44 protein-coding genes are annotated in these 52,376 nt (G+C 50.6%); 25 read left to right on the top strand and 19 right to left on the bottom strand.

The window, feature by feature from the left end:
• From mreD to ACKFKF_RS18750, 3 genes are all read right to left on the bottom strand, one after another.
• Positions 1–302: rod shape-determining protein MreD (mreD, locus tag ACKFKF_RS18760; RefSeq protein ID WP_446869094.1), on the bottom strand; the 302-nt coding region annotated here is incomplete at its 3' end.
• Positions 299–1,147 (bottom strand): rod shape-determining protein MreC, encoded by an 849-nt coding sequence (gene mreC, locus ACKFKF_RS18755; RefSeq protein WP_446869093.1) that lies wholly within the window; start codon positions 1,145–1,147, stop codon positions 299–301. The genes mreD and mreC, both read right to left, overlap by 4 nt.
• Positions 1,148–1,255: 108 nt before the next feature.
• Positions 1,256–2,257 (bottom strand): rod shape-determining protein, encoded by a 1,002-nt coding sequence (locus tag ACKFKF_RS18750; RefSeq protein ID WP_446862135.1) that lies wholly within the window; start codon positions 2,255–2,257, stop codon positions 1,256–1,258.
• Between the two features lie 606 nt (positions 2,258–2,863).
• Here ACKFKF_RS18750 and ACKFKF_RS18745 point away from each other — a divergent pair.
• A complete protein-coding gene (locus ACKFKF_RS18745; protein ID WP_446869092.1) occupies positions 2,864–3,235 on the top strand; it encodes a single-stranded DNA-binding protein in 372 nt (123 codons plus the stop codon).
• A gap of 24 nt (positions 3,236–3,259) precedes the next feature.
• Here ACKFKF_RS18745 and ACKFKF_RS18740 read toward each other — a convergent pair whose 3' ends face one another.
• Entirely contained in the window at positions 3,260–3,997 is a 738-nt protein-coding gene (locus ACKFKF_RS18740; RefSeq protein ID WP_446869091.1) for an SIMPL domain-containing protein, read from the bottom strand.
• A gap of 162 nt (positions 3,998–4,159) precedes the next feature.
• Here ACKFKF_RS18740 and ACKFKF_RS18735 point away from each other — a divergent pair, with 162 nt between their 5' ends.
• Together ACKFKF_RS18735 and ACKFKF_RS18730 are read left to right on the top strand one after the other, a co-directional pair.
• The gene (locus ACKFKF_RS18735) at positions 4,160–4,792 is read left to right on the top strand and encodes an SRPBCC family protein (RefSeq protein ID WP_446869089.1); all 633 of its coding nucleotides are present in this window, start codon (positions 4,160–4,162) and stop codon (positions 4,790–4,792) included.
• A 296-nt stretch (positions 4,793–5,088) separates the two neighbouring features.
• Positions 5,089–6,324, top strand: coding sequence for an ATPase, T2SS/T4P/T4SS family (locus tag ACKFKF_RS18730; RefSeq protein ID WP_446869088.1), 1,236 nt, complete (start codon positions 5,089–5,091; stop codon positions 6,322–6,324).
• An 84-nt stretch (positions 6,325–6,408) separates the two neighbouring features.
• Here the strand turns inward: ACKFKF_RS18730 and aroF are convergent, their stop codons facing one another.
• The 6 genes from aroF to ACKFKF_RS18700 form a co-directional block, all read right to left on the bottom strand.
• The gene (gene aroF / locus ACKFKF_RS18725; protein WP_446862129.1) at positions 6,409–7,464 is read right to left on the bottom strand and encodes a 3-deoxy-7-phosphoheptulonate synthase; all 1,056 of its coding nucleotides are present in this window, start codon (positions 7,462–7,464) and stop codon (positions 6,409–6,411) included.
• A 143-nt stretch (positions 7,465–7,607) separates the two neighbouring features.
• Positions 7,608–8,174, bottom strand: a complete 567-nt coding sequence (locus ACKFKF_RS18720) for a photosystem II biosynthesis protein (protein WP_446869087.1) — start codon at positions 8,172–8,174, stop codon at positions 7,608–7,610.
• A gap of 14 nt (positions 8,175–8,188) precedes the next feature.
• The gene (gene rpsO, locus ACKFKF_RS18715; protein ID WP_446862127.1) at positions 8,189–8,458 is read right to left on the bottom strand and encodes a 30S ribosomal protein S15; all 270 of its coding nucleotides are present in this window, start codon (positions 8,456–8,458) and stop codon (positions 8,189–8,191) included.
• Between the two features lie 204 nt (positions 8,459–8,662).
• Positions 8,663–9,877 carry a protein kinase domain-containing protein gene (locus tag ACKFKF_RS18710; RefSeq protein WP_446869085.1) on the bottom strand — a complete coding sequence of 405 codons (1,215 nt, stop codon included), beginning with the start codon at positions 9,875–9,877 and terminating at the stop codon, positions 8,663–8,665.
• 426 nt (positions 9,878–10,303) lie between these two features.
• A complete protein-coding gene (locus tag ACKFKF_RS18705) occupies positions 10,304–10,606 on the bottom strand; it encodes a DUF3593 domain-containing protein (RefSeq protein WP_446862125.1) in 303 nt (100 codons plus the stop codon).
• 49 nt (positions 10,607–10,655) lie between these two features.
• Positions 10,656–10,964 (bottom strand): DUF2499 domain-containing protein, encoded by a 309-nt coding sequence (locus ACKFKF_RS18700; RefSeq protein ID WP_446862124.1) that lies wholly within the window; start codon positions 10,962–10,964, stop codon positions 10,656–10,658.
• 88 nt (positions 10,965–11,052) lie between these two features.
• Here ACKFKF_RS18700 and csaB point away from each other — a divergent pair, with 88 nt between their 5' ends.
• Both csaB and ACKFKF_RS18690 read left to right on the top strand, forming a co-directional pair.
• Positions 11,053–12,102: a polysaccharide pyruvyl transferase CsaB gene (gene csaB, locus ACKFKF_RS18695; protein WP_446869084.1), complete on the top strand. Its 1,050-nt coding sequence runs from the start codon at positions 11,053–11,055 to the stop codon at positions 12,100–12,102.
• A gap of 253 nt (positions 12,103–12,355) precedes the next feature.
• Positions 12,356–14,188, top strand: a complete 1,833-nt coding sequence (locus ACKFKF_RS18690; RefSeq protein ID WP_446869083.1) for a hypothetical protein — start codon at positions 12,356–12,358, stop codon at positions 14,186–14,188.
• Positions 14,189–14,314: 126 nt separating this feature from the next.
• Here the strand turns inward: ACKFKF_RS18690 and ACKFKF_RS18685 are convergent, their stop codons facing one another.
• Complete coding sequence (locus ACKFKF_RS18685) at positions 14,315–16,462, bottom strand: flavin-dependent dehydrogenase (protein WP_446869081.1); 2,148 nt, start codon at positions 16,460–16,462, stop codon at positions 14,315–14,317.
• Between the two features lie 145 nt (positions 16,463–16,607).
• Between ACKFKF_RS18685 and ACKFKF_RS18680 the strand changes: the two genes are divergently transcribed.
• Complete coding sequence (locus ACKFKF_RS18680) at positions 16,608–16,841, top strand: hypothetical protein (protein ID WP_446862120.1); 234 nt, start codon at positions 16,608–16,610, stop codon at positions 16,839–16,841.
• Positions 16,842–16,905: 64 nt separating this feature from the next.
• Here the strand turns inward: ACKFKF_RS18680 and ACKFKF_RS18675 are convergent, their stop codons facing one another.
• Positions 16,906–18,591, bottom strand: a complete 1,686-nt coding sequence (locus ACKFKF_RS18675) for an ATP-binding protein (RefSeq protein WP_446869079.1) — start codon at positions 18,589–18,591, stop codon at positions 16,906–16,908.
• Positions 18,592–18,995: 404 nt separating this feature from the next.
• Between ACKFKF_RS18675 and ACKFKF_RS18670 the strand changes: the two genes are divergently transcribed.
• The 5 genes from ACKFKF_RS18670 to larB all read left to right on the top strand — a co-directional run bounded on the left by ACKFKF_RS18670 (position 18,996) and on the right by larB (position 27,953).
• Positions 18,996–21,050 (top strand): ATP-binding protein, encoded by a 2,055-nt coding sequence (locus ACKFKF_RS18670; RefSeq protein WP_446869077.1) that lies wholly within the window; start codon positions 18,996–18,998, stop codon positions 21,048–21,050.
• Between the two features lie 165 nt (positions 21,051–21,215).
• Complete coding sequence (locus ACKFKF_RS18665; RefSeq protein WP_446869076.1) at positions 21,216–22,898, top strand: ABC1 kinase family protein; 1,683 nt, start codon at positions 21,216–21,218, stop codon at positions 22,896–22,898.
• 45 nt (positions 22,899–22,943) lie between these two features.
• Positions 22,944–24,779, top strand: a complete 1,836-nt coding sequence (locus tag ACKFKF_RS18660) for an ABC transporter substrate-binding protein (protein WP_446869074.1) — start codon at positions 22,944–22,946, stop codon at positions 24,777–24,779.
• Positions 24,780–24,818: 39 nt separating this feature from the next.
• Positions 24,819–26,633: an ABC transporter substrate-binding protein gene (locus ACKFKF_RS18655; protein ID WP_446869073.1), complete on the top strand. Its 1,815-nt coding sequence runs from the start codon at positions 24,819–24,821 to the stop codon at positions 26,631–26,633.
• A 534-nt stretch (positions 26,634–27,167) separates the two neighbouring features.
• Entirely contained in the window at positions 27,168–27,953 is a 786-nt protein-coding gene (larB, locus tag ACKFKF_RS18650; RefSeq protein WP_446869072.1) for a nickel pincer cofactor biosynthesis protein LarB, read from the top strand.
• Between the two features lie 171 nt (positions 27,954–28,124).
• Here the strand turns inward: larB and hppD are convergent, their stop codons facing one another.
• Complete coding sequence (gene hppD, locus ACKFKF_RS18645) at positions 28,125–29,240, bottom strand: 4-hydroxyphenylpyruvate dioxygenase (protein ID WP_446869070.1); 1,116 nt, start codon at positions 29,238–29,240, stop codon at positions 28,125–28,127.
• A gap of 301 nt (positions 29,241–29,541) precedes the next feature.
• Here hppD and ACKFKF_RS18640 point away from each other — a divergent pair, with 301 nt between their 5' ends.
• Positions 29,542–30,423 carry a helix-turn-helix domain-containing protein gene (locus ACKFKF_RS18640; RefSeq protein ID WP_446869069.1) on the top strand — a complete coding sequence of 294 codons (882 nt, stop codon included), beginning with the start codon at positions 29,542–29,544 and terminating at the stop codon, positions 30,421–30,423.
• 68 nt (positions 30,424–30,491) lie between these two features.
• Here the strand turns inward: ACKFKF_RS18640 and ACKFKF_RS18635 are convergent, their stop codons facing one another.
• Positions 30,492–31,316, bottom strand: coding sequence for a hypothetical protein (locus tag ACKFKF_RS18635; RefSeq protein WP_446869068.1), 825 nt, complete (start codon positions 31,314–31,316; stop codon positions 30,492–30,494).
• Between the two features lie 482 nt (positions 31,317–31,798).
• Here ACKFKF_RS18635 and ACKFKF_RS18630 point away from each other — a divergent pair, with 482 nt between their 5' ends.
• Positions 31,799–33,310: a UbiD family decarboxylase gene (locus ACKFKF_RS18630; RefSeq protein ID WP_446861813.1), complete on the top strand. Its 1,512-nt coding sequence runs from the start codon at positions 31,799–31,801 to the stop codon at positions 33,308–33,310.
• Positions 33,311–33,347: 37 nt separating this feature from the next.
• Here the strand turns inward: ACKFKF_RS18630 and ACKFKF_RS18625 are convergent, their stop codons facing one another.
• A complete protein-coding gene (locus tag ACKFKF_RS18625) occupies positions 33,348–34,844 on the bottom strand; it encodes a hydroxysqualene dehydroxylase (RefSeq protein ID WP_446869067.1) in 1,497 nt (498 codons plus the stop codon).
• Between the two features lie 101 nt (positions 34,845–34,945).
• Here ACKFKF_RS18625 and ACKFKF_RS18620 point away from each other — a divergent pair, with 101 nt between their 5' ends.
• Both ACKFKF_RS18620 and ACKFKF_RS18615 read left to right on the top strand, forming a co-directional pair.
• Complete coding sequence (locus ACKFKF_RS18620; protein WP_446869066.1) at positions 34,946–35,239, top strand: DUF2470 domain-containing protein; 294 nt, start codon at positions 34,946–34,948, stop codon at positions 35,237–35,239.
• Between the two features lie 20 nt (positions 35,240–35,259).
• Positions 35,260–36,570, top strand: coding sequence for a glycosyltransferase family 4 protein (locus tag ACKFKF_RS18615; protein WP_446869065.1), 1,311 nt, complete (start codon positions 35,260–35,262; stop codon positions 36,568–36,570).
• 17 nt (positions 36,571–36,587) lie between these two features.
• On the opposite strand, the gene kaiC is transcribed toward ACKFKF_RS18615, so the two are convergent.
• From kaiC to ACKFKF_RS18600, 3 genes are all read right to left on the bottom strand, one after another.
• Positions 36,588–38,141, bottom strand: coding sequence for a circadian clock protein KaiC (gene kaiC, locus ACKFKF_RS18610; protein ID WP_446861809.1), 1,554 nt, complete (start codon positions 38,139–38,141; stop codon positions 36,588–36,590).
• Between the two features lie 125 nt (positions 38,142–38,266).
• Entirely contained in the window at positions 38,267–38,581 is a 315-nt protein-coding gene (gene kaiB, locus ACKFKF_RS18605) for a circadian clock protein KaiB (RefSeq protein ID WP_446861808.1), read from the bottom strand.
• A gap of 61 nt (positions 38,582–38,642) precedes the next feature.
• Positions 38,643–39,533, bottom strand: coding sequence for a circadian clock protein KaiA (locus ACKFKF_RS18600; RefSeq protein ID WP_446869064.1), 891 nt, complete (start codon positions 39,531–39,533; stop codon positions 38,643–38,645).
• Positions 39,534–40,253: 720 nt separating this feature from the next.
• On the opposite strand from ACKFKF_RS18600, the gene ACKFKF_RS18595 reads away from it, so the two are divergent.
• The 9 genes from ACKFKF_RS18595 to ACKFKF_RS18555 all read left to right on the top strand — a co-directional run bounded on the left by ACKFKF_RS18595 (position 40,254) and on the right by ACKFKF_RS18555 (position 50,924).
• Complete coding sequence (locus ACKFKF_RS18595; RefSeq protein ID WP_446869063.1) at positions 40,254–43,427, top strand: ATP-binding protein; 3,174 nt, start codon at positions 40,254–40,256, stop codon at positions 43,425–43,427.
• A 306-nt stretch (positions 43,428–43,733) separates the two neighbouring features.
• On the top strand, positions 43,734–45,974 hold the full coding sequence (locus ACKFKF_RS18590) for an amylo-alpha-1,6-glucosidase (protein WP_446869061.1): 2,241 nt from the start codon (positions 43,734–43,736) through the stop codon (positions 45,972–45,974).
• Positions 45,975–46,128: 154 nt separating this feature from the next.
• Entirely contained in the window at positions 46,129–46,704 is a 576-nt protein-coding gene (locus tag ACKFKF_RS18585) for a hypothetical protein (protein WP_446869060.1), read from the top strand.
• Positions 46,705–47,214: 510 nt separating this feature from the next.
• Positions 47,215–47,460 (top strand): hypothetical protein, encoded by a 246-nt coding sequence (locus ACKFKF_RS18580; protein ID WP_446869059.1) that lies wholly within the window; start codon positions 47,215–47,217, stop codon positions 47,458–47,460.
• Between the two features lie 79 nt (positions 47,461–47,539).
• Entirely contained in the window at positions 47,540–47,941 is a 402-nt protein-coding gene (locus ACKFKF_RS18575) for a hypothetical protein (protein WP_446869058.1), read from the top strand.
• Positions 47,938–48,339 (top strand): HNH endonuclease, encoded by a 402-nt coding sequence (locus tag ACKFKF_RS18570; protein WP_446869057.1) that lies wholly within the window; start codon positions 47,938–47,940, stop codon positions 48,337–48,339. Before ACKFKF_RS18575 ends, ACKFKF_RS18570 begins: the two co-directional genes overlap by 4 nt.
• 64 nt (positions 48,340–48,403) lie before the next feature.
• A complete protein-coding gene (locus ACKFKF_RS18565; protein WP_446869056.1) occupies positions 48,404–49,021 on the top strand; it encodes a DUF938 domain-containing protein in 618 nt (205 codons plus the stop codon).
• A 319-nt stretch (positions 49,022–49,340) separates the two neighbouring features.
• Positions 49,341–50,201: a hypothetical protein gene (locus ACKFKF_RS18560; RefSeq protein WP_446869055.1), complete on the top strand. Its 861-nt coding sequence runs from the start codon at positions 49,341–49,343 to the stop codon at positions 50,199–50,201.
• A 120-nt stretch (positions 50,202–50,321) separates the two neighbouring features.
• Positions 50,322–50,924: a DUF6391 domain-containing protein gene (locus ACKFKF_RS18555; RefSeq protein ID WP_446861796.1), complete on the top strand. Its 603-nt coding sequence runs from the start codon at positions 50,322–50,324 to the stop codon at positions 50,922–50,924.
• A gap of 120 nt (positions 50,925–51,044) precedes the next feature.
• Here the strand turns inward: ACKFKF_RS18555 and ACKFKF_RS18550 are convergent, their stop codons facing one another.
• Positions 51,045–51,419, bottom strand: a complete 375-nt coding sequence (locus ACKFKF_RS18550; protein WP_446861795.1) for a phospholipid-binding protein — start codon at positions 51,417–51,419, stop codon at positions 51,045–51,047.
• Between the two features lie 319 nt (positions 51,420–51,738).
• On the opposite strand from ACKFKF_RS18550, the gene ilvN reads away from it, so the two are divergent.
• Positions 51,739–52,257, top strand: coding sequence for an acetolactate synthase small subunit (gene ilvN / locus ACKFKF_RS18545; RefSeq protein ID WP_446861794.1), 519 nt, complete (start codon positions 51,739–51,741; stop codon positions 52,255–52,257).
• Positions 52,258–52,376: the final 119 nt, after the last annotated feature.

Below are 52,376 nucleotides of genomic sequence, written 5' to 3'. Positions count from 1 at the left end.
GTCAGCGCCCCGACGATCGCCAAACTCAACGCATGAGTCGGACTCGGAGCCGTCATTCCATCTTGTAGCAATCCCAACACCAATCCCGCAAACGCTCCCTGAAAGACCGATCGCTTCACACTCCAGGCCACCACCCAAACCAATAGCCAGTTGGGGCCAATTCCTGCCAGTTCCATCCCAGGGAGACGCGACGGCAATAGAATCAGACAGATTAGAATTGAACCGATCGTCACGCCCCAGTTCACCAGCGGACGAGAAAGAGGGTGCTGATCAAACAGATTGTCGAGAGCCGAGTTTTTCATCGTGCGGCATCCGGAGAAGGAGAAGCAGCCGGGGAGGGCAAATTAGTCGGAGAGGGAGACGGCACTGTTTTAGGAGGGGGCACCAGAGGTAACGGCTGCGCTAAATTTGGCGAATTGGGATAGACGACCGCCCACTCCAAATTATTCACCGGGGCAGAAAGCTCGATCACCGCTTCAGGAGCAGGACTTTTGGTGAGATCGACTGACTCAATCCGCCCGATCGGAATCCCCGCCGGAAACCGCCCACTCAGCGAAGAGGTCGAAACCACATCATCCCGCCGCACATCGGGCACTTTTTCATAAAATTCCATGACGGCTCGATTGGCTGACTTGCCGCGCATCAAACCCATCGATCGACTGCGGCTGACCGTCACGCCTACCCCGCTACTAGGGTCGCTCAACAGCAAAACTCGGCTCGTATTGGGCGTTACATTGTCCACTCGCCCGACCAGACCACCGGGACTCAGCACGATCGATCCCACTTCAATGCCGTCCCGACTGCCGCGCCCCAGCGTCACCTGCTGCCACCAATGATCTGCGCTGCGCCCGATCACGGGAGCCGTCACGCCCTTCACCTTTTTGCCGGATGTGAATCCTAAAAGCTCCTCTAGACGCTGATTTTTGCTTTCTAGCTCAATCAATCTTTGCTGTAACTCCAACAGTTGAGCGTTGGCAATGCGATCGACCTGGGTTGGCTTGGCTTGAAAAGGGCGGGTGAGAACCTGATAGGTCTCCATGAGCAACACCCCTTGAGTTTGCCGCACAATCAGGGCGGTTCCCAGGGCGAGGGTGGCTAGGGCAGCCTGAACTCCATATCGATCCCACCAGCGGCGCAGTGCGTACATTCAACCTACTCGTTTTGCTGGACTAACTTTACAAAAGGACACGTTTCATTTCAACGCTAAGGTCATTTTCCGCAGCGCGATCGCCCCCATCAGGACGGTGACTCTAATCTAGCGAGGCGGACGAGTGCTAAATACGCGCTCAAGTTGTTTAAAGTTCTCCAACACGCGCCCCGTTCCTAGCACCACGCAACTGAGGGGGTCGGCCGCAACGTGAACGACAATCCCCGTTTCGTGACTGATGAGCGTATCGATTCCCTTCAGCAATGCGCCGCCGCCCGCCAGCATGATGCCGCGATCGATAATGTCGGCTGCCAGTTCGGGAGGAGTCCGCTCCAGAGTGCGCTTAACCGCATCGACGATGACCGAGAGTGGCTCAGACATGCTTTCTCGAATCTCGGGCCCTTTGATGGTGACGGTGCGCGGCAGCCCTGAGAGCAGGTGTAATCCGCGAACTTCCATGATGTCTTCGTCGCCCTGCGTGGGATAAGCCGACCCGATGGTGATTTTAATTTCTTCGGCGGTGCGTTCCCCGATTACCAGGTTGTGAACTTTTTTCATGTACTGCACGATCGCTTCGCTCAATTCATCGCCCGCGACACGCACCGATTCGCTCAAAACCGTACCTTGTAAGCTGAGAACGGCGACTTCTGTCGTGCCGCCTCCGATGTCGATAATCATGTTGCCCGTTGGCTCGGCTACCGGAAGACCTGCTCCGATCGCTGCGGCGACAGGTTCGTCAATCAGATACACTTCTCTCGCCCCGGCTTGGGAGGCGGCTTCCATAACGGCACGACGCTCAACGCCCGTAACGCCACTGGGGATGCCAATCACTATGCGAGGAGACACCAGTGTTTTGCCCTCATGCACTCGTTGAATAAAGTGTTTGAGCATCAGTTCGGCGGTGTCAAAATCTGCAATCACCCCGTCTCGCAGGGGACGCAGGGCAATCACGTTTCCGGGGGTGCGTCCCAACATTCTCTTGGCATCCTCCCCAACCGCCAAGGGGATTTTCTCGTTTTGATCCATCGCTACGACGGAGGGTTCTTGTAGAACAATGCCCTTACCCGATACGTAGACTAGTGTGTTGGCGGTTCCCAGGTCGATACCCATGTCCCGGGATAAGGAGAAGCGACTAAAAAGACCCACTATTCTATCCTCTAAATAACGCTATTGAGTACGCTCGGACGGGGTGAAATTTAACACCAAGACTAATCGATAGTGGATTTTATTACAGTTTCTTGCTTGAGTCTAGGTCATCTTGCATCAATATTGTAGGCTCAAGGTCTATTGAACCATTCTCCAGCGTGTTTCAAGCCTCAGATCACAAATTACTTTTAAGAGGTTTGTATTTTAGGATTTGCCCTGTGAAACCTGCGTTTTGGGCGTTTTGGTGCTTTGCTTACTCATACACTACACGCCTTACGGAGGCAGATCAGCATAATAGAAAAAGGATTCCTATCAAATCAGTTGTCATCCCTAAAAATCACTGATGAATGGTGTAATTTGAACTAATTTTTGTTTTGACGTTGGGTTTAATTTGTTTTTAATACTAAGTGCGATGTGAGTGCGATCGTCGGCCCTAAATTCGCTTAACCCAGTTTAATGTTAAAATTCTAAGTACAAATGTATTGAAATGCATCAGGTGACCAAATTTGAGTACGATCGCACCAGATCATCTCGTATTCTGAAAGCACTTACAAACCGCGAGCGACAAATATGAGTTTAAACGTAGTGACGCTAGTAGGCCGCGTTGGTGGCGATCCAGATGTGAAGTATTTTGAGTCGGGCAGCGTGAAGTGTCGGCTGACGTTGGCGGTCAATCGTCAAACTCGCAATAGCGATCAGCCCGACTGGTTTAATTTAGAGCTTTGGGGCAAACAAGCTGATGTAGCGGCCAACTATGTGAGAAAGGGCAGTCTGATCGGAGTCAAAGGCTCTCTCAAGTTTGATACCTGGAAAGACCGCAACACCGGAGCCGATCGTACGTCCCCTGTCGTGCTGGTCGATCGGCTACAGTTGCTTGGCTCAAAGCGGGACAATGAAGGCGGTGGAGAAGCGACTTCTGGTGGGTATACAGAGGACTTTTAGAAACGCTGCATTCAGTCTCTAGATTCAGTAGCTAATCTGCAACGTGACTGATCCTTCGACGCGCTGATCTCCCCCGATGACAGGAGAGGGAGCTTTTGAGGCGGACACTCGCGCTGCAAAGTCTCCATATTCCGCAGGGCGCGGCGGTGGGGCAAACGCTCCGTTGACTTGAATGCTGACGATCTCTTTGCGCGTAAAGTTGAGAGCGTTTAACACCGAGTCAGCCTGACCTTGGGCATCCTGAGTAGCTTTGCGAAGCGCCTGTTTTTGGGCAGCGGCGATCGCGTCATCGGTAGCAATAAAGCTCACCCCTTCAATTCGAGTGGCTCCCGCTGAGACGGCATCGTCCAAAATTGTGCCAGCCTTCTCGGTCGGCAGTCGAAAGCTCACACTATTGGTTGCGGTATAGCCAACGAGCGTTTGAGTGTTGTTGTCGTAGCGATAAACCGGATTGAGGCTAATGCCCGTCGTCTCTAGCTTGTCTACACTGCGCGATTTGAGCAGCGTCACGACAGAGGTTGATCGCCGAGCGACGGCCTGCTGCGCTTCTCCTGCGGTTTTACCCTGAAATTCTACGCCTAATCTCACTTGGGTCAGTGTCGTGGGAATCTCTTCAAATCCTCGTCCAGTTACGGTTAAAGTTCGCATAAGTTTTTCTTGAGCGATCGCGGGACTGGCAAGTGTAAAACTGATCAACCCCAGAATGGGCAACGCTTTGAAGCGGCTCCAGGTAGAGTGAGACGGTTTGAGACTGGAAATCATTTTGTTGGCTCCTCACAGAAAGTTTTGAGATCGGTTTGGATTCTCTTACTCTGCCATTGGAGCGGAACGATCGTACTTCCTGTTACACTTTTCGCAACTCTGAGCCGAACGCTCTAGAATAGGACAGCCAATTTGACACCCATCTTAGAGAGGAAATCTGGCATGTTCAAGCGTTTAGGCGGTTATTTTCTAACGGGATGCTGGACGATCGCCACCCTTGCTGTGAGCACACCTCCCGTTTCGGCCCAACTGTTTAACAGTACGGTTGATCAGCTTTCGGTGAGCGATCGCACGACTCTGAGAAGAGGTCAACCGATGATCACGGGTGAGAAAGGCAGCTATACCGCCAGAGTGCTCGTCAAGGGTTCTCCAGCAATGGCCTGGTCAGTGCTGACGGACTATGGCAACTTTTCTAAATTTTTGCCTAATGTAGTTTCTAGTAAAATTTTGGAGTCAAAGGGCGATCGCAAGGTCGTTGAACAAATTGACTCGCGCCAGGTCTTTTTGGTCACGATTCAATCGCGGGTGCGGTCTTCTATTGTCGAAAAGGCCAAGACTCGCATCGACTTTCAACTCGTGGAAGGTGACCTGCAAAGTCTAAAGGGCTATTGGATGATTGAGCCGATCGCCCCTTTTAAGGGAGCAAAACCGACTCAAGTGTTGATTACTCAAGTCGTCGAGGCCCAGCCCAGATCAGGTACTCCCAGGGACGTGTTTTACAACGTTTTCAAAAGTTCTCTCAGTGACACGATGGGAGCGATCGGTCGAGAAGTGGGAAAACGGGAGAAGGGATGAGGGAGAACTGCATTCCGCTGCGCGAGGAGGGATGAATTAAACTTGGATGAGATGGGGATAGAGTAGCGGTTTTGAGAGAAGTGAAGCGTTGATCTGGGTTGGGTAGATTGATTTTTCCGGAGATCGGATGAATTAGTGGAAGTTAAGTAGGTAGGCAGTTTTGGCTCTCATTTTTGACAGTTTTTGAGATTGTTGAACGAGATTTTTTGATCTGCTGAGTGTGAGAGGGTTTGTTCTGAATTCAATTTTCTACAACGCTTTCATGAGTCTGGATCTATCCCTTCCCAGTTTCTACTATGCTCCCACTGAGTCACCCAGCCGAAGCTCAAATCAAAGATCTTCCTCGTCACAACGATCACCTTCAATCATCGGCGCAAGTGGATACTCAGAAAGCTTTTCAACTGATCGATCGCATTCTCCCCTTTGAAGCCTGCCTCTATCATCAGATTTTGCCGCTGTCTCTCGACGATCGCTGTCTCAAATTGGGTATGGTTTCGCTCGAAGATGTGGCTGCCCTGGACTACGTGCGGCGAATTCTCAGCTTTATGGACTACTCGCTGGTGCCCCAAAGCATTGCCTCCGAAGCTCACTACGCCATTCTCTCTGCCTATCTCAATCACACCAAAAACATTCAGTCCACGACAACGGAGCCACTGCTTCAAGCTCCCCAACAGAAAAAAACTGTCCCAGATCGCAACACTCAGGAAACATTTCTGGTCGATGCGCCCGATCAGCTAGAGGACATCAATCTACCGATCTCGCCTACGCAACCGCCCATCCATCCCACAGAGTTGCCCGGAGAATTGCAGAAAGTCGTGTTGAGCGATCGCCAAAATCTTCTAGAAACGCACGTCACAGATCCAGAGTTGGCGCGCACCTTTATTCTCAACGAAACGGCGCTTCCTCAAGAGTTGCCAACCCCAGGAGATGCGCTGCCGATGCTGACGGTTACGACTCACCATCAAGATAGCCCCATAGAGGTTTTGGCAACCCTGCCCCCGGCTCAACTTTTACAAGAGCTTTTAGGACGGGTTCTGACAGATGGGATTGGTCGGCTGTATTTTGAACGCAAGGCCCACGGCAGAATCCTCTGGAGCCAAAATGGAGTTCTCCAATCGGTTTTGCAAAGGTTGCCGCTGGCGGTCTTTCAGGGAGTGATTGATGAGCTGAAGGGCTTGACTCATCTGCCTTTGACCGCTGTCAAAAAACCAACTCAGGTCGAAATTGAGCGAGTCTATCAAAAAAATCGACTGCTGCTGAGATTGCGCGTCATGCCCGGTACTCATGGAGAAGAAGCCACTCTCCAGATTCTTCGAGGGGCTGCTCTTAAGTTTTATCAACAGCAGCAGTTAGCCAACCTGAGTCGAGATGCGCTGACCATTGCTCAGGATCTTCAGAAAAAAGTAGATGAAATCCGCGATCGCACCCGCTCTAGTCCCCAAGCGCTTGACCAATCCAACGTCGTGCCCAATCTCAGCCAGGTATTGAAGCTAATCGAACAACAGCTAGAAGCCCTGAAACGGCTTGAATAGATTGGCTTGAGTTTTGAGTTGGATATCAGAAGTGGCTTGAGGTTGGACGACCTCTGCTATGGAGAACCCAAAACTCAAAGGACTCTAAGCGATCGCCACCGCAGGCATCCAACGACCCAGCGGCTTACCGACGACTGCCAAATCTTTCATCAGTTGGTCAAAGCGATCGGGGGTTAGAGATTGCGGGCCGTCTGAAAGGGCTTTCTTGGGATCGGGGTGAACTTCAATCATCAGAGAATCGGTGCCTGCTGCGATCGAAGCCATCGCCATCGATGGAACGTATTCTGCGCGACCCGTACCATGACTCGGATCAATCATAATCGGCAGGTGAGTCAAAGAACGCAGGACAGGAATCGCTGCTAAATCTAAGGTGTTGCGGGCATATTGGCGATCGAACGTCCGGATGCCTCGTTCACACAAAATCACATTGGGATTGCCTGCTGCCAAAATGTATTCGGCTGCCATCAGCCAGTCTTCAAAGGTGGCGGCCATGCCTCGCTTGAGTAAGATCGGCTTATCCTGAGCGCCAACTTTCTTAAGCAGCGAAAAGTTTTGCATGTTGCGGGCCCCGATTTGGATCACGTCAGCCACTTCTGCCAGCATCTCTAAATCGGCTGCGTCCATCAGTTCGGTGATGATCCCCAGACCAGTAGCTTCGCGGGCAGCAGCCAACAAACCCAAAGCGCTCTCGCCGTGTCCCTGGAATGCGTAGGGCGAAGTCCGAGGCTTGAATGCACCTCCCCGAAGGAACTGGGCCCCGGCTGCTTTGACTCGTCGCGCCGTTTCGACAATCATGGCTTCATTTTCGACCGAGCAGGGGCCAGCTACCACCACGAGAGGATGCTGTTCGCCAAAGTAGATCGTGCCGTTGGGGGTTGGGACTGCGACTTCACTGGGTTCGCCTTGACGGTATTCGCGGCTGGCTCGTTTGAAGGGTTGCTCAACGCGCAAAACCTGTTCAATCCAGGGGCTAACTTCCTGAATCTGCAACGGATCCATTTCGATGGTGTCACCGACTAGACCAATGACAACCTTGTGCTTACCGACGATCTTTTCGGGGGTGAGTCCCCAGTTTGTGAACTCCTGGTCAATGCGGGTCACTTCGGCTTCCGGGGTGCCGATTTTCATCACCACGATCATGTTAAAGTCCCTGCTGTGTTGTGGATATGCAGAATGATGCGTGAACTGTTGAACGAAGCTAATACAGTTCAAATTTAATAGTATGACAAGTTGGAGGGTCGCGATCGACCAAGCCAGCTAGCAGCCCTGGATCGAACCCAAAACTAATCGCCGATCGCTCGCTCTCTAGATTCTTTCCAGGCAGATCTCAAGCGCCCAAAGTTGGTCACAAACTCCTCATAGCCCAGTCGAGTTCCTACTCTCTCTTCATCCCAGGAGGCGGAGAGAATGCCGTAGGAAAGCCCGATCACGCCCAACCCAAGAAAGCCCATGCTCACTAGCAACACCACCACATTGGGCAACTTAAACCAACCGTTGGTGACGACAAAGTAGCTAACTACAAAGGTCAACATCCCTAGCAGCGTGGGTAGCGCGCAGAAAGACACCATTCGCCGGGCCATACGATCGCTAACAACCTTCGGAATTCCAAGCTGGTCGGGAGTCGATCGCCGAACCTTGCTTGCTTTGGGCGGCTTGACGGGGCTGTCTGGTGCAGGCTTTTCAGTTTGCGAGGGTTTGCGGCTCTCAGCACGAGACTTTTTTTTGGCTGGTTTTTTCCCTTTGTCTACCACGGGCTTATCAGCTTTTTGCACAGGCTTTTTGCGCGTCTGAGCAGGCTCAAAAGGAAGACGTTCTGATTTAGATTTGGGTTCGCTAGATTCGGAGGACATGGCGCAAAGGCTCCTTAACCCCGAATGCCGAGGCGAGTGATCAGGGCGCGGTATTTTTCTGGGCTGCGCTTGTTGATGTAGGCCAGCAGACGTTTGCGCTGACCGATCATTTTTAGCAGACCCATGCGAGAAGCGTGGTCTTTTTTGTTGGTTCTCAGATGCAGACTCAGTTTGTTGATGCGTTCAGTCAGCATCGCGACTTGGACTTCGGACGATCCGGTGTCAGTTTCGTGAACTTGATAGTCGGAGATAATTTCTTGCTTGCGCTGTTGCAGCAGTGCCATGACCTAAAGCTTTCCCTATTCAAAATGAGTAATGCCAGTTTTTAATATTATCACAGCCAGTCGGAAGCAGGGAGCGAAATGACTAAAGAAGGGTTGAGCCGGAGATTAGGGACTAAAAACCTACTCTGTTCAAAGTCTAGTGTCTAAGGTTCTGCGTCCAGGCTCTCTTCCTGTGTTTTTCTCTTCCTGTGCTGTTTAAACTTTTTAAAATTGTAGGGGCGGATCGATCAGGCGAGTGGTTTCGGGCGTTGAAATTTTTTGGGGAGGCGACATCGATCGCAGCACACACCAGCTAAAGACGGGCAGCGTCAGTAAAACCAGCATGATGGGAAAGGCAAAGTCCTGAATTCGGTATGACTTTGGGCGTGGAGAGAGGCGCGGGCGAGCATTGATTCTGCTGGGTGAAGATTTGAGCAAGGCTTCTGCTTCTCTAAAACTGAGATTAAGCCCCAACTGATAGACCGTTTTCTCAGCAATAATGTCCCAATCCTCGATACTATTTTGAGGAACTATTGGGGGAATTGAAGCTGGAGTTTGTGAGTTTACCTGCAAATCTTTATGCAAATCTTTGAGCACCTCAGCAACAGATTGATAGCGTAAATTGGTGGCGTTTTCTAATAGTTTGTTGATGATTTTAGCAAGAGAATTGCTGACTGAATGGGTCATATAATCTTGCCAAATCCAATTAGCTTCGCTGCCGTCGTAGAGGTCAAAGGGCGACATTTGGGTGAGGAGGTGAATGCAGGTTGTGCCCAAACTATAGAGGTCGCTGGCGAAGACGGCTTTTCCTCTGGTCTGTTCGGGGGCAATATATTCGGCGCTTCCGATTAGCGTTCCGGTGTGGGCGAGGGTGGTTTTGGTTGCGTGTTTTGCGGCACCGAGATCAACTAAATAAAGCTTTTGGGTGTGGCGATCGCGAATAATATTGGCGGGTTTGATATCTCGATGAATCACCTGGCGATCGTGAATAAATTGCATTACAGGCAGCAAATCCTCAAGTAGCTGCCAGATTTGAGATTCAGTAAACGGCCCGTCGTCTGTCAGTTCTTGAGCGAGATTGCGCCCGTCGATGAGTTCTTGAATTAAATACTGATGTCCGGCTTGTTCAAGATGATCGAGCAGAGTGGGAATTTGAGGATGTTTGCCGAGTTCTCTGAGTCGCTGGGCTTCTTGACGAAATAGGGTAGAGGCTTTTTCTAGATGGTCGATGCCCTGTTGGGGAAAAAATTGTTTGATGATGCAGCGGCGTGAGGCGTGTGAGTCGATCGCCCAAAACGTTCTGCCAAATCCGCCTTGAGCAATCGGTTTGACCGCGAAATAGCGATTTAGCAACCTCAGTTCTGACCCACAAGCAGCACAAGTTTCTGTGAGGTCTGAGTTGTTTGGAGCGAGACAGGTGGGGTTGAGACAATAACTCATCTTTTGCGAGGGGATGAGGGAGGAGGGAAGAGGGAGGAGGGAAGAGGGAGAACTGCGATGATCTGTTCCCCCTTTGGGGGTAATCCGCTGCGCGAGGAGGGATGAAAGAACGGCTTCATTTAGATGGGTGCCCAACATTCTTTCACTTCGCTTTATTGATGTCCACTATCCACAGGTAACCTCCGGATCATCGCTAGGCATTTGAACAATTTAATGACTGGGCGACATAAGACAAGAAGATTTATCGAAAGAATATCGCTCTAATCAACGATATTCTGCATCAACTATTTGCCGGGCTGGGCAAGCCTGAACCATTTTGAGTTGTCAATTTCACGATGACGACTAAAGCAGGTTGCGATCGCGCTCTAATTCCACGCGCTTCTGGTTAGGGCTAAAAAATGTGGAAGAGTGCTGGGTTTCCTTTTGTTAGGTTGGGTCTTCTGATTTTTGCTCAGTTTGAATAATCGCCTGTCTGAAACCCAAAACTACCAGAATGTTAGAAAGGGTCAAAAAGGATTCTGCGCTGCCGTGGAGCCAATCGACGTTTGCGAGTTCTGCGCCGTACTTCACCTTTGCGTAGATGCCCGCGGGAATGGTCACCGCGACAAAAACCAGCGTCATGTAGAAGCCGATGAGAGCGAGACGAGGCGTTTTACCCGATCGCGTCAAAAACCACAGAAATCCCAAATACGGGAATAGCGACAGTCCAAATAGCGTTTCTTTCGTCATTCTAAAAAGTGATTTTGGAGCGTTACGAATGAATTCGACTAAAGCGGGTTTAGGCGTTGGGGCTGCTTTGGGTTGAGCGCCAGATCCACCAGCCCGCAATCATTAAGGTGATGTTTCCCACAACAGTCATGGCGGCTTGGAGCGTGACCACCCATGCTAGTGAAGGCGGATTGTTGAAGAAATGCCACGTACAGGCACACATGGCGCTGACTAGAGCGGGCAACATTCCCCAGGAGAGCGATCGCCACGCTAGATTTTGGCTCACTTCGGCATAGCGCCAGATCAGCCAGATTGCGGCGATCCATTCAATGACGCTAGAGACATGAATCACCCAGGTAGGGATCGAAAGGGCTTGCATAAAAGGAGTTTTGAGTTAAGTTTTGAGTTTTGAGTTTTGAGTTTTGAGGGGCTGTCCTTTAATCTAAAAACTCAGCGTTTCTTTAAGTATGGAGCAGATGCGGGCAGTTTTGTGCGGCTATTACGGGATGGGAAACGGCGGAGATGAGGCGTTGTTGGCTTCACTGCTGCAAATGTTGCCGTCTGAAATTACGCCGATCGTTCTCTCTGGCAATCCTCAACAAACTCACGATCGCTATGGGGTGGCGTGCTGCGATCGCAAGTCTTTTTTATCCGTGATGCAGGCGTTGCGGCGATCGCAAATTCTGATCTGGGGCGGCGGCAGTTTGATGCAGGATGCGACCAGTGCCATGAGTCCGTTTTATTACGGCGGTTTGATGAAGCTGGCTCAGTGGATGGGTTTGAAAACGATCGCTTGGGCCCAGGGAGTTGGCCCGCTCAACCGTCCGATCAGTCGCTGGCTGGCGAAACAGGCCTTTAAAGGCTGTGATGGCGTGAGTGTGCGCGATCGCGGCTCGGCAACTCTGTTAAACGATTGGCAAATTCCGTTTGTGATGGCTCCTGATCCGGTTTGGGCGATGGAGTCTGAGCCAGTTAAAGGATTGTGGGATTTGCCTGCGCCGAGAGTCGCGGTGAATCTTCGGGCCCATCGCCTTCTGACTCCCGATCGTCTCGCAACGCTGACTCGTGCTCTGACAGACTTTCAAAAAGCTACTCAGACCTGTTTGATTTTGTTGCCCTTTCAGAAGAGTCAGGATTTAGCGATCGCCCAATTCATTCAGCCTCAGCTTCCGGGTGCCAGCAAGATTTTGGTTTTAGAAAATCCCCAGGAATTGAAGGGCGTTTTTCGCGGGGTGGAAATGGCGATCGCGATGCGGTTTCACGGATTGATCATGGCCGCTGCTGAAGGCTGCCGATGTTTTGCGCTGAGTTATGACCCCAAAGTGAGCCAACTGATGGTCGATTTAGAGATTCCTGGCTGGGAACTGTCCGAAATTCCAACGAGCGCCAATCGGATTAGCCAAACCTGGATAGAACTTTACGCCAACGGCGATGCTCTGTCAGATGACCAGATTGGATCACTCGTCGATCGCGCCCTGATGCACCAAGACATTCTGCAAATCGTGAAGCCTATGTGAGAGTAATTTTGCGAATTCAGTGTGAACCATCCTGTCCGAAAATCCCCCAGAACTGGCAGCTTGGGGGCAGAAGACTTGAACGCAGCCTCAAACTCCGCACCCCTCAGAATGTGACTTCTATGACAGAAATTTCAAACGGTTGGATCAAATCTGGTGAACTGTCGGTATAACTAAGTTTGGAATTCTATAATCTGAGTCTCAGACGGCCACCGTTTGATCTGAGGAGTCCCCCTTTCTTCTAGGAAAAAGAGCGATGAACGAAGCCGAAAATTCAAACAGCCCTGATTGGCTTGAGTACAGCGATTCTCAGGATGACTCTGCTCAGGCGGTTGAGGGTGCGATCGAGTCTGCGATTGTCGTGCAGTCTGCTGAAGATGGCGTTCAAGAACCTGCGGAAGACGGCTGGCAAACGGTCAACTTTCCCAATGCGCTGAGTGTTGATCAGATTCCTCATGCAGAAGAATTAGAACAAGCCAATGCTCGAATTTTGCAGCTAGAACAGCAGTACAGAGCGGCGATCGACCATATTCAACTGATTGAACAGCAACAGACAATGGTCGTCGATTGCATTCGAGATCTCGAACAGCGTAACAGCGGCCTAACGACTCAAACTTTTCGCCTCGAAGAAGCCCTCGAACAGTCGCGCAAAGCCGTTCGCCTCGAAAGACGACGCTGGAAAACTCAGATGCTTGCCCAGATCGCCCAGACCGAAGAAAAACTTCAGGCACAAGCGGCGCTCGTCTCGCAAAAAGATCAGGCACTCATGGATGCCCAACACTCGATCGCTAAGCTATTTCACGAATTAGAGCAATCTCACCAAACCGCTCAAAAGCAGCAAATTCTGATCGAGACGCTCACCGGACAACTTGAATCTAGCCAGGAGCAAGTCGCTCAACTAGAACGAGAATGCGCCCTGACTCAACAGCGCTACGATGACCAGATTCAGACCGTCAGACAGGCCGAAAATTCTTGTCGAGACCTGCGATCGCGCCTCCATCGCCAACAGCGCTACACGTTACAGTTCAAAGCCGCCTTGGAGAAATGTCTGGAGGTTCCCGCTCCTCAGTCTCAGGCAGAGGTCAGCGAGATCATTGGCGAAAAATCAGACGCACCCATTCAGCTATTTGCGCCCAAAGCGCAGCCTGTTCAGCCCTGGTCAGCGCAACCTGAATATTTGGCGATCGAGCCATCGACGCAATTTGCAGAAAGCGCGATCGAGCCTGATTTCTATTCCACTCCCACGACTCCCACCGTTTGGGACGTTGAGCCAGAGCCTCCCATTCTAGACTCTATCTCAGAACTCAATTTAGAAGCCAGCACCTCAGAAGAAGCGTCTCCATTGATGCCAGATGTCTGGGCGAGTGACAGTGTAGAACTTAGTGTAGAACTTTCTGAAATCACCCTTCCTCAACCACCGACTCAGCCAACTCCAGTCAGTTACACGATCAAGCCTGTCGAAGCGCCTGACACGCCAGAAGAAACCGTCCACCACTGGAACGTTCAGCTATTTAACCCTCAGTTTGACACCCCCGCAGATCACCCTGTCTCTGAGCCGACCCACAGCGAAACCGATTTAGAACAAAAGCTGAGTGCTGCCCTTGAGACCTTTGAGACCTTTGAATCACAAACTGATGAATTACAAGCCGATAGATCACAGCCCGCTCCTGAGCCTGTATCACTAGAAAAGTCCCTTTTGGAAGAGCCTACGGCTGCGTCCACTGATGAAACTAGCGATTCGACTCCGCCAGAAGCAGAACTTGCCATTCTGGAGAGCAAAGTAGACGGAGAATCTGTGGATGAAACCCTGATCACCCCCTTTGAGCAGGTTATTCTCGACCACTTTTCATCGACTCCACTCGTCACGCTACCGTCAGCTACTCAGTCTCCTGAACCTGCTTTGGACTCCTCCCCGTTTATCACGCTCCATACAGCCCAATCTTCCGAACCTGTTGAGCAAGTTGAGGAAGTTGCGACAGTGCCTTTTCGGAACGGGCCATCTCCAGTTGTCTATCCCCTGCGATCGACCAAAAAGCGTCAGTCTCTTGCGGCTGTTGAGCTACCGAGTTTTCCGCGTCGGGGAAAGTGAAGAATGAGGGAGAACTTCGATGATCGGTTCCCCCTTTGGGGGTAATCCGCTGCGCGAGGAGGGATGAGGGATGACTTTGTTCCGCTGTGTGAGGAGGGATGAAAGGAATTCCAACCCTCTCTTTTGCTAACGGATGGGTGAGGTGACTTGGTTCTCTCTGGAGGTGCGATCGCCCACTCGATCACTTCTCATCAACTTGGGATTCGGCATGAGCTGGGGTTTTCCCATTCCGTAGGTGAGGGCGTAGGCTTGAGATAAAAGCCAGAGCCAGAGTGAGGGAAATTGCTTCTCTAAAGTGGGCTGAAACTGAAACAGAAGTTTTGGAAACCAGCCCGCCAAAAGCCAACTCAAGAGAGCACTCCAGCCAAAATTAAAATAGTTTCCTAGCCAACGCAGTAGATCTTTTGGGCCCGCCATATCCCAGATCCACAGCAGCAAAGCTGGATTTTTGAGCGCAGCGACGATCGCCATGCGGTTAAACCGTGTCCAGGTGACACGATCTTTGATAAAGGCATCGGCAATCTCTGGAGGCTGAGTCGCTAAGACATCAAAAAACGTGTTGAGCATGGCATTGACGCGCTCTGGAGGCAGCGATCGACCCGTCGGCACCATCATGCCCTTTGAAAACAGCCAGGTGACCGAAACATTGCTCTGATAGGCGTGAATGCGATCGAGGTGTTGGGCACTGAGAAGGTCGTGTTTGAGGGCAGTGTCTAATAAGTGAGTCAGGCGAGAAAGATTTCTGACCAGAGAACCAAAGCCAGTAAACACAAGCGGCGACTGTAGAGAGGCAGCATCCCCGATCGCGGTCAACCGATCAAAGGAAACGCGGCGATCGCGACTCGTCACACTAAAATGACCCGGAATGTAGCCAAAAGTCGGTTTGCGCCAAACCAGTTTTTCAGGATCACAGCGCCGATATTCCGGCAAAATCGTGAAAAAATCCTCATACATTTCCAGCAGAGAGCCGGGATTGTCAGGATGCACCTGGTGATAGTGAAACAGGTAAAACGTCAGATCGTTTCCTTCACCGGGAAATAGCTCCCAAATCAGTTGCCGTCCGCGAGAAATATCTCCATGACTGTTGAGGACATCGCCATATTGAGAGTCCCAAACGCCTGGCTCAAAACCATCCGAAATCACCGCGCCCACTGTGGGACAGACACTATCAAACGCTCGTCCGCCATTGAGTTGCCAAGCGATCGCTGAGGCTGTTCCCATTGCATCCACAAGGAGCCGTCCTGTCACTGATTTCTCAGTTTGAGTGGGTAAGTGTTTTGTTTGAATAGTGACTTGATGTTGACCAATTTCGGCACTGATAAATTCGGTTTCTTCCCAAATTTCGCCGCCACACTCGCGCAGTTTTTCACCACAGAGGCGCAGGAGTTTGTCTGAATCGATCGCCACATTCAAAACCGTGGGCGTATGTAGCACTCGCGCCTTAGACTGCGGCGGATTGTTAGCATCAAAAAATTTATGAAACCCATCCACATATTCTCTAGCGATGACGCGATCAAACTCCGCCACCGTAAATAGCCCCAGGTCAATCAAACTCTGAAACTCACTGCGAGAAATATTCCATTCCCGATTCATCCGTCCAAAGGGCAACCGCTCCATCAACAGCACCCGATACCCCAATCGAGCCATTACTGCCGCATGAATAATCCCCAGAGCGCCCCCAACATAAATCACATCGTAAGTAGGATTTTGAGCATTCTTTGAGGTAGATTCTCTTTCCTCTCTCCTCTCTCCTCTCTCCTCTCTCCTCTCCTCCCGAAACAAAACCTGCTTCGGCTCCTGCGGATTCTTCACGCCTTCACGCCAGCGTTGTTCCCACCAATAGACCCGTGTGAGGTCATATTCCCCATTGGGCATTTTTTGGAAGTAGTGGACGGTCTTGGGATAAGTTGCCGCAAGTGCCTCAAAAATAGATTGCTGAGACAGATCAATTTTGGGCGGCTCAGGATACTGTTCTGGAAAGCGAGTTCGGATAGCTTGAGTCAAATGTTTGAGAAAGGTTTGTTCTCCAGCGATCGCCTGCCCTGCCCACCGAAACACCTTTAAATACGTGGAGCGCTGAAGTGACCAGACAAAAATTGATAGCTCTGAGTCATTTTCAGGAATAGCGGCATTAGACTGTGTTGCAAATCGTAGCCGAAACCCCTCTGGCGTAAGCACCTTTTCGCCGACTGCGGGCGCATACTCCTGCTGTAGCCAAGCTCTTGCCATCTCGACATCTGGAGTAGGAATCTCTAAATAAAGGATTTCTTTCATCGAAAAATTTGAACTCCGTATAAATTACCAAGAGGGAGGGGTTGACAGCGGATCAAAATACGCTACACTCCTGATACTCAAGCCGAATTACGAAACTTTACAACTCTCTCATGATCCTCAGATCATTGTGTTCCGAATGCCCGCCATGAACTATCCTATTCCAGCTAACCCCCAAGAAATCGCCGCTCTAAGACAAAAACCAGTCAATGAAGAACTGATTGCGTCGGCGATCGCGGGAGTCGTCCAGGTGGCACGAGATAAAGGGCAATCTCTAGAGGATCTGATGGCTGAGGTTTTGGCAGATGATATGCTGCTGGATCGATCGCAGAGACGCTGGCTGGGTGAGATTGTGGCTCAAGCGTGGGAGCGACTTCCTTAAGAGAGTCTTAATCCCTCTTAACCGTTAATTCTTCGGGCAATTTGGGTACAAGCAAAAGTACTTTTTAATCGATACTTCTGCCTCTAACGGTTTGCGCTCTCTGTGGAATGGAAAGGGGAGCCTTCTCGATCGTCCGTTCTTGGACTCGATGCGACTGAAAGTGTTTTTGCCAGAGTTCGGGTGCGTTGAGTGTTTCGCCACCGTGTTTCGTCAATCTTTGCCGCACCTTACAGAGAACGGGAGTGTTGACGCAAGCGCCTGATATGATTACCTGTCCTTTGGTCAAGGCTGGTAACTCTTTGAGCAAATCTCGCCCTGCCGCCTCTACGCCATATTTCAGACTCTCCTGATCCACCGGGTTGACAATCCGCATGATGAACTGACTCATACATTGAGACAAGACATCCGAGTCAATTTTGCCGGGACGCTGCGTGATCAGCCCAATCCCTAGCCCAAATTTTCGACCTTCACTCAAAATGGTTCGTAAAACGGCCTTACAGCGAGACGGCTCGTTAGCGGGGGCAAACCGATGGGCTTCTTCTAACAAAATAAAGACAGGATAGGGCAGATAGTTTTCGTCGTTGGATTCGACCAGTCCCCGGTGAGTGTTCATGCGAGCCTGATTGGACTGTCGCAAAACCGCCGCACAGATCACCTGCTGTTCTTCCTGATTGATCTCATTCATTTGCAAAACAGTCACCTGTCCCGGCTCAAACAAGTCTCTAGGACTAACCGTATGCTCAAACGTGTGGAAATATTGCGATCGCTCCAGTCGTTCTAGTTTCCATTCCAACGCTGGGGCCGAAGAGCCTTGCTTGAGGTTGCCTTCGTCATCTTCTTGGACATCGGCTTCTCGCACGGCTGCAATGAGATCTTGCACACTCCAGCGATGCTCTCCTCTTTTGTGCTTTTGCAGCAGTCGAAATGCTTTGTTGAGAATAGACTGCTGACGATCGCTCATTTCTGGCAGCAGACTCAAGATATCGTAATAATCTAGCGACGACATGCGAATCCGAATATCTTCGGGAGTCAACACCTTAACCTGAGGCGCGTAGCCGTCTTCTGAGGCAAATTTGGGATGTCCTCGCATTTCGGTCAGCGTGCCGTATTCACCATGAGGGTCGAGAATCAGCACCGCCGCTCGATTGTGGGGCAACATCAATTCCTCAACCAAAACGCCTGCCGTATAGGATTTTCCCGATCCCGTCCCCGCTAAAATCGCCATGTGGGTGCTGACTAGCTCCTTGACATCGAGGGCGATCGGTACTGCGTCCGTTTCTCTCAGCAACAAAGACCCAATGTGAGCCGAGCCAACGTCTTTGGGCTGCCGACGATTTAACACATGCCGCAGCATTAGATTGTCAGCTAGACAGACCTTTGCGCCCGGATCAGGGGTTTTACGGGGATTCATAAAGCCCAGTCCCGGATCAAAATAGCCAATCACATCGACTGCGACCTCGTAGATCTCCGGATTGTCGTAAGTGAAACCCACAAGAGCGGCGATCGCCTCCGGACTGATTTCGGTATCGGCAAAGATGCGATCGGGCAGGTGATCGATTAAGCGGCGTGCAGAAATTTTCCCCAAAATCTTGCGACGAACGCTAGTATCCAAAACCTCGTAGTACACGTACTCTCCGATCTTGACATAGCGGTTGTCAGAGGTAATGAAAACATACTGATTACCGTTTTCACCGGGGCCTTTCACCGTCCCAACCACGCTAGGAGAGAGAGAAGATTGCGCTGAGGTCATGTTGGCTAAGGAGAGTTGTGATAGATTAGAGCGATCGCTTAAGTGTTCGTTCAAGTGTACTATGTCAACCCCAAAAAGCAATCAATCGTGACCTAAGAACACGTCATTCCGTATACTGTACACCGTATTCCAAATTCAGCTATTCCTGACTTCCTCAGTGCAACTTAGGAGCTTTTGAGAACGATCATCACTAATCGTAGGGAAATTACGGATACCGTAAAATTCTGCACACTGTAATCTGAGAGCTAACGACACTCACGGGTAAAGTGGTGGGCTAAAAATGACTCCACTTTCGCTTTCGGTTTTAGAGTCACTCGGTCAAACATATTTTGGGTGAGGGGACTCTACAGTTCAGAAACTATGAGCATGACCACAGGATGCAAGCAAGAGTTTCGCGATCCAAAATGGAATCGCCAGAAGTAGCGGGGCGCTTGCTAGACCCTGCCCATTCCAGAGAAGAGCGTCTTCTCATTCCTTCCGAATGCCCTTCCGAATGCAAGTCTTCACCCACCAGTTATCCGGTTGAACCCGCTCTCGTGCATCAAAGCCCAACCCAACCCGTTCAGCAGCTATCTGAAATGCTGCTATGGCATCAAATAACCCAAGCTGTTGTCACGAGTTCGCAGCCAGAAACCGTCCTGTCTAAAATTGCAGCGATTTTGGGCGAATTTTTTGCAGTAGATGCCTGCCTAATCTCTGTCTCAGCGAGTCATCAACCTCAGCGTCAAGCCTATTGGTTTGTAGACCAACACACGACACGAGTTGAAGGTTTGACTCCCTACTGGGAGATTGCCGACACAGCACTTACAAATTCGGGCTTCATCATTTCTGATTTACAAACTAGTGAGGCCACTTCCACCTCGAAAACGCTGCCTTTTCGAGCCGTAATGGCGGTTGAGACTCGTTTTCAAGGTCAGGTGAATGGCGTGGTCATCCTGCTGCGATCGCTCCCCCACTCCTGGTCAGACGCTGAGGTAGCAACGTTGAATACGACCTCCCCTCAAGTTGCCGCTGCAATCTCCCAGGTTTTACTCCAGCATCAAGTTCTTAAGCAAGCCCAGTATCAGTCGCTGATTCGTCGCCTCACGATGTCGATTCAGGACTGCGTAGATCTCCCCAAAATTCTCAAGTTGGCCGTTGATGGCACGGCTCAAGCGCTTCAAGTCAAACGAGGGTTTGTGCTGCGGTTAAAGTATTGGGACCCGCGACACAGCATTCGATCAAGTGTCGATCGCGTTTCTAGAGCTAGAGTGATCGTAGAGTGTGAATGGCGGCAAGAAGTGGAGCGGGCGATCAGCCTAGAACTATCTCCTCTCGCCGAAACTCCAGTCAGTCAGTCTTTCTGGGTTTCAGAATGTGTCCTCTGTGAACACGCTATCAGCAGCACTTCTGGGGCTTTGACGTTTAGTGATGCCCATGAGTTTCCGCCGCAAATCGAATCGACGGGGATCGCTCCCATTTTTGACCCCGCCCAGATGCCTGCGTTGCTGTTGGTGCCCCTCGAAAGCAAAAACAAACTGTTAGGATTCATTGCCCTACAACATGACCAGCCTCGAACCTGGCAGCCTGATGAGATCGAGCTTGCTGAATTGGTGAGCGCTCAAATCAGTTCAGCCATCATCCAGACTGAGACGCTGCGTCAAGTAGAATCTCTGGTCGAAGAGCGGACGGCCCAACTTCAACAAAGCCTTGAGCTTCAGGCCAAACTGTATGAGGTTACGCGCAGGCAGATCGAAAAGCTGCGAGAAATGAACCAGCGAATGGATGAATTTCTCAGCACCTTGAGCCACGAACTGCGTACCCCATTAACAAGCATGATGTTGGCAATCCGAATGCTGCGAGAAGCGGAGTTGCCAACCGATCGTCGCACTCAATATCTCAACATTTTGGAACAGCAGTGCGCTCAAGAGACCAATTTGATTAATGATCTGCTGGCACTTCAAGAACTGGAGACTAAGCAGGTTCCTATTCAGCTTCAAAAGGTCGATCTCAAGCAGGTTGTCAGCGATCTGACACAGCCTTTCTATCAGCGTTGGGGACTCAAAGGTTTGAATCTGGAGGTCGATCTACCCAAGCGATCGCTCAATCTCAACACCGATTTGTCTAGCCTTAACCGGATTCTTTTGGAACTATTGACCAATGCAGGCAAGTATTCTGACCCCAACAGCACAGTTTCGCTAAAGGTGACTCAGCAAACGGGTCAGCAAATTGCATTCACCCTGTCAAACTATGGGCCTGGCATCTCAGAAGAAGAGCTACCCCATATTTTTGAGAAGTTCCGTCGCTGTCAAGGGATGACTCAGAATGCGGTTCCGGGTACAGGATTGGGGCTGGCGTTGGTGAAGAGTCTGGTGCAGCATTTGAATGGGACGATCGCGGCGACGAGCATTCCCTCAGAGGGTCATCACGAAACTTGCTTCACCGTGTTGCTACCCCAAAATCTTGAGATCGTCGAATAAATCGCTGTTTGATCCGTAGTTTTGATTGAGGAATCAGTAGATACCCCCAGCGGGAATCTGACGACCTTTCTCGGCGAATTCTATCAAGCCATTCTTGACGATTTAGTAAGTGTATTGAGGCTTTCCTGTTTTGTCGGGGAAGACTGGGTATAATACCCTGAAGTTATGTTACAAACTGCGACACCCCATTCTCTCCGCTGGCAACAGCAAAACTACTCTCCCCTGGCCAGACAGGTGGATATTTCGGTGTCGGCAGCCAAATTTGCCTTTAACCTGTGGTGGGATCGCAACGTTGCAGACCGATCGCCCCAACATCGTAATCGTCGCGCTCAATGGTTAGCGGGAACGCTGCTCGATCTAGGGCCAACCTTTATTAAGATCGGGCAGGCCCTCTCTACACGGGCTGATTTGCTCCCGATCGAGTACGTGAACGCGCTGACAAAGCTTCAAGATCAAGTTCCGCAGTTTGGGGCAGATCAAGCGATCGCTATTGTTGAATCAGAATTAGGAAGTTCGTTACAAACGCTTTATCGAGAGTTCGATCGCATTCCTTTAGCCGCAGCAAGTCTGGGACAGGTACATCGGGCCCGACTGCACACGGGCGAAGAAGTGGTGGTGAAGGTGCAGCGTCCGGGTTTGGATCGACTGTTCAAGCTTGATTTACAGGTTTTGAGTCGATTGGTGAGGTGGAGTACGCGCTACTTTCCGAGTGCCCGACAGTACGATTTAGATGCGATTTACGGCGAGTTTGCGGACATTTTGTGGAAAGAAGCGGACTACATTCAAGAAGCGATGAACGCCGATCGCTTTCGCCATAATTTTGCGGATCATCCGCGCATTGTGGTTCCCAAAGTTTATCCTCGTTACACGACTCAAAGAGTGTTGACGATGGAATATGTGCCTGGAATCAAAGTCAATGATCGCCAAAGTTTGGAGGCGATCGGCATTGATCCCAAGGAAATCAATCATCTGGGTATTTGCGCTTATCTTAAGCAACTGTTGCAGGATGGTTTTTTTCAAGCTGATCCCCATCCTGGTAATATGGCGGTGACTCAAGACGGCAGGCTGGTTTTCTACGATTTTGGCATGATGTCAGAGGTGCAGCCGCTCAACCGCGATCAAATGGTCAAGACGTTTTTTGCTGTACTGAAGAAGGACACGGATGAAGTCGTCCATACGCTAGTGGATATGGGCTTGATCGAAACGGTGACGGACATGACCCCGATCAAGCGAGTGGTAGGATTTTTAGTCGATCGCTTCACTGAGCGGCCGATCGAGGTTCAGGATTTTAAGAGTTTGCGCGGTGAGATGTATACGCTGTTTGAGCAGCAGCCTTTTCGCCTCCCCGCTAAGATGACGTTTATTATCAAGGCGTTGACAACGCTGGATGGGGTGGCGCGGGAGCTTGACCCGCAATATAGCCTGCTGGTAGCCGCAAAGCCCTTTGTGACTAGTCTTGTGGTCGCGTCTCCGAGACAGGGCAGTGGGTTGGGCGAGTTGGCGCGGCAGGCGAAAGGCTATTTAACGTTTCAACTCAACAAGCCCAACGCTACAGAACAGGCGCTACGGCGGTTAGAAGCCCGCTTGGAGCAAGGAGAATTGCAGATTCGGGTGCAGTCTGTGGAGAGCGATCGCCACCTCAAAACGCTGCGGCTGGCTGTGAAGGCGTTGCTATATGCCTGTTTGACGGGCTTTTCTGCATTATCGGGGACGGTTTTGCTGGTGGGAGGCGCGTATTCGGGTGGGGCGATCGCAGCCTTTGTGCTGGCGGGCGTGTCGGGCACGTTTTTATTGAAGTCTTTGATTCGGTTGGCGATTCGGGAGAAGCTTGATCGCTTGGCAGGTTAAAAAAGTCCCCCATAAAATCGCGGTAGGGTGTAGAAAGGATTCAGGATGCCTGCTTTGAGATGGCTGGCAGTTCCGATCGTTGACCTTTTTGCACGCGGCGCTATGGTTTCTTTCTCTAAAAAATTTCGGCGGTTTTGGCTGGTAGGGATCATTCTCCTGGCGATGGCGCTTACAGGGTGTGATCCGCAAGATTATCGAACGCAGGCGGCTCAGGTGTCTCAGATTGTGGAAAGTCAGATTGGCGATCCCAAGACGTTTAACTTCGCGCTGAGTAATGAGAGTCCCAATGTGTTTGGCTACATTTATGAGGGACTGATCGGCGAAAATGCGTTAACCGGAGAGCTAGAACCTGCGCTGGCGGAGTCGTGGACGATTTCGGACAATAAGCAGCAGGTGGTGTTTACAATGCGTCCGGGGTTGAAGTGGTCGGATGGGGAGCCGCTGACGGTGGATGATGTGGTCTTTACCTATCAGGATATTTACCTCAATCCTAGGATTCCGACTGACATTCAGGATCTGTTGCGGATTGGCAAAGCGCGAAAGTTGCCGACGGTGAAAAAGCTGGACGATCGTCGCGTTGAGTTTTCGACACCGGAACCGTTTGCGCCTTTTTTGCGAAATAGTACGGGCTTGCCGATTATGCCTGCTCACATTTTGCGAGAGACGGTGACGCAGAAGGACAAAGAGGGCAATCCGCTCTTTCTCACCACCTGGGGCACGGGGACAGACCCGAAGAAGATTATCTGTAATGGCCCTTACACGCTGGATGAGTATGTGACGAGTCAGCGAGTGATCTTTCGGCGCAACCCTTATTATTGGCGCAAAGATAATCAAGGCAACCAGCAGCCTTATGTTGAGCGAATTGTCTGGTCTGCGGTCGAAAACCAGAATCTTTCACTGCTGCAATTTCGCTCAGGTGGCCCTGACGCGATCGAACCGCTTCGCCCGGAAGACTTTCCTTTGTTGAAGCAGGAAGAGAAGCGGGGGAAATTTACGCTGCATGTGGGCGGCCCGCGTCCTGGAACGACGTTCATCGCGTTTAATCTAAATCAGGGGCGGCGTAAAGGGAAGCCAGTCGTCGATCCAATTAAGTCTCGCTGGTTTAATAATGTGAAGTTTCGGCAGGCGGTGGCCTATGGGATCGATCGTCAGAAAATCGTCAACAATATCTATCGCGGCGTTGGGGTTCTGGTAAATTCGCCGATCATTTCTCAAAGTCCGTTCTTTCTTCCACCCGAAAAGGGACTGAAGGTTTATAACTATGAGCCTCAAAAATCAAAGGAGCTTTTGAAAGAAGCTGGGTTCAAATACAATCCCCAGGGGCAGTTGTTGGATGCAGATGGTAATCGAGTCCGGTTTACGCTGATGACCAACGCTGAGAATACATTTCGGGTGGCGATGACGGCTCAGATTAAGCAGGATCTCAGTAAGTTAGGCATTCAGGTAGACTTGAACCCGATCAACTTCAACTTAATGCTTGACAAGCTTGACAACTCGCTCGATTGGGATTGTTACTTGATTTTGATGGGGGGCGGTGGACGCGATCCGCACGGTGGCACCAACGTCTGGTCTACCGAAGGGTCTTCTCATAGCTTTAATGCGCCGAGTACGCCGAGTCGTCCGATCGAAGGTCGGGTGATCGCGCCCTGGGAGGCTGAAATCAGTCGCCTGTATATCGAAGGGTCACAAGAACTAGACGAAACCAAGCGTAAAGCCATCTACGCCCGGACTCAGCAACTTTCTCAGGAGTACCTGCCCTGGATTCCGTTGGCGAATGGGTTGTTGTTGGCGGCGGTGCGCGATCGCATTCAAAAGATTGAGTACCCAGAGCTAGGCGATGCGCTGTGGAACATTCGAGAATTGCGAACGGTGGATGAGTGATGTAGAAGGGTGTCAAGAGTCACTAAATTAATCATCAGCATGAGAAAGGTTCTTTTGGGCGATCGCTTTCGCAGAGGGTTGTGTGTCATCTGGGCGATCGCTGTTTTGTGGACGATCGGGGGGTGCAGTTCGACGGACTTGAGGAGTCAAGCGGCGCAGGGGACGCAATTAGTTTTAAGTACGCTCAATGATCCCAAAACGTTTAACCCGGCATTGATCCAGGAGTTTCCGAATATTTCGCTCTTTTGCTTTGAAGGGTTGACGCAGGAAGATGGCGTGACGGGCAAGATCAAGCCTGCGCTGGCGGAGTCGTGGACAATTTCGACTGACCGCAAACATGTGACCTTCAAGCTGCGTGAGGGGCTGAAGTGGTCGGATGGTCAGCCTTTGACGGCGGATGATGTAGTGTTTACGTTTGAGACGATTTTTAACCCCAAGATTCCTACTGACTGGAAGGACGCGCTAAAAATTGGCGTGAAGGGGGAGTTTCCGACGGTTCGCAAGCTGGATAATTTGCGCGTCGATTTCACATTGCCGGAGCCGTTTGCGCCGTTGTTGAGTGTGATGACTGGGGCACCTGACAATGTAGTAATTTTGCCGAAGCACATTCTGGGGGAGACCGTGAAGGCGATCGGCAAGGACGGCAATCCTAAATTTCTCTCAACCTGGGGCACGGATACTGACCCAACGAAACTAGTGGTGAACGGGGCTTATCAGATGGAGAGCTTTACCGGAGGGCAGCGGCTCGTTTATCGACGCAATCCTTACTACTGGCGCAAAGATGAGCAGGGGACACAATTACCGTATGTCGATCGCATTATCTGGCAGTTTGTTGAGAATGTAGATACCCAGCTTTTGAGATTTCGATCGGGCGATCTGGATGCGATGGGAGACGCTCGGCCGCTGCGTCCTGAATACTTCTCACTGCTCAAGCGCGAAGAGAAACGGGGCAGCTTTGAGGTCAAAAACGGGGGCGCGTGGTCAGGCACTCTCTACATGGCGTTTAACCTCAACAAGGCGCGGGATCAAAAAGGGAAGCCAGTCGTTGATCCGATTAAGTCGGCTTGGTTTAATACTTTGGCGTTTCGTCAAGCGGTGGCCTATGGAATCGATCGCGATCGCATCAACAACAATATTTTTCGCGGCTTGGGCACAATTCAAAATTCGCCCATTACCGTTCAGAGTCCGTTCTTTCTATCTCCCAAGGAGGGCTTAAAGGTCTATAACTACAACCCTGACAAATCGCGAGAACTGCTCAAAGGGGCGGGGTTTAAATACAATGCTCAGGGGCAGTTGATAGATGCTAGGGGTAATCGAGTCCGTTTTACGTTTAACACCAATGCAGGGAATAAGGTGAGAGAAGCGATCGGGGCACAGGTTAAACAAGATCTCAGCAAGATTGGCATTCAAGTAGACTTTAACCCGATCAACTTCAACACGCTGACCGACAAGATCTCCAGCACTCGCGATTGGGACGTTCACATGATTGGTTTTACAGGGGGGGTCGAGCCTCACGGCAGCGCTAATCTTTGGATGAGTGGGGGCGGTTCGCATTCTTTCAACTTAAAGCAGCAACCCGGACAGTCCCCGATTCAAGGTTGGGAAGCCAACGATTGGGAAAAAGAAATCGATCGCCTCTTTATCACCGGGGCCAGAGAACTCGACTTTGAGAAACGCAAACAAATCTACGCGCAGTTTCAAAAAATAGTGCAGGAACAGCTACCTGTGATTCATCTCGTGAATGACTCAGCGTTGATGGTGGTGCGCGATCGAGTCCAGGGTCTCAAGTATTCAGGTCTGCCCACTTGGGGACTTTGGAATATCGAAGAACTGAGAATTAGGGATGAAGGATGAGAAGACAGGGAGGAGGGAGGAGGGAGGAGGGATGAAAGTAGGGCTTTGAGTGATGCAACCTGTGATCGTGGCTCTGATAGATTGAAAATTCTGTTTTAAGCTTGAAACTTTGCGGATGACCAGAAAAGCATCGTGCTGGACTTGCTAGACATCCTGCGCCTACCTCAGACCATCACTGCCGAACCCTGAATCATCCCACTCCCACCTCAGAGTATCGTCAACTCACCTCAGAGTATCGCACTTGATTCTTTGAGCACCGTCAACCCACCTTAGAGCATCAGCAACCCACCTCAGAGTATCGCGCTTGATTCTTTGAGTATCGCCAACCCACTTCAGAGTATCGTCAACTCACCTCAGAGTATCGCGCTTGATTCTTTGAGTATCGCCGTCTCACCCTGAAGTATCCTGCTTGATTGTTTGAGTATCACCAACCCACCTCAAACTATCACCGCCGCACCTCAGACCATCAACTCAGATATAAACCGCTTCCCATTCGTCCCTCCTCACTCCTTACTCCTCACTCCTCACTTCAAAATGACTCAACCCGAAGTTCTCAAAAATCTCCTCAACGCCGTCGCCCAAGGAAACGTCAGCCCAGACGAAGCCATGACCAAACTCAAGCATCTCGACTACGAACCCGTCGGAGACTTTGCACACATCGACCATCATCGTGCCCTGCGGACTGGTTTTCCAGAAGTGATCTGGGGACAAGGCAAAACCCCCGACCAAATCGCTCAAATTATGGAGGCAATGCGCGATCGAGCCTCCGTTGTCATGGCTACCCGCGTCGATCCTGAAACCTACGCCTGGATCAAAGAGATGATCCCCGATGCTGAATACTACTCAATGGCTCGAATCTGTGCCCTAAAGCGTTCTGCCAACTCATCTCAGAGCTACACGAATCCGGGGACGATCGGCATCCTCTCGGCAGGCACCGCTGATCTCCCCGTCGCCGAAGAAGCGGCCGTCACAGCAGAACTTTCTGGCTTTCACGTCAAGCGACTATGGGATGTAGGCGTTGCGGGCATTCATCGACTGTTGGGCAATCTGCATGTGATCGCCGATGCTGACGTGCTGATTGTCGTGGCTGGAATGGAGGGAGCCTTACCCAGTGTGGTGGCGGGTCTGGCAAACTGTGCGATCGTCGCAGTTCCCACAAGTGTCGGCTATGGGGCCAGCTTCAACGGTCTCGCCCCGCTTCTCACCATGCTCAATTCTTGTGCCGCAGGCGTAGGAGTCGTCAACATCGATAACGGCTTTGGGGCCGCAATTCTAGCCGGACAAATCCTCAGAACGGCTGCCAGACTCAAAGCTCAATAGCTGAGAATGTTAATTGAGCAAGTTTTTTTGCTTCGTTGTTCAGCGCTTCTGCCCCCCAAGCTGCCAATTCTGGAGGACTTTAAGAGAAGAGTTCCAGTTCATCCCTCCTCCCTCCTCCCTCCTCGCGCAGCGGATTACCCCCAAAGGGGAACAGATCATCGCAGTTCTCCCTCATCCCTTCAAACTGCCTCGCCTGAGTTGCTCACGCTCGATCGCTTCAAACAACGCCCGAAAGTTTCCTTCTCCAAAGCCCTGTGCTTGTAGAAGTCGATCGTCCAGTGCATAAGTTCGCCGCTCGATCAGTTCAAAAAAGAAAGTCGGACACTCAAAGATCGGCTGAGTAAAAGTTTGAATCAACACCCCCTCTGGTCGATCGGTTTGCCAATCTACCAAAAGCTGTTGCGCTCTAATCTCCATCAGTTGAGACTCAGAAAGCCGATAACTGGGACGCTGTTGTAGCTGCGTGTAATAACAGTCTGGAACCTGCAAAAAAGATAAACCCGTCTGACGAAACCGAGCGATCGCCTCCACAATATTTTCAGTGTGCAACGCAATATGTTGAATGCCTGCCCCCCGATTCAAATCCAAAAACTCCTGAATTTGTGAGCTTTCCGAAGTCGGCTCATTGATGGGCAACTTCACCGAACTGTCGGGATACTGCATGACACGACTGCACAACCCAGAGCGATCGGTCTTAATCGCAAACATCTGCTGCGGCTGAAACCCTAAAACTGCCTCATACCATCTAACCGCTTTCCCTAAGTCTCCTGATGCGACATTGAGAACGACGTGATCGATTTCGGTGAATTGGGTGAGGTGTGAGGTGTGAGGTGTGAGGTGTGAGGCGTGAGGCGTGAAGCGTGAGGAATCTAGCAAGCTTGGACTGCTTGAAGCTGTTCGCTCAATCAAAGTGTGTTTCAGCGTTCCCCAGGCGGCGATTTGAGCTGATTTGACCCTTGCTTGAGCGTCAAGTCGAATTGGCTGTAACACTGGAGTGCCAAGCGCGATCGCCCTTTCTATCACCGCCTCTAAATCCTGCACACAAAACGCCACATCGACTACGCCCGGAGGATGTTGCTGTAAAAAACGCTTGACAGGACTGGACGCGGCTAAAGGCGACGAGAGCAAAAACTTAACGGCACCATTGACGATCGTTTCCGTTTGAGTGTCATGATTCTGATTCTGCTCAATCGCTTGAAACCCCATCTTGTCAACGAACCAATTTCGAGATGCGATCGCATCGTTTACATAAAAATGAATATGGTCAATTTTCATAAAAGCCAGCAAATTTGTCCAAAAAGCTTGCCTGTTGATTTTGCCGCGATTATCGAATTTTCAGGTCACTCTCAAGGAATAAACCAGATTGATCGAGACATTCCCCAGTTTTTCAGCTTCCATATCCGCACAGGGCTGACTCATCTCATTGGGCTGACAAGGATGACCCTCCTCTGCATCTTTATTTACATTTCTTTACGTCATTCTCCATCATACTGAACTCATCTCTAAATCGAGCAGCGCACTGATACCAAGCCGTTACTCTTGACTGAGATGGTACAGGCTGTTCTATCGTTTTAGAGTGAGATTAGTTGTGAAAAGAGGGGGAAGTGTGGAGTATCTGGAGTCATCGGGGCAGGCAGAACAGTTGCGAGAAATTGGGTCAAAACTCAGCCAAGAACGTCAAGCGCGATCGATATCCCTAGAAGAAATTGCCGCAAAAACCTACATTCCCATGCGATTGTTGGGCGCGATCGATACAGGTCGCCTGGATCTGTTGCCAGAGCCTGTCTTTATTCAAGGATTTATTCGTCGCTACGCGGATGCAGTAGGCTTAGACGGTACGGTTTTGTCAAAGGGGTTCTCGATCGAACAGCCGCAAGCCCCACCCAAGCCAAATCTGATGGAAGCCCCTCAACACCCGCCCGAAGAGGTCTATCAGCCTCCTGTCTCTAACCAACCTAACTGGCTCTACGTTGTCGGCGGCGTAGTTGGATTGGGTGTCCTAGGACTGATCGCCACCAGTCTTGCCAACCGCCCCAAAGTGGCGGAGCCATCCAAACCGATCTCGACTCAAAAGCCTGTTGTATCAGCCGCTTCATCTCCCGCCAAAAAAACCTCACCCAAGGCGAGTCCGAGTGTGGTTGCTGCAAGCTCTGTCAAGGTTTCACCGAGTCCGAGTGTGGCTCCTTCACCGAGTCTCAGTCCTGCTGTCGCAACGGGCCCAGTCGAGGTCAAGGTCAACTTAATCGACGAAAGCTGGGTAGAAGTCCAGGTAGACGGCAAGCTGGCCTACGAGGGAACGCTACCCAAGGGCACACAAAAAAGCTGGTCAGGTAAGCAGCAGGTGGTGATCAGTTCGGGCAATGCGGGCGCAGTCTCGGCATCCTTTAACAATACAACCGCAAAACCTTTAGGAGCCTTGGGCGCAGTCACATCGGTGAGCTTTCCACCTGTCGCTTCTGCTGGGAATTAGGGATGCTGGACATGGGACTAAGCAGCATTTAGAGTTTCGGTCTAGTGTCTTGATCTCCTGTCTTTGGTCTAGAGACTTTTTGGGGCGATCGCCACCGCCCGATCCAAACTTTGCGCCCGGTAAGTGTTGGGAGAATATTGGTCGAGGTGCTGAAATAGGGCAACTCTTGCAGTTTCTAAGCAGTGCGTTCCTGCGTTGCGGCAGGTGAAAAACTCCAGGGCTGCTTTGCCGTCGGGAAAGAGCCGCACCTTGGGCGACAGGTCTTTGATCCCTGAAGTGCGCCATTGCCACTGAGCAGACGGCAGCGAGTCGATCAGGTGATGGTCTGACCACTGGCGAGTTTTGCCCAATGCCCCAGATTCTAAAAGCTCTCGGCGCAAAATCGAGGCAATGACGTAAGACATGGGAGACCGATCGCCCTCCACCGCCTCCATAAAATCAGCAAGTACGCCCTTTGGCTCAGGCGGCTTGTCTCGACCCCCACACATTCTCAGGGCCTCTTGAAGATGGGCTGTTGTGCTTAAGGATTCGGGTAGGGCCCAGGTTGCGTTGATGCCGTCTAGCTCGCGCCCTTGCTCAAGGCGATACAGATAGCTGACAAGCCGCATTTCTGGTTTTAGCCTCAGTCCGGGTAGCTTGGCTAACACTGACCCAGGATTGACTGCACTGATAAACCATTGCCCTTGAGTGTTGGGGCTGTGAATTGTTTCTTCAGGAATACCGCCAAAGTGAAACAGATCCCCCAGTCCATCTAGCGAATCAGGCTCTGGTAGTTCTTCGCCGCCAGCAGACCACTTTTTAGGATGATTCTCGGAATCGGGGAAGGTCAGCGCACTTGTAAGATACCGACGAATCTTTTGTAGGGCTTCGAGGGGGACTTTCTGAGTTGCCATGAGCACCGGAAGAGAGCGTGCTTCTAAGATACCCAAACGATCGGGAAAGTGAGGAGGGAGGAGGGAGGAGGGAGGAGGGAGGAGTGTTCTAGCCAGGGATGTCTTAAATCTTCCATAGGTGAGGGAGTTTGAACCGAAAATTGCCTTCCTAAAACGAATTCATCCTCCATGCCTCCCCGCGAAGCGGATTACCCCCAAAGGGGGAACAGATCATCGAAGTTCTCCCTTCTCCCTCATAATGCTACCGTGTACACACAAGTCCGGAATCGCTTCGTTTCAATCGGCTTCAGCCCCCTAAATCCCCCATTCTGGGGGACTTTGACAAAGGAAAGATTTCCAAAGTTCAAAGCCATGACGACAGCTCAAAGTCCCCCAATTTTGGGGGATTTAGGGGGCGAAGGGTCTCGGCAATGATGGATCTAATCAACTTGTGTGTACACGGTAGCCCTCATAATGAGAAAAGACCTTTACATTGCTTCATCATGGCGAGAGATTTGCGGGGATTTATCAAACAGCTTGAGCAACGGGGCCAACTGCGACGGATTAGCGCTCCCGTAGATTCAGACTTGGAGATTGCCGAAATTGCGACCCGAATGTTGCAGCGAGGTGGACCGGGGTTGCTGTTTGAAAATGTCAAAGGATCGCCCTATCCCGTTGCGATCAATCTGATGGGAACGGTTCAGCGAGTCTGCTACGCCATGAATATGGAAACCCCCCAGGAGTTAGAATCGCTCGGCAAAAAATTGGCGCTGCTGTATCAGCCCAGACCTCCCAAAAAGATTTCTCAAGCGATCGACCTGGGTAAAGTTCTTTTTGATGTGATTAAGGCGAAACCCGATCGCGATCTCTTTCCCGTTTGCCAGCAGGTTGTTCTCAAAGACGATGAGGTCGATTTGACGAAACTGCCGCTGTTGCGTGTCTATCCCGGAGATGCCAACAAGGTGATGACGTTGGGGTTGATGATCACCAAAGATCCTGAAACCAAAATTGTCAACGTGGGCGTGTATCGCTTGCAGTTGCAGTCCAAAAACACGATGACGGTGCAGTGGCTATCGGTGCGGGGAGCGACTCGGCACTTGAGAAAAGCGGCTGCAATGGGCAAGAATCTGGAGGTGGCGATCGCTCTTGGGGTTGATCCTTTAGTGATCATGGCGGCGGCGACTCCCCTACCCGTAGACCTTTCAGAATGGCTGTTTGCGGGAATTTATGGCGGTAAAGGAATCAATCTTGCCAAGTGCAAAACCGTTGATTTAGAAGTGCCTGCGGATTCTGAAATCGTGTTGGAAGGAACGATTACCCCAGGCGAGACAGGTGTAGATGGGCCAGCAGGCGATCACATGGGCTACTACGGTGGCGTAAATGAGAAAGCGCCCTTGATTCACTTTAACTGCATGACGCACCGCAGAGATCCGATTTACCTAACCACATTTAGCGGTCGTCCTCCTAAAGAAGACGCAATGATGGCGATCGCTCTCAACCGCATTTACACCCCAATTCTCAGACAGCAGGTTCCCGAAATCATCGACTTCTTTTTGCCAATGGAAGCTTTGAGCTATAAGGCAGCGGTGATCTCGATCGACAAGGCCTATCCCGGACAGGCTCGACGGGCAGCTTTAGCATTTTGGAGTGCGTTGCCTCAGTTCACGTATACCAAGTTTGTGATTGTGGTCGATAAAGACATTAGCATTCGCGATCCAAGAGCCGTTGTGTGGGCGATTACCTCAAAAGTTGATCCTGCCAGAGACGTGTTTATTTTGCCTGACAATCCCTTTGACTCGCTAGATTTTGCGACTGAGAAGCCTGGTTTGGGCAGTCGCATGGGCATTGATGCAACGACGAAAATTTACCCCGAAACCGATCGACCCTGGGCGGCTCCGTTGAAGTCCGATCCCGATGTGGCAGCAATGGTCGAACGTCGCTGGGCAGAATACGGATTGGCAGACCTGCAAGCGGGCGAAGTCGATCCCAACCTGTTTGGCTACGACATGAGGTAAGCTTCGTGGGCGCTTCGGTACGGGGCATCCGAGTCAATTAGGGCAGCCAAAAATTAGGCAGTAAGGCTTTACCGAGATCTCGCAGCGATCGATTCACTTGTCGAGCAGCCTGAATATGAGGTTCGTCGGCTGCGATCGGGAGAATCGTCGCATGAGAGCCACCGAAGCGATCGATGACGCGATTAGCCGCTTCTAACCCGGTCACGTAGGCTTTTTCTTGTGACCAGGAGCCATGACGAGTCATGACCCAATCGCCGCTCATAAACAAGTTTTGCACGGGGGTCGATCCGGGCAGCATGGAGGCGTAGCTTCCGGGTGAAAAGTGGGTGACGGCTCTGGGCAGGCGAATCACACTACTATCAACGACGCGGGCATCGCCAAAGGCAGGAATACAGGTCGCCAAATCGCGGTGAACGATCGCCACAATTTCCTCATTGCTCAAGGGCAAAAACTGATTGGCGTGATAAAAGTCCGCTTCGACAACGGTTCCGGGTTCCTGCTGGTATTCGTCGTGCAGAGTGTTGAGGTCAAAGAACGTCCAGCCAGTTGTCTTGTCAAACCCAAAGCAGGCGTTTGAGGGGCGAGGAATGGCTACTTTGCGATCGAACCACAATCGAGTTGCCAAAACATCGATCGCACCCAAATTCATCACATTGCGAAACTCAGGAAATCGCTGCAAACTCGGACTGTTGCTGATGATTTTCTGCATTCCACTCACGCCCACGGCAAAAATCACCGCATCCGCTTCAAACACCTCATCCCCACACACAACGCCTTTAACCGAGGCAAAATCGCCATCCTCCAAACTTAGATCACTCACCCGCCGCTGCGTTAAAACCTTGCCGCCGATCGCCTCGATTTTCTCAACCCACGGGCGAAAAATCATTTCTCCAACCGTTCCGCGACACCAGACCACATCAAAATCGGGCTGATGAGCGAGGATAAAGTAATAGAGCATTCCCAAAGCTGCCGCCGCCGAACACTGCTCACCAGGCGCAAACAGACCGACCAGCAGCATCGGTTCAAACGAGTCTTTGTAAAGCCGTGCCGAAACGCCAAAATCTTTGAACAATTCTCGCGCCGTGATTGCGTCGTAACGCTTCCAGGCTTCATCGGAGTTGTCAAAATCGACGATCGAGTACAGCAAAGGCAGCGCAGAAAGCCGATCGATTAGAGGCAACCGCTGAAATTCTGTATAGAGAAAGGTGCCAAGGGGAGTCGGTAGTCGAGGCTGATCTTGAAAAATCGGCGAAACCACTTCCAACCCGGCTGGAGAATACTGAGACGATCGCGTCCAGGGCGTAAAGGGACTCAACCCCAACTCTTTGACCAGCGAGAAAATATTGAAATAGGGATACCAGAAGCCATGAATGCCTGCTTCTACAGACCGTCCTTTGGCTGTCTTCCAGCCTGCAACCAACCCGCCCGGATAGCTTCCTGCCTCTAGCAGCGTCACGTCATAGCCCTGTTTTGCCAGGTGATAGGTGGCTCCCAATCCTGCCCAACCTGCCCCAACGACCACCACCTTCGCCATAGACCACCTCAAACTGCTGTTTTTAGGATGGCACGATCGAGCATTTTGGGTTGGATTCTCCTGATGCTAAGATCCCAGACAGTGAATTGGATCTGTTGAAGATGTCAGAAGTTAGTAATGACGTGTTTTCTAAAGCCGTAAGCGATCGCATCTGTAAACACATGAATGATGACCATGCCAGTGCGATCCTGGTGTATGCAAAAGTCTATGGTCAGACGGCTGAGGCGACGAAGGCAGAAATGTTGGCGATCGACGCGACCGGAATGGATCTCAACGCGCAAGTGAATGGAGAACCCGTGTCTTTGCGGATTCCGTTTGACCATGTGCTAAAAGATGCTGAAGACGCTCACCATACGCTGGTTGATATGGCGAAGCAAGCACGTAGTAAGGGATGAAGTGGGATGAGGGATGAGGGATGAGGGATGAAAGGTTGGCTACAGAATTGGAAGCAATGCGGTTAGAAACTGGGTCGGAAAGTGACAATCTCTTTGAGTTACCTCCAAAGGGTCGATCAGATCCATCTGGTGATGAGCAAACTTCTTCATCCCTCCTCCCTCCTCCCTCATCCCTCATCCCTTCTCCCTCATCCCTCATCCCTTCTCCCTCATCCCTCAAAACCGTGTTTGTGTTTTTGGAAATTTTTTCGATCGAAGGTGGCATTCAGTCCTACGTGAAGGATATTTTGCAGGCGTATTCTTCGCGGGTTGGGGGGGCGGATGTTTTTTTGTTGAGAGACGGAGCGGATGTAGAGAATCCGTTTGAGGCAAGTTCGCTCAAGTTTCACTATTTGAAGACTCGTTCTGCAAGTCTGGGACGCATTCGATTAGCCGCCGTTCTGTTTGCTCATTTGCTCAAAAATCGACCGCGACGGGTTTTTTGTGGTCACATCAATCTGGCTCCGTTGATTCGGGCGCTCTGTCAGCCGTTGGGCATTTCCTATACGGTGCTGACCTATGGCAAAGAAGTCTGGGAACCGCTGCCTGAAAATAAACGCAGAGCACTTCAGCAAGCCGATCGCATCTGGACGATTAGCCGATATTCTCGCGATCGCTGCTGTGCAGCCAACGAAATCGATCCCAACCGTGTCGAAATGTTGGCTTGTGCGATCGATGGCACTGCTTTCACACCGGGGGCGAGATTGGTTGAACTGGTCGATCGCTATCAGTTGACAGGTTCAAAGGTTCTGATGACCGTGGCGCGTCTCTGGTCAGGCGATCCCTACAAGGGCGTGGATGTGACGATTCGGGCGCTGCCTGAAATTCTCCGCACCTTTCCGACGGTCAAATATCTGGTGATTGGGCGAGGAGACGATCAGCCCAGACTGGCGAAACTGGCCGAAGAATTGGGAGTGAGCGATCGCGTCGTCTTTGCAGGGTTCGTCGCGACTGAAGCGTTGGTCGATCATTATCGCTTGGCGGACGCTTACATCATGCCGTCTCAAGAAGGGTTTGGAATCGTCTACCTCGAAGCGATGGCCTGCGGAATTCCAGTTTTGTCAGGGGATGCGGATGGATCTGCTGATCCGCTGCAAGATGGTCAGTTGGGCTGGCGAGTGCCTCATCGCGATCCGTCTGCGGTGGCGGCGGCTTGTATTGAAATTCTTAAGGGCAACGATCGCCGCTGTGAGGGAACCTGGCTAAGGGAGCGATCGATCGACCTGTTCGACAAACCTGCCTTTGCACAACGGTTGAAAGCGCTAGTGAAAAGTGAGGAGGATTCCATTTAGAACTACTCTTTTTAGAACTACTCTTTCTCGTCCTTTACGCCCTTAACGATTCGGGCGAGATCCATCTTTTCGTCTACTGCAATTCGAGTGGGTGAGCCGCTGATGATTCGCTCAAAGTTGCGGAATGAGTCTTTGATGTCGGGGCCTTGAGCGCTGATTGTGTATTCCCGAATGCCTTTATCGTGCCACGAGCCGCGCATCTTAAAGACGTTGAGTGCACGAGACATTTCGCCGCGAATCTCGACGTATTGCAGCATGATGATCGTGTCGGTGATCGTCGAGATGTGGGAATCGGTGATCGAATGTGACCCCATAAACTGATCGGTGGTGTTGGTGAAAAACCCGGTGATTTCTTCCTGCTTGGCGAAGCCCGTCACCCCAATCACAAACTGACGAAAAGCATTGTTGCTCACGCCTCGCGCCAAGGCAGAGAGGGAATCGATCGCAATCCTCGACGGTTTAAATTCGGCAATTTCTGATTTGATGATTTGCAGATGATCCTCCAGTCCGGCGGATTCAGGGTAAGCGCAGATAATTTTTAGCAAGCCTTTCTGTTCTAAATCCTCAAAGTCGATGCCCCAGGAATAGGCATTTCGAGAAAGCTGGGCGCGGGATTCTTCGTAGGCAAATAGGATCGCCCGATCGCCTCGCTGACAAGCTTCCTGCAAAAATTTACTCACCAGCAGCGTTTTCCCAGTCCCGGTGGCACCCGTCGCCAAAATGATCGAGTCTTTAAAGAAACCGCCGCCACACATGCCATCCAGCGTAGTCACCCCTGACGAGACGCGAATATTGGACGATCGCTGAGTCAACCGCATCGCCCCCAACGGGAAGATATTGATGCCATTACGGGTGATCGTAAACGGATATTCGCCCTTCATGTGGGTCGTGCCCCGCAGCTTGAGAACTTCGATCGTGCGTCGTCGGCGTTCTCCTTCTAAGACATTCCGCACAATCACCACGTTGTCGGACACAAATTCTTCGACCCCAAATCGCGCGACCGGGCCGTATTCCTCCACTCGCTCAGTGGTCATAATCGTCGTCGCCCCCACCTGTTTGAGTCGGGCCACCAATCGAAAAATTTCGCGACGCACCACCGAAGCCGCATCATATTGCTGAAAGACAGCCGTTACTGAATCGATCGACACCCGTCTTGCCTTATATTTGCGAATGGCGTATTGAATCCGCTCGATCAGGGCTGAGAGATCAAAATTGCCGACAACATCCTGCCCCTCTGGATCGGGAGACGCATCTAAAATAAACAGCTTGCCTTCATCAATAAACTTCTGTAAATCCCAGCCAAAACTAAAAGCGTTTTTGATGATGTCAGCAGGCGATTCTTCAAAGGTGACAAAGATACCAGACTCGTCAAATTGGGTAATTCCGTTGTAGATAAACTGCACTGCCAGTAGGGTTTTCCCGGTTCCTGAAGTGCCACTGACAAGCGTTGTGCGACCGACAGGCAGCCCTCCGTGACTAATATCATCGAAGCCCTCGATCAGGGTGCTGATTTTTTGGACACCTGCCATATCGACTTGACTACTTTGGAGGCTTTGATTAATTGGATTCATAAGGTTGGTTTTCAAACAAGTGGAGCGAACTTCTAAAAATGGACACCCGCTCTGTTACATTTCTTTACTATGAGTCTATCTAACCAGATTTTTGGGTTGGTTTGACGAATTGTTTAACGATCGATTCAACTATCAATTTCTTCCTCGCGCAGTTCTTCGTAGAGAAGGTCTAGCCCGATTAAAACCTTTTCTCGATCGGAGAGATCCCCGATAATTTTACGCACAGGCGGCGGTAGAATTTTGGCCAGAGTTGGAGTCGCTAAAATCTTGTCTTCTTCCGCAAGCTGCGGATTTTTCAACACATCAATCACCTTTAGCGCGTAGACTCCCTGAAACTCTTTTTCAAGAATATTGTTTAGGGTCTTGAGCGCACGAATGGAGTTAGGCGTATTGCCTGCCACGTAGAGTTTGAGAACGTAGGTCTTCTTTAGGGGACTCATAGTTTAGCGATTAGCAGGCTGAAGGAACGGTAGACAGTTAAAGAAGAATAAGTGTAAGCCTTTAAGACTCTCTTGGAATTGAGCGCCGATACATTTCACAGAGATGAGCGATCGTATCAATCAAAGTCAGTCGATAATCCAGCAAAATCTCTTCGCTGCGCCCCTCTAATTTTAGCTGTTTAGAAAATTCGTCCATTAGCTCCATGTGAACTTCAACAATTTGAGCGACTGAAATATCTGCAAAAAAAGCGGTATTCACAAAGTCATCAATTCGTTGATTTAAGGCAGTTCCTTCAGAAAAGTAATTCAAAATGATTGCTCGATAGTCCAGTCTTAACTGAGTTAAAAATTCCTGTTGTTCTTTTTTAGAAGAGTTGCGAAAAAAGTTTTTTGGGTTGCGTTTGTAATAAATTCCTAAATAGCCCAGTCGCTCTTTGAGCTTTTCGGTGAGTCGTCGCTGTTGTAAAAGTAAGAAGTTTTGGGCGCTCAGGTCGGTGGTCAAATCGAGAGCAGGACTGCCCGGAAGCCGACAGGCAGGAGACAGATTGAGAAATTCGCTGATTGCCCGCTCAATGCCTTGGGGCAGTTGCTCTGTCTGGTTTGCAGAGATCCGCACCTCGCCCATGTGATAGAGAAAAGCTGGCTCAGGGAGATTATCTAGAGCACGATCGCCCGCTTGTCGCTCTAAAATCAGCAGCGGCAAAAGGGTGGCCTTTCCGTGGAGCCAGTTGGTTAAATGGGGCAAGTTGGCGGTGTCGTCAAGAATTAGACAATCAAGCTGCTGTTTTTGATGCTCGAGCAGATTGAAAAAGGCTTCATCCGACTCTGGCGCAGCAACCAGATAGCGATCGACACCCAAAGACTGCCGAATCGTTTGAGACAGCAGTTCTGAACTCAGGTACAGACACACAAATAAGTGAGGGCGCGGCAGGGGAGGAGGGGAGGCAGTCAAGGCTAGATAGACTCACGGGGATGAAGAACGGCAACGCTAAGAAATCCTTTGAGGCACAGAAACTCCAGGGGATTTCTACAGAATTACTTAATATTTGTTAAGAGCCATCATATTTGATTGAGGTTGTTTACGCCAACAGCAGCAATTTCACAACCGATTAAGTTCAGTATCAAGGTGGATGGAGGACTATTCACACTTCTCAATGATTCGTTAGACAGAAAGTTGTCTAGAACGCAGGATTAAGCAACTAAAGCTCTCTATAGTTTTTTAGATGTTTTTTTAGAACGATTCGATGAGTTTATTGAAGTCAATTTTTCTGCTTTGGGAAGGTGTTTTGTAGAACGCTGGCTGTAGGTATCGAATGAAGAAAAGTAGCATTGGATTTTTCTTCAGCGATCGCCCCATCCAGATCCATCAATACAAAGGCAGGACAAAGGCAGGCTTCAAAAGCGTTGCATCTCTCAGGGGGAGGGCATTCAAGCGCGCTATATTTGCCTTTGTTGCTAATGATTTCGAGAATGCAACAATCTGCCCTTTATCAGAGCAAGGTTCTAAAATAAGGGTTCTGAGTGGCGTTTTCTTCCCGCAGAACGGTGGCACAGTTGATCCACGATTCAATCTGTGAATCCAATACGGTCTACCAACCTGATCTAATTGATCGGGGTTGATCGGTTGAGTGCTACCGCTTCAGTTCTATCCTATTGCTCTAGCGGGTTTCCCATGTTCATGAACACTGCCTGTCTCAGCGATTTTCTCGAACCTGCACCGACCTGTTTCCAGACGGACACGCTGGCGGAGGTGCTGGAAGTTTTTAGTCGGGGAGGCTGCGATCGCCTGGTAGTAATCAATGAACAACGCTGCCCGATCGGACTGATTCAACTTCGCAGTCTGATGCCCGGCAATCCCGAAACGACGACTTTATTGATTGATTTTCAACGCGCTCTGTCGGCTGTGGGTGCCCCGCTTTTGGAGCCATTGCCTGCGTTGCCGGGTGACCTGTCGTTGAGCCAGTGTGCAATCGAATTTCGCGATCAGACGGAGCGATTTTGGGCCCTGGTGGATGGCGATCGTCATTTTCAAGGACTGATTGATAGTTTTTATGTGAGAAAGCTGATCGAGTTGGGGGCAGGGTCTCAAACTCCGACCGTCGTTGAGGAAACGCCAATCTCTGCGAGTTACCCGCAAGAAGTCGGCTCGACCGCGGGTTCTACACAGATTCCGCTCGAATTTGATGGTCTCAAGCAGCATTTGCGCGTTCAAATTGCCAAACTTCGCTCTCAGCTTCAACCAAAACCCCTTTTAGAATCGTCTGCCGTCCATCCGCTGATGCAGTTTTTGGAACGATTGCCGCTGCCGCTGATGCTGCAAACCAGTACTGGAAAGGCGCTGGCGCAAAACGCTTTGTGGCACGAGCAGTTTGGTGAAATTGTCGATCCGGGCTGGGTACAACGGGATGCCGATGCCGTCTTAGAGTTTGCGGCGCATCACCCTTCAGACTCAACGCGCATTGACTCGTGGGAACGGTCGATCGGCACTTCTAGCGAGTCTGCTTTAGCCAGCCTGTGTCACATCGGCTCAACGCCCAACACCTGTATTTGTGCTTGTCCGCTCAAGAATGGTCAAGAACGGATTTTGCAGTTGGTCAAGATTCCGTTGGGGGCAATGTTGCCAGAGATGAATCTGGGGCTGGCTGACCTGTGGCAAATGCCCGTGGTGAGTGATCAGTGGTCGCTTGAAGATTTTCGTCTGGCTAAATTGGACGGCGGCGACCCTGCGACAACACCGCGCCCCTGGGTTACAGAAGAAAGTCTGTGGCTGGTACTAGCTCAAGATGTCACCGAACAGCAGCAGTTAGCGAGAGAGTTGGCTGCCAAAAATGCTGACTTGGTGCAGCTTAACCGCCTCAAAGATGAATTTTTGGCCTGCATCAGTCACGAATTGAGAACGCCTCTAACGGCGGTTTTGGGGTTGTCGAGTCTGCTCAAAGACCAGCTATCGGGGGGATTAAACGAACGACAAATTCGCTATGCTCAGCTGATCTATCGCAGCGGTCGGCACCTGATGGCGATCGTCAACGATATTCTCGACCTCACCCGCATGGAAACGGGCCAGCTAGAACTCTCGTTGGAACCTGTAAACGTTCTCAATGTATGCGATCGAGCCTTTGAACAGGCGCAAAAAGTGCGATCCGAAGAAGCAAAGCCTGAAGCGGGCCAGGAAGTTGACTCGGCTGCCCCTTCTTTTATGATGGAGATCGAACCTGGGCTAGAAACCCTCGTCGCAGATGAGATGCGGCTGCGTCAGATGTTGGTCAATCTGCTGTCAAATGCGCTCAAATTTACTGAGTCACCGGGCAGAATTGGGCTGCGCGTCAATCTTTGGGAAGGCTGGGTTACCTTTACGGTTTGGGACACGGGGATTGGCATTCCTGCCGAAAAGCAGCATTTGATCTTTCAGAAATTTCAGCAGTTAGAGAATCCCTTAACACGACGGTTTGAAGGGGCAGGATTGGGACTCGTTCTCACACAGCGATTGGCCAGACTACACGGCGGTGATGTGTCGTTTGTCTCCAAAGAAGGTCAGGGCAGTCAATTTACCTTACTGTTGCCGCCGACTCACCCTCAGCCAACGATCGCTCTGGGCACTTCCCCTCTTCAAGCCTGTCGGACTGGACACAATCGCCTGGTGCTCGTCGTCGAAGCTGTTGTGAGATCGATCGAGCATCTCTCAGAGCAACTGTTTGAATTGGGCTATCGAGTCGTGATCGCCCGATCGGGCACCGAAGCGGTCGAAAAAGCCCGCAGGCTGCAACCCTGTTCGATTTTCGTCAATCCGCTCTTACCCACACTGTCAGGCTGGGACGTGCTAACCCTGCTCAAAGCCGATCTCCAAACGCAGCACATTCCCGTAATTGTCACCGCCACACGGGGCGATCGCGAACAGGCAACTCGCAATCAGGCAGACGGTTTCTTAAGCTTACCGATCGCCAGCAAAGCCCTCAAACAAACCCTGGCCCACCTGACCGAAGCAGCAGAACCCAGCGAAGCCTCGGAGAAACCTGTCGAAAGTCTGGTGATCTTACGGCTCAGTCCGATTCGCTATGGAGAACAAAGCCGCATTGGGCAACAGGCAACGATCGACCTCAACCATTTACTGCATCGCCACAATTACCGAGTCCTAGAAGCGGACGATCTCGAACAAGCTGAACTGTTGGCTCAGGTGTGGAAGCCCAATATTGTTTTGTTAGACGCGGCCATGCCCGACCCGATCGCTTACATTCGTCGTCTGAGTGAGCAGTCGTTTTTGGCTTCGTTGCCGATCGTCACGCTGGATCAAGCCACGACTCAAGCGGCCAACCAAATTGCTGGACTGTCGATCTTTCCTTGTCTCGCGCCCTTAATGGAACAGTCTGTATCATCGGGACAGTCAGAAACCTCAGCGTTGTTGCAGGTGATTCAAGTTGCGGCGGGGTTTGCGTGGCGGCCGTCTGTGTTGGCGATCGACCTGGCACATCTCAATCATGAATCTGCCAGAGAATCTGAATGGGTACAGGCGATGATGCAGTATATTCAGACTGCTGGATTTCGGGGAACCGTGGGGCGATCGTGGGCAGAAGTTTTGCAAAAACTCCAGTCTCAAAGCGTCGATCTGCTGCTGATCTGCTGGCACGACACCAAGATTTATTCGGCGACGCTACAAGCCGTCTCAAGCCTGAAATCGCTCAAATCAAAGCCGCCGATTCTCGTGTTGGATCATCGTCAAAAATCGGGCGCGATCGACTCCCCCGAAGTCAAAACCTTCTCAGAACTGCTGAACGAATTGGCCGTCCCCATCTTGCCCCAGTCGCTTCAAATGGAAGAATTGCTGAGTCAAATTAATCAAATCCTGACATAGCTATTTCTTGAAAACCTAGATCATTGTATTCAAAATTACATTGAGTTTTCAGATTTCCAGAAATTGTACGGAAGTTTGATTTCAGAACTGAGCGACTTTGATTTTTTGCGTCTCAACTATTCTGAAAATCGTTGATTTACCTAAGCAAAACTAAGGAGTGAAATCCTGATCTACGGGCAATCATGCACGGATGAAAGTTAAAATACTAACCATCCGGATTTAGGCTAAAACTCCGACGATCTTCCGGCAAAACCAGATTAAATTTGGTTCCAGAAACCCCATACATCACTGGAAAAACTTGGCTTCATGTCCCCAGATATCATTGAATTTGACGGTAGAAAGTTCGTCCCGGCAGACCAATTGCCGATCCCAGAGTGGGCTTGCGTTCTCAACGAGCGTCCCCAACCTGTCTTGACATTAAAAGATGATGATCTCTTTTTGCTCACGGACACGTTTGGCAACATTGGCGGAAATGCAGACGACGGCCGCAATGGCAGCATGGGGTTATTTTGTAACGACACTCGCTTTCTCAGTCGCCTGGAAATGCAAATCGATGGTCGTCCCCCAATTTTACTTAGCAGCACCGCTGAAAAAGGGTTCGTTCTCTCAGTGCTGTGTACCAATCCTCGTCTCGAAAAGATTCCTGCGGAATACATTGGCATCAAGCGAGAACTGGTGCTGAATGGGGGACTGTTTGAAGAAATCGAAGTCGCCAACTACAGCACAGAAGCCGTCAGTTTTGAGATCAGTCTCAGCTTTGATGCCGACTTTATCGATCTGTTTGAAGTGCGCGGTGCCCAACGAGAACAACGTGGGAAACTGCTACGATCGCTCCCCGACACCCTTTCCTTAGATCTTCTGGACGACGAAACCGATCGCCCCCCGGTTGAGATGTCGCTCGCTTACCAGGGTCTAGACGGGACTTTACTCGAATCACGCCTGCAATTTTCTCACCATCAGCCCGATTTTCTCAAAGGCTACACCGCCGTCTGGAAACTGGAGATGGCTTCTCACGAGACCCTAACCCTAGGCTATCGGCTGCAAATGTTGGGCAACGGACGATCGGTTTCCCACGTTAACGCCCCCTACACGCTGTCTCAAGCCAAAGCGGCCGAAACGATGGAGGAGCAAACCTGGCAACAGCAAGTAACGCAGATTCGATCGGACAAAAGCACGTTTAACCGTGTGATCGAGCGGGCAGAACAGGACGTGTATCTCTTGCGTCAAAGCTTTGGTAAGAATAAGGCGCTTTCGGCGGGGGTTCCCTGGTTTTCGACGCTATTTGGGCGCGACTCGATCATTGCCGCTTCTCAAACGCTGTTGCTTGATCCCCAGATTGCCCGTGAGACGCTGACGATTTTGGCCCACTACCAGGGCAAATCTGAGGACGAATGGCGCGACGAACAGCCCGGTAAGATTTTGCACGAAATCCGGTTTGGCGAAATGGCCCGCTGTCAAGAAATCCCCCATACGCCTTATTACGGCACGGTCGATGCTACGCCGCTCTGGATCATGCTCTACGCAGAATATTTCTCCTGGACGGCGGATCATGAAACCCTGGATCGGCTGTGGTACAACGCACTGGCCGCGATGGAGTGGATCGATCGCAACCTCAAAGAAACGGGTTACCTCAGCTACGCCCGCAAATCAAAGCGTGGACTCGATAACCAGGGTTGGAAAGATTCGGACAACTGCATTGTGAATCGTAAAGGACAGCTTGCACGGGGAGCCATTACGCTGTGTGAGGTGCAGGGCTACGCCTACTCGGCCAAAGTGCGCCTCAGTCAGATTGCGCGTATGAAGAAGCGGATCGATCTCGCCGATCGCTGGGAAGAAGAAGCCAGAGATCTCAAGATGCGCTTTAATCGAGACTTTTGGATGGAGGATCAAGATTTCTGTGCGCTGGCATTGGATGGAGACGGCAATCATGTAGACAGCATCACCTCTAACCCCGGTCACTGTTTGAATCTGGGCATCTTCACGCCAGAGAAAGCCTACAGTGTTGCAGAACGGCTGCGCGGGCCGGATATGTTTAATGGTTGGGGCATTCGTACTTTGAGCAAGTCATCGCCGGCCTACAATCCGATGGGCTATCACATTGGGTCGGTCTGGCCTCACGACAATGCGATGATTGCGATCGGTCTACGGTCTCTCGGTCTGATCGATCAGGCGCTAGAACTGTGTAAAGGACTGTTGGATATGACGCGTCACCAGCCGTATCAGCGTCCACCAGAGTTGTTTTGTGGCTACGATCGCACCAACGACAATGCCCCGGTGCAGTATCCAGTCGCTTGTTCTCCGCAGGCTTGGGCGACGGGCAGCATTTTTCAACTGGTGCATATGATTGTCAACCTGGTGCCCGATGCGCCTGGAAACTATCTGCGAATTATTGATCCCTCTTTGCCGGAGTCGATCAATTATTTGTCGCTACAAAACCTGCGAGTCGGTCAGACGTTATTGGATCTAGAATTTGAGCGATCGGGGTCTTCTACGTCTTGTCGAGTCTCTAAAAAGCGGGGCAATTTGCGAGTCGTTATCGAAGCGTAAAGGTTTGAGAAATCCAGAGTTTGGGAAGTCAAATCAAGCGATCGACGCTCTCAAATTCTGGATAATAAATGAAGCGATCGGGATACAAATGGCAAATTTTGGATAGCATGACAGCACCGCTTCCCTTGTCGAATTCTATTCACTCCTTCAGATTATGGCAAAGCGCAAAAAAGACGACCTTCGCTGGATCAAAGAGACGCTGGAACTGAAAGAAGACCATCGCTGGCAATCGAAACCAGGATACAAAATATTTGTCGCCGACCGCGGGGCCGTGCGCTTTGATGTGCCCCATGATTGGCATTTTGAGCCAGATGTCAAGTCGTTTAAGTTTCTCGATCGCAAGCCCCCCGATGATGATTGTCGTCTAGAAATGTCGTTTAACCGTCTACCTCAAGGAGATTGGAGTCTGTTTCCTCTTCAGCACACGCTTAAGAAGATTGTGGAAGACGAAAAGCGCAACGTGATCGAAACGGGGGAAATCATCACGCTCAAGCGCCAAATCGCCCGCATTGTCTGGACAGAAGTCAAATTTATCGATGCTGGAGAAAACCGGGAAGCCTTCTCTCGAATCTGTATCGGGCTGGGGTCTAACGTGCAGTGTTTGATTACGTTTGACTATTGGGCAGATCAAGCCGATCGCCTGACTCCAGTCTGGGATCAAGTCCTCGATTCGCTGGTTTTAGGTCTGTATATTCGCGATCCCAAAACAGGTCTTGCCTTCCCAGATTGAAGCAATGGTGCGATGAATGCGATCGTTCTGCTCACGAGTTGCACCCTTTGTTCTGTTTGTCACGCTTATGCGTTGCTTGCTGTCGCTTAACTTTTTCTTATTACTGATGTAGCGATCCAAAGCAGCAAGTGAGTTGTCATAGTCGAGGCTTCTCCCGCAATCAGAACTCCTTCTCCTACATTTGGCTGCGATCAAGGAATTCTAAGCGCAGCTTCTTTTATAGTAAGTGCGGCTGAAGCGATCACAAGTTCTGCTTCTTGCTGAATCAGTTGCGATCGAGTGATCCTGAGTGTAGTTCGTTGTACGCTGAGTGAAGCAAATTCACCTAAACCTATTCCTCCTATTGATGCCTTCAACCGCATCTTATACCAAATACACTAGTTACTGATACAGATCCTCGCCCCCTAAATCCCCCATTTTGAGGGACTTTGAAACGGCTTCCCTGATTGGTTTTTTCAAATCTGAGAGATAGAAATCGGTTAATTAACTGATTTTTATGAGTATCATTTGTTGGTTGATTTGGTATTAGAACCAGAAATCGCGATTTATGTGCAACGCAAACTGGAGTTTCTTGGCTCTAACAAAGCTAAGAAAATCGTTGCGGGATTGCAAGAAATTAGTAAGAATAAGGGTCACCAACCTTTTCGGAGTTTTGCTGAAATTTCAAGCATGTTGAAAGAGAAGCGGAAAAACGGATCAGTAAGTTTAATCTCTGCAAACAAAATGTTAGAGATAGTAGACCGCTGGAACTACTAGCAGCTTTTGGTTTGTTAAAGCTTCTGGATTGCAATTTAACTGCTCGTTAATACCTGTAACAAGCTGTAAATAGCGTGAATTGAGTGAACTATCTTTGATTCCAGAAGTGGGTAAAGACATGACGACTGTTGCTATCTTGCCAATTTCCGACATTAATGGTGAGCGAATCTATGAAGCGATCGCCGGAGACAAACGTTCCATCGGCAAAACTGTGGGTGAGGCCTTGGATGGGCTGACAGTCCAGTTAGAGAACGAAGAATTCAGCGCACTTCTGGTGATTCAGAGCTTTTCTCCTGACAATCTTTTTGGTGCCAAGCAGCAAGAACGCCTGTCTGAGTTAATGAACCTCTGGCGAACTGCACGAGATAGCGGACAATCCCTCTCCCCAGCCCAACAAATAGAGCTAGACCGCTTAGTAGAAGCTGAGTTAAAAGCAGCAACGGCACGATCGGAAGGAATTTTGCAGCAAGTCATCGAATGAATCCCTTTTATGTACTGACCGCCGATCGTGCGGCTCATCGCTGTGAATACTGCCATGCTCCCGAACTCGTCTTCAACTTTCCCTTTGAAGTTGAGCACATTATTCCTGTCTATCGGGGTGGTGCAGATGCAGAATCGAACTTGGCCCTCGCTTGTCGATCCTGTAATCTTCGTAAAGGAATGCGTATCAACAGTAAAGATCCTGAATCTGAGACTGAAATGCGCTTGTCCAATCCAAGAATTGACCAATGGAATGAGCATTTTCAGGCAAAAGCCGAGTCCAGCAGAATTTTAGGCATAACTTCGATCGGAAGAGCTACTGTGGATTGTTTGGACTTCAACAATCAAACACAACTGGGTGCACGCCGACTATGGAGCCGACTCGACCTATTTCCTTAGTCTTTTGAGTTTGGTAACACGGGCACTGTACAGATAATTTCAGAATAATTAAGAACTGTAAGCAATGGACGATCGCCAGTACGCACCCGCCACAGAACGCAACCGAGAAGCTATTTTAGACGTGCTTTTACAAGTTTTGCCGCCCACGGGTACCGTGTTAGAAATTTCTAGCGGCACTGGAGAACACGCCGTCTTTTTTGCTCCCCGCCTCGCCCACCGCCACTGGCAACCCTCTGACCCCAACCCGATCGCCCGCAACAGCATCGCCGCTTGGCAAACCCATCACCCCGCCGACAATTTGTATCCCCCGATCGCGCTAGATGTGCGAGACCCCATCTGGATCGTTGAGCAACGTCAAGAACCGATTACCGCGATCGTCAACATCAACATGATTCACATCGCCCCCTGGTCAGCCTGTCTGGGTTTATTGGATGGAGCCAAACGAACGCTTCCACCCGGCGGAGTTCTCTACCTATATGGCCCCTTCAAACAAAATGGCCGTCACATCGCCCCCAGCAATGCCGCATTTGATCAAAGCCTCCGATCGCAAAATCCTGAATGGGGAGTTCGAGATTTAGAAGAAGTTGTGTCCGTTGCCCAATCTCAACAGTTACATTTAGTCAATGTTGTACCCATGCCCGCCAATAATTTGTCTGTGATTTTTCAGACATCCAGCAGTTAAATGAAATCAACTTTACGCAGCGCCTAACTGAATTTGGGACTTACTTCAAGGATTGCGATCGCTTTGCTTGCAAAATAAATTAATCGATCGCTTTAAATTTAGGGCATACTTAATTCATCTAGAAAGCTAACCTCAAATTTAAGAAGTTTTAACGAGTTTCAAAGTTTCCAGAATTCACTCATTTAAGATTGATTCAAAAGCTTTGATGATCTGAATCTGCAAGCGCCTGAGTTGGTTGCCTACACAGATTCTTCTCAAAAGATTCAACTTAGACAGAGGACGCGACGCTATCTTGAAATGGAGTTTTTGGGGAGAGGAAATGCGTAGACCTTTACTGATTGCATGTGCAGGAATATTGGCGCTCTGGGTAGGTGGCTGCGGCTCTGAAGACACTGCCAGCACGCCAGAAGTAAGTCCTTCTCCCGCAGCAGAGGCCACCCAAAGCCCAACCGCTACTCAAGGCTTTGCAAAACCTCTGGTGGCTGAGAAAAACGCCGCTAAGAAAGGGCAGATTGCCAACAGTCGAGTTCCGGGGTTGCTTCAGTCTACTGACCCAGAAGAGCGGGCCCGCCAAGTTCAAGCAGGCATCAACGTTAGAAGAACCCAGAACGATCCCTTTGCCAGCCTGCCTCCCCTAATTACATTGAGAACTCCTGCCGGAACGTCTGGCGGCATAAGCCCTTCTGAGAGAGGCAACACAGGCACTGAGACAGCCCGACAGCCCCAGCTTCCTGATTCTTCTCGTTCTCCGCAAGGAGGGTCTGACCGGAGAACGGCAGCCAATCCTCCGACCAGAGCCGTTCCTCAAGGCACCCCCTCTGCGCCTGGTCTGCGACCTAGCGTTCCGACCATTAGCGCTTTACCGCCTCTGCCAGAGCCAACTTTAGCCAGAGCCGTCGAAGTGAGTGGCGTGGTCGTCGTCGGTGGAACTGCCCAAGCGATCGTCAAAGCGCCCAACGAGTCCACCAGCCGTTATGTTAGCGCCGGACAGCGCCTCTCTAATGGTCAAATCTTGGTGAAGCGAATTGAGGTGAATGCTGGGTCAGATCCGATCGTCATTCTGGAGCAAAACGGTATCGAAGTTTCCAGAGGGGTTGGCGAAAAATCGAGTCCAGCTGGCGCACCCACGGCGCTCTCTCCGAGTTACCCGCAAGGGGTCGTTCCTCGCAACTTTGGTTAATCAGCCGATATAGACCACGCTAACTTACAATTTGCAACACTCAGCCATTTTGAGAAAGCAGACGCTAGAGTTAAATCATAATTTGACCTCTACAGTCTGCTGACTACGGAGTGTGCTGCGATGACGACAACAATCAACCCATCTCCCGACTTTTGGACTACTGTACTTCCCACACCTCAGCCAACCCAGGACGCTGACTTGATCCATCAAATTGGGTTTATTCCAGGGCTGAAGGATCTTTTAACCCTGCGACAGGTTCATGCCTTAGAGCACGCCACGGTTTGGATCTTGAGCAGTGGATCAACGTCAGAGGGGGATGCGCTGGGAGGACTGTCTACCGATCGCGGCTTTTACCTTTATGGTCAAGTCAAAACGGCGGATGTCAGTCGGGCGGTGAGTCAGGCCTTGAGACGCATTACTCAGGGCGAATGGGATTTGGCCGTCCATCCGCGCTGTGGCACAAATATCTCAGTAGGGATGGTACTGACGGCAGGGTTAACGTTGGGCGTTTCGGCACTGTTGCCACGGGGGCCGATCGAGCAGATTTTAGGGTTAGGGTTGGCTGCCACAACTGCCGCACAGTTGACTCCTGAATTGGGGCGATTTGTACAGCAATATGTGACGACAGCGATTCCTTTTAATTTGACGGTGCAGAGCATCAGCGTCGTGCAAGATTATTGGGGTCGTCCTGCTCACTTTGTGCAAGTGCATTGGGTCGAGTAGAAAAGTCGAGTCGAAGGACAAAGTAACTCAGTAAGAAACTCAATAAAGAGACTCAATAAAAAACCTCAATAAAAAAGTAGCCCACTTTTGTAGGCTACCATCAGCAAAAATTTGCAAAGACTAACCAACCTGGACTTGAGCCGCATCGACCGCGCTGGCTCCGTTGACATTGTTAGCGATCTCAACCAGCTTATTGAGAATTTCTTGGCTGGGGGCTTGACCCTTCAAGACAACCGTTGTGCCCAGTTGAGCCACATAAACGTGATCCACATCTGCCACCATTGGGTCTTGATCAAAGGCTAAAGCCACTCGCTTGGCAAGTCCACTCTGGTCATATTCACCGTTGAGTCCGACTCGCTCAGGGGGAATTGTTTCAGCGGCGACGGTGGTGTCTCCGGGGGCATTCGTCGGGGCCTGTGGAACGGGTTGCCCACTCACGGCTTGCTCAGGATTTTTTGGCTTTTCTTGTCCAAACAGTCTTTGTAACCATCCCATAAAACGCTTGCTCCAATTCAACTTACAGAGATTGATTAGACCGGGTAGCCCGTAAAGACGCATCTATCTATAGAGAGAATAATACTGAGTCTGTCAAAAAGCAAAGTGTTTTTGAAAACATACTGCGGAGATTTCTTGAAGTTTGAGCAGATTCTTGTGGGGGTTGGCGGTCAGATTTGGTTGCGATCGCTCCTCCGCACGATAGGATAGATCAACGGCTGCTTGAAGCTCAATTTCTGCTGAAGGATGGCAGAGATTCCGGTCGAGGTATTCTGGCTTCAATCAAGCCTTAACCCATCACAGCATTTTTTCCAAGGCAATGAAGCACACCCTTTCTGTTCTGGTTGAGGATGAAGCCGGAGTTTTGACTCGGATTGCAGGGCTGTTTGCCCGTCGGGGATTTAACATCGAAAGTCTAGCGGTCGGCCCCGCAGAACAGATGGGCGTATCGCGCATTACGATGGTCGTGCCGGGAGATGATTCCAGCATTGAGCAACTGACGAAGCAACTCTACAAACTGATCAACGTGATCAAGGTGCAAGATATTACTGAGGTACCTTGTGTCGAGCGGGAGTTGATGCTACTCAAAGTGAATGCGGGGAGCAACAATCGATCGGAGATCGTTGAGTTGGCGCAGATCTTTAGAGCCAGAGTGGTAGATGTGTCCGAAGATTCTCTGACGCTCGAAGTGGTAGGCGATCCGGGGAAGATGGTGGCGATCGTGCAGGTACTCAATAAGTTTGGGATTCGAGAAATTGCTCGCACAGGAAAGATTGCGCTGACTCGTGAATCAGGCGTTAACACTGAGTTTCTCAAATCGCTGGAAGCAAAAGTTTGAGTTTTAGACAAGTCGATTTGGTGAAGTTTCTTCGCTGCGTTGTTTAGCGCTTCTGCCCCACAACCCCCCATTCTGGGGTAGGGTTGATTTATTCTATGGGAAGGAAATGTAGGCTAAGA

The sequence above is a fragment of the Phormidesmis sp. 146-12 genome, from assembly GCF_052939495.1.
This window is presented reverse-complemented; position numbering and strand designations above follow the sequence as displayed.

What these genes read in the sequence shown, in the direction of transcription:
- aroF (WP_446862129.1), bottom strand. Translation starts at nt 7,464, where the DNA reads ATGATCGTGGTGATGAAAATCGGCACCCCGGAAGCCGAAGTGACCCGC.
- kaiC (WP_446861809.1), bottom strand. Translation starts at nt 38,141, where the DNA reads ATGAATCCAATTAATCAAAGCCTCCAAAGTAGTCAAGTCGATATGGCA.
- ACKFKF_RS18595 (WP_446869063.1), top strand. Translation starts at nt 40,254, where the DNA reads ATGTTCATGAACACTGCCTGTCTCAGCGATTTTCTCGAACCTGCACCG.
- ACKFKF_RS18670 (WP_446869077.1), top strand. Translation starts at nt 18,996, where the DNA reads ATGGAATCGCCAGAAGTAGCGGGGCGCTTGCTAGACCCTGCCCATTCC.
- ACKFKF_RS18740 (WP_446869091.1), bottom strand. Translation starts at nt 3,997, where the DNA reads ATGATTTCCAGTCTCAAACCGTCTCACTCTACCTGGAGCCGCTTCAAA.
- mreC (WP_446869093.1), bottom strand. Translation starts at nt 1,147, where the DNA reads ATGTACGCACTGCGCCGCTGGTGGGATCGATATGGAGTTCAGGCTGCC.
- csaB (WP_446869084.1), top strand. Translation starts at nt 11,053, where the DNA reads ATGGAGCAGATGCGGGCAGTTTTGTGCGGCTATTACGGGATGGGAAAC.
- ACKFKF_RS18680 (WP_446862120.1), top strand. Translation starts at nt 16,608, where the DNA reads ATGAACTATCCTATTCCAGCTAACCCCCAAGAAATCGCCGCTCTAAGA.
- ACKFKF_RS18555 (WP_446861796.1), top strand. Translation starts at nt 50,322, where the DNA reads ATGACGACAACAATCAACCCATCTCCCGACTTTTGGACTACTGTACTT.
- ACKFKF_RS18710 (WP_446869085.1), bottom strand. Translation starts at nt 9,877, where the DNA reads ATGAGTTATTGTCTCAACCCCACCTGTCTCGCTCCAAACAACTCAGAC.
- ACKFKF_RS18550 (WP_446861795.1), bottom strand. Translation starts at nt 51,419, where the DNA reads ATGGGATGGTTACAAAGACTGTTTGGACAAGAAAAGCCAAAAAATCCT.
- ACKFKF_RS18665 (WP_446869076.1), top strand. Translation starts at nt 21,216, where the DNA reads ATGTTACAAACTGCGACACCCCATTCTCTCCGCTGGCAACAGCAAAAC.
- ACKFKF_RS18570 (WP_446869057.1), top strand. Translation starts at nt 47,938, where the DNA reads ATGAATCCCTTTTATGTACTGACCGCCGATCGTGCGGCTCATCGCTGT.
- ilvN (WP_446861794.1), top strand. Translation starts at nt 51,739, where the DNA reads ATGAAGCACACCCTTTCTGTTCTGGTTGAGGATGAAGCCGGAGTTTTG.
- ACKFKF_RS18615 (WP_446869065.1), top strand. Translation starts at nt 35,260, where the DNA reads ATGAGGGATGAAAGGTTGGCTACAGAATTGGAAGCAATGCGGTTAGAA.
- ACKFKF_RS18700 (WP_446862124.1), bottom strand. Translation starts at nt 10,964, where the DNA reads ATGCAAGCCCTTTCGATCCCTACCTGGGTGATTCATGTCTCTAGCGTC.
- ACKFKF_RS18660 (WP_446869074.1), top strand. Translation starts at nt 22,944, where the DNA reads ATGCCTGCTTTGAGATGGCTGGCAGTTCCGATCGTTGACCTTTTTGCA.
- ACKFKF_RS18730 (WP_446869088.1), top strand. Translation starts at nt 5,089, where the DNA reads ATGCTCCCACTGAGTCACCCAGCCGAAGCTCAAATCAAAGATCTTCCT.
- ACKFKF_RS18685 (WP_446869081.1), bottom strand. Translation starts at nt 16,462, where the DNA reads ATGAAAGAAATCCTTTATTTAGAGATTCCTACTCCAGATGTCGAGATG.
- ACKFKF_RS18620 (WP_446869066.1), top strand. Translation starts at nt 34,946, where the DNA reads ATGTCAGAAGTTAGTAATGACGTGTTTTCTAAAGCCGTAAGCGATCGC.
- ACKFKF_RS18655 (WP_446869073.1), top strand. Translation starts at nt 24,819, where the DNA reads ATGAGAAAGGTTCTTTTGGGCGATCGCTTTCGCAGAGGGTTGTGTGTC.
- ACKFKF_RS18625 (WP_446869067.1), bottom strand. Translation starts at nt 34,844, where the DNA reads ATGGCGAAGGTGGTGGTCGTTGGGGCAGGTTGGGCAGGATTGGGAGCC.
- ACKFKF_RS18565 (WP_446869056.1), top strand. Translation starts at nt 48,404, where the DNA reads ATGGACGATCGCCAGTACGCACCCGCCACAGAACGCAACCGAGAAGCT.
- ACKFKF_RS18750 (WP_446862135.1), bottom strand. Translation starts at nt 2,257, where the DNA reads ATGGGTATCGACCTGGGAACCGCCAACACACTAGTCTACGTATCGGGT.
- ACKFKF_RS18590 (WP_446869061.1), top strand. Translation starts at nt 43,734, where the DNA reads ATGTCCCCAGATATCATTGAATTTGACGGTAGAAAGTTCGTCCCGGCA.
- ACKFKF_RS18585 (WP_446869060.1), top strand. Translation starts at nt 46,129, where the DNA reads ATGGCAAAGCGCAAAAAAGACGACCTTCGCTGGATCAAAGAGACGCTG.
- ACKFKF_RS18635 (WP_446869068.1), bottom strand. Translation starts at nt 31,316, where the DNA reads ATGGCAACTCAGAAAGTCCCCCTCGAAGCCCTACAAAAGATTCGTCGG.
- ACKFKF_RS18720 (WP_446869087.1), bottom strand. Translation starts at nt 8,174, where the DNA reads ATGTCCTCCGAATCTAGCGAACCCAAATCTAAATCAGAACGTCTTCCT.
- ACKFKF_RS18745 (WP_446869092.1), top strand. Translation starts at nt 2,864, where the DNA reads ATGAGTTTAAACGTAGTGACGCTAGTAGGCCGCGTTGGTGGCGATCCA.
- ACKFKF_RS18735 (WP_446869089.1), top strand. Translation starts at nt 4,160, where the DNA reads ATGTTCAAGCGTTTAGGCGGTTATTTTCTAACGGGATGCTGGACGATC.
- ACKFKF_RS18705 (WP_446862125.1), bottom strand. Translation starts at nt 10,606, where the DNA reads ATGACGAAAGAAACGCTATTTGGACTGTCGCTATTCCCGTATTTGGGA.
- ACKFKF_RS18630 (WP_446861813.1), top strand. Translation starts at nt 31,799, where the DNA reads ATGGCGAGAGATTTGCGGGGATTTATCAAACAGCTTGAGCAACGGGGC.
- ACKFKF_RS18675 (WP_446869079.1), bottom strand. Translation starts at nt 18,591, where the DNA reads ATGACCTCAGCGCAATCTTCTCTCTCTCCTAGCGTGGTTGGGACGGTG.
- ACKFKF_RS18690 (WP_446869083.1), top strand. Translation starts at nt 12,356, where the DNA reads ATGAACGAAGCCGAAAATTCAAACAGCCCTGATTGGCTTGAGTACAGC.
- kaiB (WP_446861808.1), bottom strand. Translation starts at nt 38,581, where the DNA reads ATGAGTCCCCTAAAGAAGACCTACGTTCTCAAACTCTACGTGGCAGGC.
- rpsO (WP_446862127.1), bottom strand. Translation starts at nt 8,458, where the DNA reads ATGGCACTGCTGCAACAGCGCAAGCAAGAAATTATCTCCGACTATCAA.
- ACKFKF_RS18560 (WP_446869055.1), top strand. Translation starts at nt 49,341, where the DNA reads ATGCGTAGACCTTTACTGATTGCATGTGCAGGAATATTGGCGCTCTGG.
- larB (WP_446869072.1), top strand. Translation starts at nt 27,168, where the DNA reads ATGACTCAACCCGAAGTTCTCAAAAATCTCCTCAACGCCGTCGCCCAA.